59 protein-coding genes (2 of these 59 cut by a window edge) are annotated in these 57671 nt (G+C 48.6%); 21 read left to right on the top strand and 38 right to left on the bottom strand.

The window, feature by feature from the left end:
- From GGR41_RS00560 to GGR41_RS00530, 7 genes are all read left to right on the top strand, one after another.
- Positions 1 to 1270, top strand: partial view of a glutamate-5-semialdehyde dehydrogenase gene (locus GGR41_RS00560; protein WP_167660195.1) — the 3' portion only. Its footprint begins 11 nt before the window's first position; 1270 of the gene's 1281 nt are visible here — the last part of the coding sequence; its start codon lies beyond the left edge, outside the window; its stop codon occupies positions 1268 to 1270.
- A complete protein-coding gene (locus tag GGR41_RS00555) occupies positions 1270 to 1692 on the top strand; it encodes a CopD family protein (protein ID WP_167660194.1) in 423 nt (140 codons plus the stop codon). Before GGR41_RS00560 ends, GGR41_RS00555 begins: the two co-directional genes overlap by 1 nt.
- Positions 1693 to 1697: 5 nt before the next feature.
- A complete protein-coding gene (locus GGR41_RS00550) occupies positions 1698 to 3158 on the top strand; it encodes a THUMP domain-containing class I SAM-dependent RNA methyltransferase (protein WP_167660193.1) in 1461 nt (486 codons plus the stop codon).
- Positions 3159 to 3242: 84 nt separating this feature from the next.
- Positions 3243 to 3380: a hypothetical protein gene (locus GGR41_RS00545; RefSeq protein WP_159436829.1), complete on the top strand. Its 138-nt coding sequence runs from the start codon at positions 3243 to 3245 to the stop codon at positions 3378 to 3380.
- Positions 3381 to 3483: 103 nt separating this feature from the next.
- A complete protein-coding gene (locus GGR41_RS00540; protein WP_167660192.1) occupies positions 3484 to 4002 on the top strand; it encodes an RDD family protein in 519 nt (172 codons plus the stop codon).
- Positions 4003 to 4024: 22 nt separating this feature from the next.
- A complete protein-coding gene (gene hslO / locus GGR41_RS00535; protein ID WP_167660191.1) occupies positions 4025 to 4942 on the top strand; it encodes an Hsp33 family molecular chaperone HslO in 918 nt (305 codons plus the stop codon).
- Positions 4943 to 5078: 136 nt separating this feature from the next.
- Positions 5079 to 5819, top strand: coding sequence for a TadE/TadG family type IV pilus assembly protein (locus tag GGR41_RS00530; RefSeq protein WP_167660190.1), 741 nt, complete (start codon positions 5079 to 5081; stop codon positions 5817 to 5819).
- On the opposite strand, the gene ftsB is transcribed toward GGR41_RS00530, so the two are convergent.
- The 7 genes from ftsB to GGR41_RS00495 all read right to left on the bottom strand — a co-directional run bounded on the left by ftsB (position 5795) and on the right by GGR41_RS00495 (position 13384).
- Positions 5795 to 6091, bottom strand: a complete 297-nt coding sequence (ftsB, locus tag GGR41_RS00525; RefSeq protein ID WP_167660189.1) for a cell division protein FtsB — start codon at positions 6089 to 6091, stop codon at positions 5795 to 5797. The two genes, GGR41_RS00530 and ftsB, sit on opposite strands and share 25 nt — an antisense overlap.
- Before the next feature lie 51 nt (positions 6092 to 6142).
- On the bottom strand, positions 6143 to 7429 hold the full coding sequence (gene eno / locus GGR41_RS00520) for a phosphopyruvate hydratase (protein ID WP_077733632.1): 1287 nt from the start codon (positions 7427 to 7429) through the stop codon (positions 6143 to 6145).
- A 112-nt stretch (positions 7430 to 7541) separates the two neighbouring features.
- The gene (kdsA, locus tag GGR41_RS00515; RefSeq protein ID WP_167660744.1) at positions 7542 to 8384 is read right to left on the bottom strand and encodes a 3-deoxy-8-phosphooctulonate synthase; all 843 of its coding nucleotides are present in this window, start codon (positions 8382 to 8384) and stop codon (positions 7542 to 7544) included.
- 51 nt (positions 8385 to 8435) lie between these two features.
- Positions 8436 to 10085 (bottom strand): CTP synthase, encoded by a 1650-nt coding sequence (locus GGR41_RS00510; protein ID WP_077733634.1) that lies wholly within the window; start codon positions 10083 to 10085, stop codon positions 8436 to 8438.
- A 67-nt stretch (positions 10086 to 10152) separates the two neighbouring features.
- Complete coding sequence (locus GGR41_RS00505) at positions 10153 to 11964, bottom strand: aminopeptidase P family protein (protein WP_167660188.1); 1812 nt, start codon at positions 11962 to 11964, stop codon at positions 10153 to 10155.
- A 63-nt stretch (positions 11965 to 12027) separates the two neighbouring features.
- Complete coding sequence (locus tag GGR41_RS00500) at positions 12028 to 12681, bottom strand: 3-oxoacid CoA-transferase subunit B (RefSeq protein WP_167660187.1); 654 nt, start codon at positions 12679 to 12681, stop codon at positions 12028 to 12030.
- A 10-nt stretch (positions 12682 to 12691) separates the two neighbouring features.
- Positions 12692 to 13384 carry a CoA transferase subunit A gene (locus GGR41_RS00495; RefSeq protein WP_167660186.1) on the bottom strand — a complete coding sequence of 231 codons (693 nt, stop codon included), beginning with the start codon at positions 13382 to 13384 and terminating at the stop codon, positions 12692 to 12694.
- Positions 13385 to 13886: 502 nt separating this feature from the next.
- Here GGR41_RS00495 and GGR41_RS00490 point away from each other — a divergent pair.
- Positions 13887 to 14354, top strand: coding sequence for a MaoC family dehydratase (locus GGR41_RS00490; RefSeq protein ID WP_167660185.1), 468 nt, complete (start codon positions 13887 to 13889; stop codon positions 14352 to 14354).
- Between the two features lie 184 nt (positions 14355 to 14538).
- Positions 14539 to 16185 carry an electron transfer flavoprotein-ubiquinone oxidoreductase gene (locus tag GGR41_RS00485; protein WP_167660184.1) on the top strand — a complete coding sequence of 549 codons (1647 nt, stop codon included), beginning with the start codon at positions 14539 to 14541 and terminating at the stop codon, positions 16183 to 16185.
- Positions 16186 to 16230: 45 nt separating this feature from the next.
- Here the strand turns inward: GGR41_RS00485 and GGR41_RS00480 are convergent, their stop codons facing one another.
- The gene (locus tag GGR41_RS00480) at positions 16231 to 17502 is read right to left on the bottom strand and encodes an MFS transporter (protein WP_229711091.1); all 1272 of its coding nucleotides are present in this window, start codon (positions 17500 to 17502) and stop codon (positions 16231 to 16233) included.
- Between the two features lie 242 nt (positions 17503 to 17744).
- On the opposite strand from GGR41_RS00480, the gene GGR41_RS00475 reads away from it, so the two are divergent.
- Positions 17745 to 18380, top strand: coding sequence for a C40 family peptidase (locus GGR41_RS00475; RefSeq protein ID WP_167660183.1), 636 nt, complete (start codon positions 17745 to 17747; stop codon positions 18378 to 18380).
- Positions 18381 to 18439: 59 nt separating this feature from the next.
- Here the strand turns inward: GGR41_RS00475 and GGR41_RS00470 are convergent, their stop codons facing one another.
- The 3 genes from GGR41_RS00470 to lptF all read right to left on the bottom strand — a co-directional run bounded on the left by GGR41_RS00470 (position 18440) and on the right by lptF (position 21047).
- Entirely contained in the window at positions 18440 to 18769 is a 330-nt protein-coding gene (locus tag GGR41_RS00470) for a DUF2325 domain-containing protein (RefSeq protein WP_167660182.1), read from the bottom strand.
- 134 nt (positions 18770 to 18903) lie between these two features.
- Positions 18904 to 19845 carry a CysB family HTH-type transcriptional regulator gene (locus GGR41_RS00465; RefSeq protein ID WP_167660181.1) on the bottom strand — a complete coding sequence of 314 codons (942 nt, stop codon included), beginning with the start codon at positions 19843 to 19845 and terminating at the stop codon, positions 18904 to 18906.
- Positions 19846 to 19937: 92 nt separating this feature from the next.
- Positions 19938 to 21047: an LPS export ABC transporter permease LptF gene (gene lptF, locus GGR41_RS00460; protein ID WP_167660180.1), complete on the bottom strand. Its 1110-nt coding sequence runs from the start codon at positions 21045 to 21047 to the stop codon at positions 19938 to 19940.
- Positions 21048 to 21101: 54 nt separating this feature from the next.
- Here lptF and GGR41_RS00455 point away from each other — a divergent pair, with 54 nt between their 5' ends.
- The 3 genes from GGR41_RS00455 (at position 21102) to GGR41_RS00445 (ending at position 23808) form a co-directional block, all read left to right on the top strand.
- Positions 21102 to 22592 (top strand): leucyl aminopeptidase, encoded by a 1491-nt coding sequence (locus GGR41_RS00455; protein ID WP_167660179.1) that lies wholly within the window; start codon positions 21102 to 21104, stop codon positions 22590 to 22592.
- A gap of 1 nt (position 22593) precedes the next feature.
- On the top strand, positions 22594 to 23028 hold the full coding sequence (locus tag GGR41_RS00450) for a DNA polymerase III subunit chi (RefSeq protein WP_167660178.1): 435 nt from the start codon (positions 22594 to 22596) through the stop codon (positions 23026 to 23028).
- Positions 23029 to 23106: 78 nt separating this feature from the next.
- Positions 23107 to 23808 (top strand): Bax inhibitor-1/YccA family protein, encoded by a 702-nt coding sequence (locus GGR41_RS00445; protein WP_167660177.1) that lies wholly within the window; start codon positions 23107 to 23109, stop codon positions 23806 to 23808.
- Positions 23809 to 23869: 61 nt separating this feature from the next.
- Here GGR41_RS00445 and rarD read toward each other — a convergent pair whose 3' ends face one another.
- From rarD to GGR41_RS00345, 20 genes are all read right to left on the bottom strand, one after another.
- Complete coding sequence (rarD, locus tag GGR41_RS00440; RefSeq protein WP_167660176.1) at positions 23870 to 24778, bottom strand: EamA family transporter RarD; 909 nt, start codon at positions 24776 to 24778, stop codon at positions 23870 to 23872.
- 40 nt (positions 24779 to 24818) lie between these two features.
- Complete coding sequence (locus GGR41_RS00435; RefSeq protein ID WP_167660175.1) at positions 24819 to 25409, bottom strand: PIN domain-containing protein; 591 nt, start codon at positions 25407 to 25409, stop codon at positions 24819 to 24821.
- Positions 25396 to 25989 carry a DNA repair protein RecO gene (recO, locus tag GGR41_RS00430; protein ID WP_167660174.1) on the bottom strand — a complete coding sequence of 198 codons (594 nt, stop codon included), beginning with the start codon at positions 25987 to 25989 and terminating at the stop codon, positions 25396 to 25398. The genes GGR41_RS00435 and recO overlap by 14 nt, the downstream gene beginning before the upstream one ends.
- Positions 25982 to 26872 (bottom strand): GTPase Era, encoded by an 891-nt coding sequence (era, locus tag GGR41_RS00425; protein ID WP_167660173.1) that lies wholly within the window; start codon positions 26870 to 26872, stop codon positions 25982 to 25984. Before era ends, recO begins: the two co-directional genes overlap by 8 nt.
- Before the next feature lie 16 nt (positions 26873 to 26888).
- Positions 26889 to 27611: a ribonuclease III gene (gene rnc, locus GGR41_RS00420; protein ID WP_167660172.1), complete on the bottom strand. Its 723-nt coding sequence runs from the start codon at positions 27609 to 27611 to the stop codon at positions 26889 to 26891.
- Positions 27611 to 28495, bottom strand: coding sequence for a signal peptidase I (lepB, locus tag GGR41_RS00415; RefSeq protein WP_077733653.1), 885 nt, complete (start codon positions 28493 to 28495; stop codon positions 27611 to 27613). The genes rnc and lepB overlap by 1 nt, the downstream gene beginning before the upstream one ends.
- Positions 28496 to 28510: 15 nt before the next feature.
- The gene (gene lepA, locus GGR41_RS00410; protein ID WP_167660171.1) at positions 28511 to 30307 is read right to left on the bottom strand and encodes a translation elongation factor 4; all 1797 of its coding nucleotides are present in this window, start codon (positions 30305 to 30307) and stop codon (positions 28511 to 28513) included.
- A gap of 106 nt (positions 30308 to 30413) precedes the next feature.
- Entirely contained in the window at positions 30414 to 31874 is a 1461-nt protein-coding gene (locus GGR41_RS00405) for a Do family serine endopeptidase (RefSeq protein WP_167660170.1), read from the bottom strand.
- 23 nt (positions 31875 to 31897) lie between these two features.
- Complete coding sequence (locus GGR41_RS00400) at positions 31898 to 32884, bottom strand: MucB/RseB C-terminal domain-containing protein (RefSeq protein ID WP_167660169.1); 987 nt, start codon at positions 32882 to 32884, stop codon at positions 31898 to 31900.
- Positions 32885 to 33358 carry a sigma-E factor negative regulatory protein gene (locus tag GGR41_RS00395; RefSeq protein ID WP_077733656.1) on the bottom strand — a complete coding sequence of 158 codons (474 nt, stop codon included), beginning with the start codon at positions 33356 to 33358 and terminating at the stop codon, positions 32885 to 32887.
- Between the two features lie 11 nt (positions 33359 to 33369).
- Positions 33370 to 33951: an RNA polymerase sigma factor RpoE gene (rpoE, locus tag GGR41_RS00390; RefSeq protein ID WP_077733657.1), complete on the bottom strand. Its 582-nt coding sequence runs from the start codon at positions 33949 to 33951 to the stop codon at positions 33370 to 33372.
- Complete coding sequence (locus tag GGR41_RS00385) at positions 33948 to 34397, bottom strand: hypothetical protein (RefSeq protein ID WP_167660168.1); 450 nt, start codon at positions 34395 to 34397, stop codon at positions 33948 to 33950. Before GGR41_RS00385 ends, rpoE begins: the two co-directional genes overlap by 4 nt.
- A gap of 2 nt (positions 34398 to 34399) precedes the next feature.
- The gene (gene fabF / locus GGR41_RS00380; RefSeq protein WP_077733659.1) at positions 34400 to 35632 is read right to left on the bottom strand and encodes a beta-ketoacyl-ACP synthase II; all 1233 of its coding nucleotides are present in this window, start codon (positions 35630 to 35632) and stop codon (positions 34400 to 34402) included.
- A gap of 165 nt (positions 35633 to 35797) precedes the next feature.
- Complete coding sequence (gene acpP, locus GGR41_RS00375; protein ID WP_077733660.1) at positions 35798 to 36037, bottom strand: acyl carrier protein; 240 nt, start codon at positions 36035 to 36037, stop codon at positions 35798 to 35800.
- 183 nt (positions 36038 to 36220) lie between these two features.
- Positions 36221 to 36961: a 3-oxoacyl-ACP reductase FabG gene (gene fabG, locus GGR41_RS00370; RefSeq protein WP_077733661.1), complete on the bottom strand. Its 741-nt coding sequence runs from the start codon at positions 36959 to 36961 to the stop codon at positions 36221 to 36223.
- Between the two features lie 6 nt (positions 36962 to 36967).
- On the bottom strand, positions 36968 to 37903 hold the full coding sequence (gene fabD / locus GGR41_RS00365; RefSeq protein ID WP_167660167.1) for an ACP S-malonyltransferase: 936 nt from the start codon (positions 37901 to 37903) through the stop codon (positions 36968 to 36970).
- 46 nt (positions 37904 to 37949) lie between these two features.
- Positions 37950 to 38924 carry a beta-ketoacyl-ACP synthase III gene (locus GGR41_RS00360; protein ID WP_167660166.1) on the bottom strand — a complete coding sequence of 325 codons (975 nt, stop codon included), beginning with the start codon at positions 38922 to 38924 and terminating at the stop codon, positions 37950 to 37952.
- Positions 38925 to 38948: 24 nt separating this feature from the next.
- Positions 38949 to 40028, bottom strand: coding sequence for a phosphate acyltransferase PlsX (gene plsX / locus GGR41_RS00355; RefSeq protein ID WP_167660165.1), 1080 nt, complete (start codon positions 40026 to 40028; stop codon positions 38949 to 38951).
- 38 nt (positions 40029 to 40066) lie between these two features.
- Positions 40067 to 40249 carry a 50S ribosomal protein L32 gene (rpmF, locus tag GGR41_RS00350; RefSeq protein ID WP_077733664.1) on the bottom strand — a complete coding sequence of 61 codons (183 nt, stop codon included), beginning with the start codon at positions 40247 to 40249 and terminating at the stop codon, positions 40067 to 40069.
- Positions 40250 to 40311: 62 nt separating this feature from the next.
- Positions 40312 to 40827 (bottom strand): YceD family protein, encoded by a 516-nt coding sequence (locus GGR41_RS00345; RefSeq protein ID WP_167660164.1) that lies wholly within the window; start codon positions 40825 to 40827, stop codon positions 40312 to 40314.
- 95 nt (positions 40828 to 40922) lie between these two features.
- Between GGR41_RS00345 and GGR41_RS00340 the strand changes: the two genes are divergently transcribed.
- Genes GGR41_RS00340 through GGR41_RS00330 form a run of 3 tightly spaced genes read left to right on the top strand, consistent with a single transcriptional unit; the run spans position 40923 to position 43039 of the window.
- On the top strand, positions 40923 to 41522 hold the full coding sequence (locus tag GGR41_RS00340; RefSeq protein ID WP_167660163.1) for a Maf family nucleotide pyrophosphatase: 600 nt from the start codon (positions 40923 to 40925) through the stop codon (positions 41520 to 41522).
- Positions 41515 to 42231, top strand: coding sequence for an SAM-dependent methyltransferase (locus GGR41_RS00335; protein WP_167660162.1), 717 nt, complete (start codon positions 41515 to 41517; stop codon positions 42229 to 42231). Before GGR41_RS00340 ends, GGR41_RS00335 begins: the two co-directional genes overlap by 8 nt.
- Entirely contained in the window at positions 42224 to 43039 is an 816-nt protein-coding gene (locus GGR41_RS00330) for an N-acetylmuramoyl-L-alanine amidase (RefSeq protein ID WP_167660161.1), read from the top strand. The genes GGR41_RS00335 and GGR41_RS00330 overlap by 8 nt, the downstream gene beginning before the upstream one ends.
- 41 nt (positions 43040 to 43080) lie before the next feature.
- Here the strand turns inward: GGR41_RS00330 and GGR41_RS00325 are convergent, their stop codons facing one another.
- Positions 43081 to 43740, bottom strand: coding sequence for an HAD-IA family hydrolase (locus GGR41_RS00325; protein WP_229711089.1), 660 nt, complete (start codon positions 43738 to 43740; stop codon positions 43081 to 43083).
- Positions 43737 to 44705 (bottom strand): RluA family pseudouridine synthase, encoded by a 969-nt coding sequence (locus GGR41_RS00320; RefSeq protein ID WP_167660159.1) that lies wholly within the window; start codon positions 44703 to 44705, stop codon positions 43737 to 43739. The genes GGR41_RS00325 and GGR41_RS00320 overlap by 4 nt, the downstream gene beginning before the upstream one ends.
- A gap of 482 nt (positions 44706 to 45187) precedes the next feature.
- Here GGR41_RS00320 and GGR41_RS00315 point away from each other — a divergent pair, with 482 nt between their 5' ends.
- Positions 45188 to 48361: an Rne/Rng family ribonuclease gene (locus GGR41_RS00315; protein ID WP_167660158.1), complete on the top strand. Its 3174-nt coding sequence runs from the start codon at positions 45188 to 45190 to the stop codon at positions 48359 to 48361.
- Positions 48362 to 48420: 59 nt separating this feature from the next.
- On the opposite strand, the gene accD is transcribed toward GGR41_RS00315, so the two are convergent.
- From accD to GGR41_RS00295, 4 genes are all read right to left on the bottom strand, one after another.
- Positions 48421 to 49296: an acetyl-CoA carboxylase, carboxyltransferase subunit beta gene (accD, locus tag GGR41_RS00310; RefSeq protein WP_167660157.1), complete on the bottom strand. Its 876-nt coding sequence runs from the start codon at positions 49294 to 49296 to the stop codon at positions 48421 to 48423.
- A gap of 98 nt (positions 49297 to 49394) precedes the next feature.
- Positions 49395 to 50216: a tryptophan synthase subunit alpha gene (gene trpA / locus GGR41_RS00305; RefSeq protein WP_167660156.1), complete on the bottom strand. Its 822-nt coding sequence runs from the start codon at positions 50214 to 50216 to the stop codon at positions 49395 to 49397.
- Positions 50217 to 50236: 20 nt separating this feature from the next.
- Positions 50237 to 51436 (bottom strand): tryptophan synthase subunit beta, encoded by a 1200-nt coding sequence (trpB, locus tag GGR41_RS00300; protein ID WP_167660155.1) that lies wholly within the window; start codon positions 51434 to 51436, stop codon positions 50237 to 50239.
- A 116-nt stretch (positions 51437 to 51552) separates the two neighbouring features.
- On the bottom strand, positions 51553 to 53766 hold the full coding sequence (locus tag GGR41_RS00295; protein ID WP_167660154.1) for a RelA/SpoT family protein: 2214 nt from the start codon (positions 53764 to 53766) through the stop codon (positions 51553 to 51555).
- A gap of 93 nt (positions 53767 to 53859) precedes the next feature.
- On the opposite strand from GGR41_RS00295, the gene GGR41_RS00290 reads away from it, so the two are divergent.
- Complete coding sequence (locus GGR41_RS00290) at positions 53860 to 54369, top strand: flavodoxin family protein (RefSeq protein ID WP_371020687.1); 510 nt, start codon at positions 53860 to 53862, stop codon at positions 54367 to 54369.
- On the opposite strand, the gene pncB is transcribed toward GGR41_RS00290, so the two are convergent.
- Positions 54366 to 55550 (bottom strand): nicotinate phosphoribosyltransferase, encoded by a 1185-nt coding sequence (pncB, locus tag GGR41_RS00285; protein ID WP_167660152.1) that lies wholly within the window; start codon positions 55548 to 55550, stop codon positions 54366 to 54368. The two genes, GGR41_RS00290 and pncB, sit on opposite strands and share 4 nt — an antisense overlap.
- Positions 55551 to 55787: 237 nt before the next feature.
- Between pncB and fdxA the strand changes: the two genes are divergently transcribed.
- The 3 genes in view from fdxA to GGR41_RS00270 are tightly spaced (at most 46 nt apart) and all read left to right on the top strand, a layout consistent with a single transcriptional unit that may run on beyond the window.
- Positions 55788 to 56111: a ferredoxin FdxA gene (gene fdxA, locus GGR41_RS00280; protein WP_077733673.1), complete on the top strand. Its 324-nt coding sequence runs from the start codon at positions 55788 to 55790 to the stop codon at positions 56109 to 56111.
- 36 nt (positions 56112 to 56147) lie between these two features.
- Positions 56148 to 57371 carry a polyhydroxyalkanoate depolymerase gene (locus tag GGR41_RS00275; protein ID WP_167660151.1) on the top strand — a complete coding sequence of 408 codons (1224 nt, stop codon included), beginning with the start codon at positions 56148 to 56150 and terminating at the stop codon, positions 57369 to 57371.
- A 46-nt stretch (positions 57372 to 57417) separates the two neighbouring features.
- Positions 57418 to 57671, top strand: partial view of an RnfABCDGE type electron transport complex subunit B gene (locus tag GGR41_RS00270; protein WP_077733675.1) — the start only. The gene runs 373 nt beyond the window's last position; 254 of the gene's 627 nt are visible here — the first part of the coding sequence; it begins with the start codon at positions 57418 to 57420; its stop codon lies off the right edge, out of view.

The following is a 57671-nucleotide window of genomic DNA, read 5'->3' as shown; positions in this document are numbered from 1 at the left end:
GAATCAAGATCAATTAACGCAAGAGATGCTAGAGATGGGGCGCCAAGCTCGCGCAGCGTCTCGTATTGTACGCAATGCGTCTGACACGAAAAAATCCAAAGCCCTCTTAGCCATGGCTCAGTTACTTGAAGCCAATAAAAGCCAGCTTCAGGCTGAAAATGCCAAAGACATTGCCGCGGCCGAGCAAAATGGTCTAGAGCCAGCCTTGGTCGACCGGCTTAAACTGTCTGATCAGGCACTTAGCACCATGGCCACCGGACTGCGTCAAATCGCAGCCATGCCCGACCCTGTTGGCTCCATTGGCCCAACCACTAAACGCCCAAATGGCCTGGATGTGGCTCAAATGCGCGTTCCACTCGGGGTCATTGGCATTATTTATGAGTCGAGGCCAAATGTTACTATAGATGCGGCCGCACTTTGTCTTAAATCAGGCAATGCCACTATTCTGCGTGGCGGCAGCGAGGCCTTTTACTCTAATCAGGCCTTAGGAAAAATCATTCAACAAGGTTTGGCCGAAGCCGGGTTACCTGAACACGCCGTACAGGTTGTAGCCACCACCGATCGCAATGCAGTGGGTCATTTAATCACCATGACCGAGCACGTTGATGTGATCGTGCCCCGAGGCGGCAAGGGCCTCATTGCTCGACTTACCGCCGATGCCAAAGTGCCGCTAATTAAGCACTTAGACGGTAACTGTCACGTTTACATCGACAAAGATGCCGATGTCTCTAAAGCGCACCGTATTGCTGTGAATGCCAAAACCTACCGCTATGGCATTTGCGGCACCATGGAAACCTTATTAGTGCACCACGAAATTGCTCCAGCGGTGCTTCCCGAGCTCGCGCAAACCTTCCAGGAAATGCAGGTCGAGTTGCGTGGCTGTGAGCGCACCCGCGCTTTACTCAGTGGCGTGAACCCAGCCGACGAGTCTGACTGGGAAACTGAATACTTGGCCCCTGTGCTCGCTATACGTATTGTGAATACCCTCAACGAGGCCATGGACCATATCGAGCACTATAGCTCTGGGCACACCGAATCCATTGTGACTGAAAACTTGACTACCGCACGACGCTTTCAGCGTGAAGTCGACTCCAGTTCTGTGTATATCAATTTACCAACGTGCTTTGCCGATGGCTTTGAGTATGGTTTAGGTGCAGAGATTGGCATTTCCACCAACCGTTTGCATGCACGCGGCCCAGTCGGCCTAGAGGGGTTAACCACACAAAAGTGGGTACTCACCGGTGACGCTCAATTACGTGGACAAAAATAATGGCCTATCTTTGGGTTAAAGTGTTTCACATTTTGATGGTAACGTCGTGGTTCGCGGGGCTTTTTTATTTACCACGTATCTATGTCAATTTAGCGCAACAAAGCGAGCCTGCGGCGCAAACCCTATTAATTGGCATGGCCCAGCGCCTTTTTCGGTTTATGAAACCGCTGGCTATCCTCACCGTTATCACAGGCCTCATCCTTTTTTTAGGCTTTGGTGTAGGCAAGGGCATGGGTTGGATTCATGCCAAACTGCTCCTGGTATTGGCTCTTTTAATTTACCACTGGCATTGTGGACGCATACTTCGTCTTTTTAAGGCAGGCACAAACACCAAAAGTCATGTGTATTATCGTTGGTATAACGAAATCCCTGTCTTAATCCTGCTCCTCGTCTTGATTCTTGTTGTCATTAAACCTTTTTAATTTGTATGACCTCTACCCCTAAAAAAACGCTGACGCTAAAGAAAAAGCCCCGCAGCGCTGACGACACCACCACACCCCGTCAGCGTTCGGGGGCACGCGCTCGACAAGCTCAGCAAATGCAACGTTTGCGTGACAACACCTCCGGTAGCGACACACCAGAAAGCACGCCAACACCGCCTGCGCCCCGTCGCCCTCAGCTCACCGCCAAACCCCAACGTGCCCCAAGTGGCTATGCGCCAGCAAGCAAACGGCCAGCCAAGATGGATACTCCCAAGCGTCACCGCATCGAAGGCCCTAAAATCCAGGCACGTTTCACCGCACAACGCGACGATGAATTCACTTTATTTGCACCGTGTCCGGTGGGTCTCGAAGAAGCCCTGGCTACTGAACTCCAAGCCTTAGGTTTTGCAGAGGTTTCTCAGGGTCGAGCAGGCTGTCATTTTTTAGGCAATTGGCACGATGTATTACGCGCTAATCTCTACTCGCGCTTAGCAACACGTATTCTGGTACAAATGGCTTTTGCCCCTATTCAAAACGAAGACGAGCTCTACGAGCTTGCGTACCAGACCCCTTGGGAAAATTGGTTTGGGGCCGAACAAACATTGCGCGTTGACACCTCCGCCATCCGCAGCCCCTTTCAAAGCCTTCAATACGCCAATCTACGCGTTAAAGATGCCATTTGTGATCGCTTACGCGACCGCGAAGGGGCGCGCCCCGATATTGATACCGTACGCCCTGACGCCAAAGTCCACGCTTTCTTGAACGAAGACTCTGCCACCCTTTATATTGATAGCTCAGGAGAATCCCTATTTAAACGCGGCTGGCGTCACGATAAGGGGGACGCTCCATTACGGGAAAACTTAGCCTCGGGTTTACTGGCTTTAGCCGACTGGGACCCTAACCAGCCTTTGATTGATCCATTTTGCGGTAGCGGCACTATTCTTATCGAGGCCGCTTGGATTGCTCTGGGTGCGCCTCCGGGTATAGCACGGCCTTTCCATTTTGAACGTTTACGGCATCATGATGCCCGCGCCTGGCAAGACCTTAAAGCTGAAGCTCGCGCTCATATCGCAGCTGAAATCGAAGTGCCATTACTCGGTAGCGACCTAAGTCCCGGTGCAATTGCCGCTGCACGCGCCAACTTAACTCGTGCTCACCTACCCGCAGACACCATTCAGTTCGAGGTGAAAAATGCACTGGATATTCAACCTGTCGCACCTAAAGGTTGGATTATCACTAACCCGCCTTATGGCGAGCGTCTGGACGATACCGACACCGAGTTCTGGTCTGATTGGGCAAGCCACCTCAAGCGTAATTTCAGCGGTTGGAGTGTGAACGTGATTACTAGCGATTTAGAGCTCCCATCTAAACTCCGCTTAAAGCCCAATCGCCGCTTCCCTCTATTTAATGGTCCTCTTGACTGCCGACTCTTTAATTTTCAAATGGTGGCAGCAAGCAACAGATAGGCCAATTTTTAGCCACTTATGTTGAACAAACAAGGGTTAACCCCTATAATAGGGTTAATCCTTATTTCAACATGCGTGGTTATTATGTATCACCAACATTCTAATGATATGCTCTTAACTGATGACCTTGAGCGTCGTCTTATTCAAAGTGCAGTAGAGCACCAAGACCGTTTACGTCCGCTACTAATGCTAAAAGCTTGGTTTAAACAGTTGTTTGCGTAACGCTTTTTTTTGTGAAGTAAATCTCCTTTAGGCTTCAGTGGTCGCTTGGGTTAGTTTCTCCTCCTAGCCCCTAAATCACAGCGAGTTGGATTATAATTTCGCTATGTCTGCTGAAGCTTTTTTCCCCCTCCCCACCCCCTCCCGCTGGCGCCGCTTTTTATGCATGGTGTACGAAGGCATTTTGCTCTTCGGTATCGTCTTTGGTGTGTTGCTGCTCTTTGACTTCCTTACCCAAAGTCGTCATGCGTTGTTCTTGCGCGATGCGCGTCAGGTTATTTTATTTTTAAGTATCGGCTTATATTTTTTATTGTGTTGGCGGCGCACGGGTCAAACCCTGCCTATGAAAACCTGGCATATGCGTTTGCAGATGGCAGATGGATCTAAGCCCAGCTGGTTACGAGCTCTATACCGCTATCTGCTAATGTGGGTTATTCCATTAGTGTTTGCACTAGCGCTGCATTTTGCGGCGGCAGCTGTTCACCAACCTGCCTTGCTTCTTTTTATTGTTTTTACTCCACTCAGCCTGTTTATCTGGACATGGGTCGATCCTGACACGCTTTTTTTACATGATCGCTTAGCAGGGACTCGAATTGTGGATCTTCGTCCCCATATAAAGCAATAAGACTCTTTTTTCCGCTATCACCATGACAGATCAACTGAATAAATACCTTTTCGCTGACCAGCTGACCCGCGCTCAAACCGTAGAACTCCAACAGACATGGCAAACCGGCCTCGAACACCAACACTACCCAGAAAGTGTACGTAATTTATTGGGCGAGCTCGCTGCAGCTGCCGTGCTTTTAGCCGGGAATTTAAAGCTAGATGGCTCCCTAGTACTACAAGCTCAGGGCGATGGCCCCATTGCGTTGATGGTGGTCGAATGCACATCCCAATTTGAGATTCGTGCCACTGCTACTCTGCGCGAGGATGCAGTTATCCCCGAGGACGCCACGTTGCAAACCTTGCTGAACACCTACGATAACGGCCGCTTTATTGTTGTACTTGAGCCCAAACCGGGTACGGATATGCAGCCTTACCAAGGTATTGTGCCTCTGCAAGGCGACAACTTAGCTGAGGTGCTAGAAAACTACATGAAGCACTCAGAGCAGCTAGATACAAAAATCTTCCTAGCGGCGGATGCTCATAAAGCCAATGGTTTATTATTGCAGCGCTTGCCCGGTACAGGCGGCTCTATCGAAGGCACCGAAGCCCCCGAGGAGCCCAGTTGGGAGCGTGCGCAGCAGTTAGCGCAAACCATTAAAAATGAAGAGCTACTTGAGCTTCCTGCAGCCGAGCTGATTCATCGCTTGTTTTGGCAAGAGGACCTTTTACAGCTCGAACCCACCGCGTTACAGTGGCATTGCCCCTGCACGCGCGAGCGCGTCGCTGACATGCTGCAAATGCTAGGTCGTGAGGAAATCGAATCGATCTTGACCGAGCAAGAGTACATCGAGGTGGCCTGTAACTTCTGTGGCAAGCCTTATCATTTTGACGCTGTAGATAGCGCACAACTCTTTATTGCTAAATCCGATCAGCCCGAATCGAAAAAAACCCTGCACTAAATAGTTATCTCTCTTTAAAAGCCCTGTTTTACCCACAGGGTTTTTTTTATCCCCGCGCCATGCAGCCTAAGGGCATTTTCATCCAGGTATAAGTCGCAGCTACGCACCCTACGGCCTAGCTTGCATACTTAGGCGTATGACATGCACAACTTATACTCGTTCGCAATTGGGGGCCACGCTGACTGAAAGCAGTCTCAGCTTACTGATTTTCTGCTTAATATTTTTAGGCCTGATCGAAAGCGCCCACTGGTTATTGCTTAGACAAGCCCTCAATCAGGCCTTATTCAATACCGCTCGCATTGCCGTCACACAACAGGCCCATCCGCAAATTATTCAGCAGGCCTTTGAAGAGCAACTCCAAGCTCTACGCTCATTTGTACGTCCTTCACCACAAACTTATTGGCAAATACACCACTCTACGTTGGCTCAAGCCACTACACCCGTACGCAATAACTATCAGGCTTTACAGTTTTCTGCAGGCAATAGCGCTATTTTTGATCAAAATACCTTAGTGTTAAAACTGCTGTATGCTCACAAACCCCTCACGCCTTTAGTGCGTACGGTGGTCGCTTGGGCGCACCATTGGCAGCAAGCGTCGCACGACGCCTTGGCTGAGCGCGGTTTTATTCCTATCGTAACCACTGTTCAACTACCGATGCAGTCAGATCAACCCACCTCCTATACAGGGCAACGTCAGGCTTTGGCATTTAATCAGGCAATGGCTGAGCTTTCATCCGCCACAACGCCGTTACGCTCGCTAGGGTGGCAAAGCACAGTGCCTGCTTTAGATGCATGGAGACCCACACCCACTACACCGCCCAATTTATTAACCGATGCGCAGTGCGATAAGGATCATTGTTGTGGGCCACTTTTTTGATTTGTGCCTAAAATTTGCACAAAGACTTCGCCTTGTTTGATCATGCCTTGCTCTAAGCGGGCCAGTTCCTCGATGGCCGAAGAACCATCTCGCAAGTCTTGAACTTCGGCGGACATGGCGTTATTACGCGCCAGCGAAGCGTCATTGAGTTCTTGCTGTTCATTAATTTTAGTTTGTAATTCAGCAATACGGCTTACGCCATTATCCCCAAGCCATAGCTCATAATTAAAGTAGAACAATAAGCCCAAGAGAAAAATAAAAATCAAACGCATAATGAAGCGACAACAAAGGGCTGAAGCAACAGCCCTTTGCTTTAACCCTTATTAACGTAGGTTATAAAAAGCATCGCGACCTGGGTAGGAGGCCACGCCAGAAAGCTCTTCTTCGATACGTAATAACTGGTTGTATTTAGCCATACGGTCGGAACGGGATAATGAACCGGTTTTAATTTGCATGGCATTGGTGGCTACTGCGATATCTGCAATCGTAGAGTCTTCGGTTTCACCAGAACGATGCGAAATAACAGCCGTATAGCCATAGCGTTTAGCTAGTTCGATGGCAGCAAAGGTTTCTGTTAAGGTACCAATTTGGTTAATTTTAATCAAAATGGAATTACCAACACCACGGTCGATCCCTTCACGCAAAATTTTGGTATTGGTTACGAATAAATCGTCGCCGACTAGCTGTACTTTTTTACCTAAGCGGTCAGTCAGGATTTTCCAACCTTCCCAATCGTCTTCTGCCATGCCGTCTTCGATAGAAACAATCGGGTATTTATCGCACCAGCTTTCTAATAAATCAACCAACTGCGTGGCATTGAGACTGATACCGCCCTCGCCCTCGAGATGATAAGCACCATCACGGTAGAACTCGGAGCTTGCACAATCTAGAGCCAATGCAATTTCCGTGCCGGCTTCGTAGCCCGCCTTATCAATGGCTTGAAGAATTAATTGGATGGCAGCCTCGTGGTTAGCCACGTTAGGAGCAAAGCCTCCTTCGTCGCCTACAGCGGTAGACATGCCCTGAGCGTGAATTAAATCTTTCAAAGCGTGAAAGACTTCGGCGCCCATACGTAAGGCTTCACGGAAGCTTTTTGCACCGATAGGCATGATCATGAATTCTTGCATATCGAGTGTATTGTTAGCGTGCGCACCACCGTTGATTACGTTCATCATAGGGACGGGCATTTGCATAGCGCCACTGCCCCCAAAATAACGGTATAACGACAGGCCGCAATCATCGGCAGCAGCACGTGCTACCGCCATACTTACTGCCAACATGGCGTTAGCGCCCAGACGACTTTTGTCTTCGGTACCGTCTAGATCCAACAAGGTTTGGTCAATGAAGTTTTGCTCTTGCGCATCTAAGCCAATTAATGCTTCGGCAATATCGCTGTTAATGTTTTCGACAGCACGCAACACCCCTTTACCCAAGTAACGGGCCGCATCGCCATCGCGTAACTCTAGCGCTTCGCGCGTTCCTGTGGAAGCCCCGGAAGGCACAGACGCACGCCCCATCGCACCGGACTCTAGTAATACGTCACACTCTACCGTCGGGTTGCCACGCGAGTCTAAAATTTCGCGACCAATAATATCTACAATAGCACTCATGAAATGTAGTCCTTGCTGTACAGCAATAACGCTAATAAATGAAAAACGTAAAAATTACGCTTAGGAAATAATGTTGCCCCTATTGTACAACCAGCCTTAAGAAATAGCAGTGTTAATCCAACATATCAGAGGCTTTTACCGTCGTATCTATCTGTTTTAGGTGGCGCAGTAAGGTAGCCATTTGCTCTAGGGGTATGGCATTGGGGCCATCGGAAAGCGCTTGATCAGGATTGGGGTGGGTCTCCATAAACAACCCGGCCACGCCGGCGGCCACCGCTGCACGTGCTAAGACAGAAACAAACTCACGCTGGCCGCCAGAGGTAGCGCCCTGCCCATCTGGCAACTGCACCGAATGGGTAGCGTCAAACACAACTGGACTGTGCGTTTCACGCATAATTGCTAACGAACGCATATCGGACACTAAATTGTTATAACCAAACGAGGTACCGCGCTCGCACACCATGATGGTGTCGCCGTCTCCGCCTGCGTCTAATGCGGCGGCTCGGGCCTTGTCGACCACGTGTTTCATATCATGAGGCGCTAAAAACTGCCCTTTTTTAATATTGACGGGCTTTAGGGTGGCAGCACAGGCTTGAATAAAGTCAGTTTGTCTACATAAAAAAGCCGGGGTCTGAAGCACATCGACCACAGCGGCTACATCATCGACCTGATCTTTCTCGTGCACATCGGTTAGTACAGGCACACCCAACTGCTCACGTACATCAATTAGGATTTGCAGCCCTTCTATAAGGCCAGGACCACGGTAAGATGCCCCCGAGCTACGGTTCGCTTTATCGAACGAGCTTTTATAAATAAAAGGGATACCTAATTCGTCGGTGAGCTCTTTAAGGTAACCGGCCGTATCGATCGCCATTTGCCGGGACTCAATTACACACGGGCCAGCGATTAAAAAAAAGGGTTGGTCTATACCAACGGTAAAACCACATAATTCCATTATCATTCTCACAAAAACATACACCGCATAAAGCGGTGCATGATGAAACGATTACGAATGGGCTTTATGGGCAAGCGCAGCTTTTATATAGCTGATAAACAGCGGGTGACCATCGCGCGGTGTTGAGGTGAACTCGGGATGGAATTGCACGCCCATAAACCAAGGGTGCACAGTTGTCGGTAGCTCCATGATTTCGGGCAGACTTTCATTGGGGGTGCGGGCACTAATAACTAGGCCGGCCTCTTCGAGACGAGGTACATACACGTTATTAACCTCGAACCGATGACGATGGCGTTCATTAACAATAGGCCCATAAATATCATAAGCCCGTGTGCCTGCTTTGACCGGGCATTCTTGGGCGCCTTTACGCATGGTCCCACCTAAGTCTTCATCGCCAGAGCGGTGCTCTACTCGACCTTCGCGGTCTTTCCACTCGGTAATTAATGCGACGACAGGGTGTGCAGCGGAAGGATCGAACTCGGTACTGTTAGCGCCACCTAAACCTGCTACGTGACGTGCGTATTCGATCACTGCTAATTGCATGCCTAAACAAATACCTAAGTAAGGAACTTGATTTTCGCGCGCAAAACGTACGGCTTGAATCTTGCCTTCTGTACCGCGCTTACCAAAGCCGCCCGGCACCAGAATGGCGTCAAAGCCCTCGAGACAACCTGTGCCGTTTTCTTCGATGTCTTCAGAGTCAATGTACTCGATCTGCACTTGGGTTTCTGTATGAATCCCGGCGTGCGTCAATGCCTCGGACAACGATTTATACGATTCAGTTAAGTCCACGTATTTACCTACCATGGCAATACGTACTACGTGTTTGGGATTTTTCAAGGTATGCACTAAGCGATCCCACATGCTGAGATCAGCCGGTGGCGGTGATAGCGCCAACGCATCGCATACCAAATTATCTAGTCCTTGGCTGTGCAACATAGAGGGGATTTCATAGATGGTTTCCGCATCTTTCACTGAAATCACGGCATCTAAAGGCACGCTAGAGAACATAGAGATTTTGGCCCGTTCATCGTCAGGAATCTCGCGGTCGGCACGACATAAAATCGCATCAGGATACAAACCAATTTCACGCAATTTTTGTACAGAGTGCTGCGTGGGCTTGGTTTTAAGCTCGCCTGCGGAAGGAATAAACGGCACTAAGGTTAAATGAACCAGTGCAGTGTTATTGCGCCCCAAGCGTAAACGCATTTGTCGAATAGACTCGAGGAACGGCAATGACTCGATATCACCAACCGTACCACCAATTTCAACGATCGCTACATCTGCCTCGCCATTAAACGCGGCCTTTGCGCCTCGGGCAATAGAGTCTTGAATTTCGTTTGTGATATGAGGGATCACCTGAACCGTTTTCCCTTGGTAGTCCCCACGACGCTCTTTACGCAGTACGGTTTCATAAATTTGACCCGTAGTGAAGTTATTGAGCTTGTGCATACGCGTTGTGATGAAACGCTCGTAGTGGCCTAAATCGAGGTCAGTTTCAGCGCCGTCTTCGGTAACAAATACCTCTCCGTGCTGAAAAGGGCTCATGGTACCGGGATCTACGTTAATGTAGGGGTCGAGCTTCAGCATGGTCACGCGTAAACCACGTGACTCAAGAATGGCGGCGAGGGAGGCAGCCGCAATACCTTTACCTAAGGAGGAAACAACCCCTCCGGTAACAAATACGTATTTGGTGGTCATTATGAATAGCAATCCTGACGTTTATCAGGCAAGAACTGGAAATTTGAATTATAACGGTTAGACCGGCCTAGTTGGAACAATTTGTTGTAGCCAAAGGTTGAGTTGCCTGCTCTAACCACAGTAAAGCCGAGCCCGTCAAACGTGGCGCTAAACGCTCGCGCACGTGCTGGTGGTACTGATTTAGCCAGTGTAGCTCGGGTGGAGTTAACAACGCTGTATCAATACAGCGCGTATCAATAGGGCATAAGGTCAAGGTTTCAAAGGCGTAAAGCTCAGCAAATTCGTTGTGTAAATGCTCCACACACACAATGAGGTTTTCAATGCGAATGCCCCATTGCCCTGCTCTATATAACCCTGGTTCATTCGAGGTGATCATGCCGGGTTGCATCGCCACGGGTTGGCTACCGGGGCGGGTGCGCCAAGAAATCGACTGTGGGCCTTCGTGCACATTTAAAAAATACCCCACGCCATGACCGGTACCATGCCCAAAGTCGACCCCAGCTTGCCACAGCGGCATACGGGCTAGGATGTCAAGCTGCTGCCCTGTCACCCCGCTTGCAAATACGGCTTGTGATAGAGCAATCATGCCTTTTAATACTAAGGTGTAATCGTGCTTTTGTTCGTTAGTGGGCGTACCAACTGGAATAACACGGGTAATGTCCGTGGTGCCGCCTAAATATTGTCCACCTGAATCAATCAGCAGCAAACCATCGCCGTCGATAGTGGCATAGGATTCGGCGGTGGCTTGGTAGTGCGGCATAGCGCCGTTGGGGCCAAACGCAGCAATCGTACCAAAACTGGGCGAAATAAAGTGGGGTTGACGTGCGCGCGCGGCAGTAATTTGTTCATCCACCTCTAGCTCGGTGATGGGTCGCTGTTGAATGGTGTGCTCAAACCAAGCAAAAAACTCGCACAAGGCAGCCCCATCGGCTTCCATGGTTTGACGTACCTGCTGGATTTCTGCAGGGCACTTTAGTGCTTTAGCTAAGGTCGATGGGTTAGGCGCCTCAAGGAGGTGCACCTGAGGCGCTGCTGCCAATGTGCCCACGGTGACGGCATGGGGCGCTACCAGTAACCCAGTAGAATGAGGCAAAGCCGCTAAGGCTAGGGCTAACTGTTCATACGGCAGCACGCTAACAGCGTGCTGAGTTAAGTGGTCTTGAACCTCGTTCGACAGTTTGTCTGGGTCCACAAACAACACCACCTGGTCTACAGTGAGCAACACATGTGCCATAAACACCGGGTTATACATCACATCGCTGCCACGCAAATTCAAAAGCCAAGCAATATCATCTAAGCTCGACAATAAATGCGCGCTAGCCCCTAGATCTTGCATAGCAGTCCGTACACTTTGGACGTTTTCCTCTAGAGTACGCTGACAAAATGGAGCGGCATGCACTTGAATTGTTGATTGGGGCAAAGGGGGGCGATCAGGCCAAATTAACGCCAATAAGTCCTTGGATTCATCAAGCTTAAGCTGATGCGTTTGCGCCAGATCGTGCCACGCTCTGGACTGCGCTAAGGCCATAACTTGACCATCGTAAGCAATGACTTGGTCTGGATGTAAATGCTGCGCTACCCATTCCATCATATCGGGTACGTCTGGAGCACCCCAACGCATTAGCTCAAAGCCAGAGCCAATTAAATCGTCTGCCGCTTGGACCCAATAGCGACTGTCAGTCCACACCCCCGCGAACTCGGCCGTCACCACTATCGAGCCTGCTGACCCCTTAAAGCCGCTTAACCAGGCTCGGCCCTGATAATGTGGGGGAAGATACTCAGATAAATGGGGATCGGCGCTTAGAACGACGTAAGCGTCCACTCCAGCGCGCTGCATGACTTGACGCAACGCCTGTAGACGAGAGAAATGAACAGACATATATGACTCATAAAAACAAACAGGCACGTCAACATGCGTGCCTGTTTGGAAACACACAATGAATTAAGCGACCACTGAGACGTCTAAGGTCACACCTGATTTCGCTTGAATTTCTTCGGCTGTGACCCCATCGGCTAGCTCTAAAACTTTTAGCCCCGTTTCAGTCACTTCGAGCACACCCAAATCTGTAATGATCAGATCGACCACACCGACGCCTGTTAAAGGCAAGGTGCACTCGGGTAGAATTTTCATGGATTCCGTGCCGTCTTTAGCGCGTGCGACATGATCCATCAGAATCACTACCCGCCCTACACCTGCAACCAAATCCATGGCCCCACCCATGCCTTTTACCATTTTGCCAGGAATCATCCAGTTGGCTAGATCGCCTTTTTCTGATACTTGCATAGCGCCGAGGATGGCTAAGTTAATCTTACCACCACGAATCATGCCAAATGAGTCGGCCGAGGAAAAGAAGGAAGAACCGGGTAGGGTCGTAACGGTTTGCTTGCCTGCGTTAATAAGATCAGGGTCGACTTCATCTTCTGTAGGGAAAGGGCCGATACCTAACAAGCCATTTTCAGACTGCAACCATACTTGCATCCCTTCCGGTACATGGTTAGCCACCAAGGTAGGCATGCCAATGCCTAAGTTAACGTAAAAGCCGTTTTCTAACTCTAGGGCAGCTCGTGCTGCCATTTGTTCTCTGGTCCAAGCCATTTTTAGCCTCCTAGCGAGTGGTGCGCTGTTCAATACGTTTTTCTGGATTTTCGTTCAACACAATACGGTGTACAAAAATGCCAGGCAAATGAATGTGATCCGGGTCTAGCTCACCCACTTCGACAATCTTCTCGACTTCAACCACCGTAACTTGACCCGCCTGAGCCACATTAGGGTTAAAGTTGCGAGCGGTCTTGTGGAAGATGAGGTTACCGCTGCGATCGGCAATGTGCGCTTTCACCAGGGAAACGTCGGGCATTATGGCGCGTTCCATAACGTATTGCTTGCCCTCAAACTCGCGGACTTCTTTGCCTTCGGCCACAATGGTTCCTACCCCCGTCGCCGTAAAGAAAGCCGGAATGCCCGCCCCTCCTGCACGCAAACGCTCGGCCAATGTGCCTTGGGGAGTAAACTCTAGCTCAAGCTCTCCGGCTAAATACTGACGCTCAAACTCTTTGTTCTCGCCCACATAGGAAGAGATCATTTTTTTTATTTGTCTGGTTTCCAGTAAAAGACCCAAGCCGAAGCCATCGACCCCTGCATTATTACTGACACAGGTTAAATTCTTGACACCTGTATCGCGTAAGGCCGCAATCAGCGCTTCAGGAATTCCACACAAGCCAAACCCACCCACACCGATGGTTTGCCCATCTGCTACTAAGCCTTCAAGGGCTTTGGCAGCACTGGCATAGACCTTATCCATAATGACAGCTCCTCTATAAATATGTGCTCAAAAAACAGCAATGATGTGTCTTAGTTTATTTGTTTAGTTGCTGCTTTGCAGCAAACTCTTTCTACGTATGAGTATATACAGTTGAAATTAACACCCAACTGGACTTAAAGGACGAGGATTCCCCACGATGTTCAGGTGATGGTCACCTGACTTGCTTTGGTGGGCTCTTGGCCCAGCGCCCCTAGCCGCAGGCGCAGTCTTTGCACAAGCTAATTGGGCGTATCCCACCCCTACCACATTGATCGCGCCGATCCAAACTGGCGAAGCAGCGCCTGTTGCGCTGCTGTTCACCGGTGGGCATCAGTTGAATTTGAAGGCTTGAAGGCGTTTCATAAGCCAATCATACTCGGGGCGCTAAGTCGTGACAACGGCGGTAAAGGTAAAACCTGTGCTTACGCCGTGTCAGTCTTTCCTTTTCACGCCGCAACACGTACATTATGTTACATGCCTTTATATTGATAAAGAGTGAACAATGAACTGTCCTGATCCCTTACATGGTTATTACCTAGAAGACCTCAAAATAGGCATGAGTGCCTCTTTTACTAAAACTATCACTGAAACAGATATTGTGCTGTTTGCGGGGCTTTCCGGTGATACCAACCCGCTTCATCTTGATGCTGACTACGCCGCCCAGTCTTTTTTTGGCCAACGTGTTGCCCATGGCATGCTCAGTGCCAGTTTAATTTCGGGTGTCTTAGGTACACGTTTACCTGGGCCTGGCGCTATCTACATTGATCAACACCTATCATTTATAGCGCCCGTTCACATTGGAGATACCGTAACAGCCACCGTTACTGTGCTTGAAATTAATCTGCAACGACGCCGCGTAAAGTTAGAAACGGTGTGCAGCGTTAAAGGCAATGTGGTCATGACAGGCAGCGCCACAACACGGGTTACACGTCGCCCTAGCCATAATCTGCCGCCAAACCCATCAAAATGACTTGATTATAGCTGCGCTCAATTAATTGACGGCCAAAACAAAGCCGAACAGTATGCTAACCTGATTCAAAAATTAGAGTTTGGGGTGCTAGAGCTAGGAATAAAGTTAGCTTACGATCCTAAATCATTTGCTCATTTCGTTCTATTATCATAAAAACATTAACTCTTTGTCTTGGAGAACACCCATGTCTGAACGTGAATCGATGGAATACGACGTAGTCATCGTAGGGGCTGGCCCAGGGGGATTATCCACCGCTATTCGTCTTAAACAGCTTGCCGCTGAAAAAAACCAAGAACTCAGCGTCTGTGTATTAGAAAAAGGCGCAGAGGTTGGTGCTCATATTCTTTCAGGGGCCGTCATGGACCCAATTGCACTCAACGAGCTTATTCCCGACTGGCAAGCTCGCGGTGCCCCGTTAAACGTAGAAGTTACCCAAGATCAGTTTTTATTTTTAACTGAAACTAAAGCAAAGAGTACCCCACCATGGCTTTTACCTGACTGCCTTAAAAACGAGGGTAATTATGTGGTGCGTTTGGGCGCGGTCACTCAATGGTTGGCCGAGCAAGCCGAGGCGCTCGAGATTGATATATTCCCTGGCTTTGCAGCTGCCCATGTTCTGTATAACGAAGCCGGTGCGGTACGTGGTGTGTTGACCGGTGACATGGGCGTGGCACGAGATGGTACCCACAAACCGGATTATCAGCCCGGCATGGAGCTACTCGCCAAGTACACCATTTTTGCCGAAGGTTCCCGAGGCCACCTAGGGCGTGAGTTAATTGAAAAATTTAAATTAGACGCAGGTAAAAATAGCCAAAGTTATGGCATTGGCATTAAAGAAATGTGGGAGGTCGATCCTTCCCAGTCACAGCCAGGCTTGGTTATGCACACAGCAGGCTGGCCTTTAGATGCCGATACCTATGGCGGCTCTTTTCTCTATCATTTAGACAATAACTTGGTCGTGGTCGGCTTAGTCGTAGGGCTTGATTATGCTAACCCATGGCTTTCGCCCTTTGAGGAATTCCAACGCTACAAAACGCATCCAGCTATTAAGCCTACTTTTAATGGTGCCAAACGTATTGCGTATGGTGCGCGTTCGCTGACCGCTGGCGGCTTGTTGGCGTTGCCCAAGTTTGTGTTCCCCGGCGGTGCTATGGTGGGCTGCGAGGCTGGGTTTTTAAATGCATCCCGTATTAAAGGCAGTCACGCTGCCATTAAATCTGGCATGCTGGCCGCCGAAGCCGCCTTTGCCGCCATTAGTGCGGGTCGTCAACACGATGAGCTTAGTGCGTACACGCACGAGTTTGAACGCTCGTGGCTATACGAAGAACTCAATAAGGCACGCAATTTTAAACAGTGGTTTAAAAAAGGACGCACCGTCGGAACGTTGATGACGGGGATTGAACAATGGGTATTGAAAGGCAAAATGCCTTGGTCTATTGCCAATCACAAACCCGATCACGCCGCGCTACAGCCAGCTGCCTTATGTACCCCTATCGAATACCCCAAGCCAGATGGAGTATTAACCTTCGATAAATTAAGCTCTGTGTACTTATCCAATACGAATCACGAGGAAGACGAACCCGTTCACCTCACACTAAAAGATCCGAATGTACCGGTGCGCGTTAACCTAGCGGAATACGCTGGGCCCGAGAGCCGGTATTGCCCTGCAGGGGTATACGAATTTATTACAGATGCATCCGGCGCGGACCACCTGCAAATCAATGCGCAAAACTGTGTGCATTGTAAAACCTGTGATATTAAAGACCCCAAACAAAATATTGTATGGGTTGTGCCACAAGGGGGCGAAGGGCCTGTTTACAGCGGTATGTAAAGACACAAAGGCCGAGCCTATTGCTTTAGGCTCGGCCTTTATCTATTAATAATTTACGGGGTCGAACTGCACAGTACGTAAGCGCCACAGCCCTATTAGAAAAAATACCGCTGTGCATGCCAACGCTAAGCGATGATTCCCCGCACTCATCCACGTAATCAGCCCATAGGCAAGCGGGCCTACAATGGCAGCAAGCTGCAAGGCAAAGGCCCACAAACTATACATCTCGGCTAAACGCTCATTCGGTGCCAGAGCCCCTACCATGGCGCGACCAGCACTTTGGCTGCTACCAATACATAAGCCTGCGCAGGTTGCTGCGAGCCAAAAACCGCCAAGGGAATGCGTTGTAGCAGCAATTGCCACCATCACCAACCAACCACATAAGGTCAAGGCTAATGCATTTTTATGGCCAATTTTATCTTGGACGTGCCCAAACGCTAAGGCGCTGACGGCTGCAGCAATATTTACCGTAAAAATTAACATCATGGTTTGCTGCATGCTAAAACCCATGACTTGGGTGGCATACACCGATGAGAGTGTAATCACCACGGCTATGCCTGCGTGATACCAGGCACCACATACCAATAACCGAAAAAGATTGGGTTGCTCAAATCGACATTGCTGCAAACTTAGCCAAACGCGGCGCAGAATAAATGACGAGGCAAGCGACTGAGCACCATGGCGTTGACGTTGACGCAAAAACACCAGAGCTGGCAATGCCATCACCAAAAACACCACCGCTGTCACAATCATTACCCACGGCACCGAGTACTCTGGCCCCAGGCCTTGTTGGTCAAAAAAAGTCACAATTAAAATAGCGCAACTTAGGGTCAATATCCCACCCAAGTAGCCAAACCCCCACCCCCACCCTGAAACGCGGCCTAAGGCTTCACGCTTAGCGATTTCAGGTAAAAATGAGGCAATGAATGCCTCGCCTAGCCCATACCCATAATTAGAAAGTAGCAAGAACACCACAGCCCACACCACATAGCCTGGCCCTGAAAAGGCTAAACACGCCGTGGCAACCACACACAATAAGGTACTAAAAAACAACACTAGCTTTTTGCTGCCGTAACGATCGGCGCTAGCCCCAATGGCGGGTAAAGTGAGCATTAACAACAAATAAGAGACCGATAAGGTTAAGGTCAAAAGCAAGGTAGCCCACTCATACTCTTGTGCTACCACTCTTACAAAATAAGCACTAAATACTGTAGTAATAACGACGGTGGTGTAGCCAGAATTGGCAAAATCATACATCGCCCAAGCATATAATTCTTTCGGCTTGACCTCGGGATTTAAGACACGTTTTATTTCCATTTTTTCTCTTTACTTTTTTCTACGGTTGCTGCAAATAACCCGAAGTTAACAGCTTAAATGCATTTATTTACAGAAAATCTGTCTAGTTAGGGCTTTTACGGTTTACCTATCTCTTTAGCTTAGGTAAACTGCTACGTTGGTATTGTTCAATTTGCCAGAAGTTGTCTTTGTTTTCATTTTGTAACCACACAACGTTCTGATTTGTCCCACCAACAAAGCAAGCCATAACAGTCAATAATCTTATGTCATCACTACTCCGTCTCCTAAGCCCAGTCCGCTTTGGTTTAGTTATCGCTGTCTTGGTTTTAACCGGTTGCGCTACCACCCAAGGACCTGACTCCGCCGAAGCCGAAGCACTACTCGCTCAGCTCAGTAAAGAATACCACTACGACACACAGGCCGACCCACTGGGTGCTTATTTAGCCAACCGCGGCCGCTCTGATGTCATTACCACCTACAGTAAACCCCACGACACCCCAAAAAACTCACAACATCACTTTGCCAATGCGGCACTGGATTTTTTAGGTGTGAAATACCGTTTCGGGGGCACTGCGCCATCCAACGGCTTTGATTGTAGTGGTTTAGTTAACTACGTTGCAGAAAAATCGCTCGGTTTAAAATTACCGCGCACCTCAGCCGAAATGGCCCGTCTAGGTAAAAACATCAACAAGCAAAATCTTCAAAAAGGCGACTTAGTCTTTTTTAATACCAGTGGTAAACGGTATTCGCATGTCGGTATTTACTTGGGTGATAACAAATTCGTGCACGCGCCCCGTACAGGTTCTGTGGTACGCGTCGAAGACATGACCATTGCTTATTGGAAAAAACGCTACAACGGGGCTCGCCGTTTATCTAGCGCCAACTCCACTAATAGCTAAGCCTTACCCATTAAAAAAGCAGCCTAACCATGGCTGCTTTTTTTGTATCTATACCCTTATCAATGCAATGACTTATAAGGGCAGTCTTCACAAAAACCTTCTTGTTGCAGTGCCGCCTTAACGCTGCACACTGAACGTCTACAAGCCACTACCTTGATTCCTGAACGCTGGGCTGCAGCGCGGAAGGTCTTCATGACATTATGGCCCAAGAAATCCGTTAATAAAATCAATAGTTGGGTGCCAGAGGGCAAGGCTAAGGTCTTTTTTTGATGCGCCGGATCGCGACCACTAATGTGTTGCTTGACCTTGATATTATGAGTTTGAAGTAGGGCTGGAATATTTCCCAAGCGATCAGCCCCGACAATAACAGCACTTACACGTTGCGACATAACCAGTCTCCACTCGATGATTTGAAATCAAATGATAATCATTCTCATTTGCGTTGTCAAATAGGCAGTGAATAAAAAATAAGCTAACTGGATTCAGTTAGCTTAGGGTACAGAGTAAATAGGCGAAAAGAAGCCTACTCGGTGCGATCGAGAGCGGCCTCGACCACATCACGTTCTAAGTCAGGGTTCAGCATTTCAAGCAGCACATATAAATAATCACGCATAAACGTGCCCTCTTTGACAGCGACACGGGTTTGGTGGGTGCCAAACAAATGCCCCGCGGGAAGTCCTACCAACCCTTTATCACGACGGGGATCGAACGCCATGCCAGCAATAATACCTATACCTAAACCCACATCTACGTATGTTTTAATTACATCAGCGTCTAAAGCTGCCAACACAATATCAGGGACAACCCCGGCATTCTCAAAGGCCTCGTCTATAGCACTTCGACCTGAAAAAGCATGGTCATAGGTCACAATAGGATATTTAGCTAACTCTTGGAGATTCAGTGCTTCGGCATGGTTAGAGGGTAAATCCGCCAAAGGATGGTCTGGGCGCACCACTACAGTATGTTGCCATGAGTACACAGGCAACGTAATTAACCCTGGTGTATTGGATAGAGTTTCCGTTGCTATGGCTAAGTCGGCTTGCTCGTGCAAGATCATTTGTGCTAAGGCAGGTGGACTGCCTTCGGCTAACGACATATGAACTTTTGGAAAGCGTGCCCTGAAGTTAGGGATGACTTTAGGCAACAAATACCGAGCTTGGGCATGTGTGCAACCAATAACTAAAGCGCCTTCGTCATGGCGAGCAAAATCATCACTGACTCGACGTAAATTATCGACTTCACGCATAATGCGGTCTATTACTTCTGCTACAGCCTCACCAGGACGAGTTAAGCCTTTTAGGCGTTTACCGTGACGTTCGAAAATTTTAATTCCTAGCTCATCTTCTAATTCGATGATCGCTTTGGACACCCCAGGTTGTGAGGTGTAAAGCGCGCGAGCTGCGTCGGTGAGGTTATAATTTTGGCGTATGGTTTCACGCACAAATCGAAATTGCTGTAAGTTCATTTAAGAAGCCCCCGTAGTTATAATCTTATTATATTGAATATAGACCGAAGTTATAATTACTATTAGCTATAAACTTAACAGCAAAATACGCATTAAGCCGCTTGTTTTCTCGGTACTTTTAATCGTAAACGTTGCCAAAACAAATATGTCATTAACAAGGCAAACACAGCGTGTACCGCCCATACCCCTATACCAAAAGGCAAGGTACCACTTGCTATCCACCCCCGTGATAAGTTGATTAAATTCATATACAACAAGCCTATTAACCCTGCCAACATAATGTCGCCAGATTTACCTAAACGGGGATTAACGGCGCCTAAAGGGATAGCAAGCAGACAAAGATTAATGACCGCTAAAGGTAAAGCCAAACGCCACATGATCTGTGCCCATGACTTTTCCGTTTGATCTGCTATTAATTGTTGCGTGGGCCGGCCTTTAATTTGTTGCTCTGCTTTAGCCCGTATTGACTCTGGACTGCTTTGGTCGTCTTTGCTTTCTAAACGCACCCCATAGCGCTCAAAGTTAACTAAACGCAGCTGAGTTTGGCCCGGCATAATGTCGTAGCGCTGCCCTTCGTTTAAAACTAAAAACCGGTCGCCATTTTCTGCTGTTTCTACATGGGCGCTGTCCGCACTGATGACATTAATCCACCCTTCCTCATCGATAACCCGTGCCACAACCTGACCTAGCTCATCTTCGGGGCGCTCTGGAGATTCCGTAAAAAATACTCGGCTTCCGTTCTCTGTTTCAATAAATTGGCCTACGGTGACTTTACTTAAGTCAGAACGTAACTCGTAACGTTGTCGGTACTCAGACATTTGCCGGTATGCCCACGGAGCCGCATAGAAAGTCACTAAGCCAATTAATACGGCCATGGGAATAGCGCAGCGCAAAATAGGATTAATCCAGTCTTTTAATGACAACCCACTGGTGAACCACACCACCATTTCAGATTCTCTAAAACTACGTGTCACCGTACTAAGGACCGCAATAAATAACGATACCGTTAAAATAACGGGTAGAGCCGTAATGCTAGAGAACACCGCTAAACTGATGACCACCTCTGCACCAATATTGCCGCCTGCGGCCTCGCCTAACAAGCGCACTAAGAGCACACTGATCCATACAATCAGCAAAGTCGACAGCACAACCCCTACATGACTGAGAATTTCTGCGATAACGGCTCGTTTAAATAAAGACATATGAGACAATAGAGTAATAACAGAGGCAAAAAGCCAGTTTTTAAAGGAACGATTATGGAATTTAGCACACAAACTTCAACGAATTTAGCTCAAATTAACACAGAAGCCTTAGCTGTCGGGGTATTTAAGAACCAAGTCCTCAGCCCTGCGGCCGAGCAAATCGACCAAGCCAGCGGTGGTGCTATTCGTTCAGTGCTAGAGTCAGAGTTTAAAGCCGATGCCAAAAGCTCTTTGGTATTGCGCCATCTTAACGGAGTGGCTGCTAAACGCGTAGTCATTATCGGCCTAGGTGATAAAGACAAATACAATGCCAAAGCGCACGCTGCCGCCGAGGCCACTTTCGCCCAGTATGCCAAAGCCGCCTCTATTACTGAAGTTGTTACCACGCTAGCTAGCATTGACACCGCAGATAGCAACCTAGCTGATCGCAGTCGAGCTGCTGCTCAAGCATTGGGCTATGCCAATTACAAATACGATGTCACCCTAAGCAAAAAAGACGAGGCGCCTGTTTGCATTGAACGGGCTGCCATTTGGTCTGCCTCAACTCTAGAGGCCGAAGTGGAAACCGGTTTCAAGCAAGGTAAAGCCATTGCAGAAGGGGTTAATTTTACCCGTTTATTGGCCGACTTACCGCCTAACATATGTACTCCTACCTATCTCGCCCAAGAAGCCAAAAACCTGGGTAATCAGTACGACTCACTTAAAGTCGAAGTCCTCGAGCGCAAACAAATTGAAGCCCTAAAAATGGGTTCTTTTCTTTCCGTAGCAAAAGGCTCAGACGAACCGCCCGTCTTTATCGTTATTAAACATACGCCTAGTACGCCCTCTGATGAAGCTCCGCTTGTGCTCGTAGGTAAAGGCTTAACCTTTGATGCCGGTGGTATTTCTCTCAAACCCGCTGCCAATATGGATGAGATGAAATATGACATGGGTGGTGCCGCCAGCGTTTTTGGCGCCATGCGTGCAGTCGCCGAGCTAGGTCTAAACCGTGAGATTATCGGGATCATTGCAGCATGTGAAAACTTGCCGAGTGGCCGCGCGAATAAACCCGGTGATGTCGTCACCTCTATGGCTGGTAAAACCATTGAGATTCTGAACACCGATGCCGAAGGCCGCCTCGTATTGTGCGACGCGCTTACCTATGCAGAACGCTTCAACCCGGCTGCAGTGATCAACATTGCCACTCTCACAGGCGCATGTATTGTGGCCTTAGGCGATATTAACAGTGGTTTATTTAGTAATAACGATGACTTAGCTGAACAAATCAAAGAGGCCAGCCAACAAACCAATGATGGCGTCTGGCAACTGCCTATTACCGACGAGTACCAAGCCAAGCTAAAATCAAACTTTGCTGATATTGCGAATATTGGTACACCGGGTGCTGGCTCTATCACCGCAGCTTGTTTTTTAGCACGCTTTACTGAAAGCTACCCATGGGCTCATTTAGACGTAGCGGGTACCGCCTGGTCTAGCGGTGCTAACAAAGGGGCCACTGGGCGCCCCGTGCCTTTATTAGTTCAATACTTAATTAACCAAACGGCTTAATATGACAACTCGCGTCGACTTTGCTTTCGGCGCGCCCCATCGTTTGCGCACCGCTTGTCAGGTGGTTCGCAAACACTACATAGCTGGGCGCAAATTAATTATTTACCATTCTGATAAACGCGCTCTGGCTCGCTTTGATCGGTTGCTGTGGGGGTTTGAACCGACGGCATTTATTCCTCATGTCGGCATTCAGCATCCATTAGCTGCGCAAACCCCTATTCTGTTGACCTATACCGCACCTGAACCGCACAGCACTACCGAACCCTCGTGGCTGCTCAACCTTGATACTCAGTGCCCTCCTACTGCTGCACAGTTTCAACGCATACTCGAGATTGTGTCCGAGCAAGAGCAAGACAAACACGCCGCTCGCCAACGTTGGCGCCAATATCAGCAGTGGCAATTTGATGTGCGAGCTCATCAATTGTCACCGTCTTAATACGCACGGTTGTGCTTGATCATTCAGCTAATTGTCAGCTATGCTTATTTTATTCAATTATGCTGCTAAGGAAATATTATGAATCCCTATCGTCCTGATATGCCCTCCCAGTACGGAGGCACTACCAGCGTGGCCATGCGTAACCGCGTGCTACGCAACACCTATTTACTATTAGCCGTATCCATGATCCCTACGGTGTTAGGGGCTTGGCTAGGTTTAGCCACCGGCATCACGTATGCTCTAGGCTCTAGCCCAGGGCTCAGTGCTATCGTGTTTCTTGTGGGTGCATTTGGCATGATGTTCCTGATTGAACGCAATAAAAATAGCTCTGTCGGTGTGGCGCTACTCTTAGCGTTTACTTTCTTTATGGGCATTATGCTGTCACGGCTGGTGGGCTTTGTGATGGGCATGAGCAACGGTACTCAGCTCATCATGTTCGCCTTTGGCGGGACAGCGGCTGTATTTGGGGTAATGGCTAGCATTGCCAGCACCAGCAAACGCGATTTTAGCGGCATGCAAAAGTTTCTTTTTATTGGTGCTGTTATTCTTATTTTAGCGGCCCTAGCTAATATCTTTTTGCAAATGCCAGCCCTAATGCTGACTATTTCGGTCATGGCCATTGCTATTTTTTCTGCCTTTCTGCTAGTCGATCTACAGCGCATTATTAATGGCGGTGAAACCAACTACATCAGCGCAACCTTATCGGTTTACCTAAGTCTCTATAATATCTTTAGCAACCTTTTGGCACTATTTGGTATTTTAGGTGGCGACCGCGAATAACACTATCTAGTCTAAAACAGCTAACGCCTCGCTTCTGCGAGGCGTTCTGTTTTTATATGACTTAAGTTTTTATTTTTAAACGACCGCTACGCCAATCTTTATATAAGCGCCACGTAATTTCACTTACTATAATGCCTACCGCTATCCATATTGGGATGTATGTCCACCACTCCCCTGGCTCAATAGGCTCTCCAATTAATAAGAACGCCACCCAAAATAACAAAATAGGTTCTACATAACCCAATAAGCCAAATAAACCCAAGGGCAATAAACGGCTTGAGCTGAGATAAAACGTTAACGCAATAGAGCTTAAAAACCCAAATAAAGGAACTTGCCAAAAAAAGCGCGGCGCATTTAAAAATGTGTGCATAACACTTTGTTCTTGGCTAACTAATACATAGAGTGTGGGGGCAAGCAAAAAACTAAAATCAAACCACAGACCAGCCAAGGCACCCAACCGCAAATAGCGGCGCAACATAAAATAAGGCGGATAACCGAACGCTACTAACGCCGTTGCCCAAGAAAACGAATAAGTGCGCCCAAACTCGTGCAATACACCCACCACAGCAAAAGCCACTGCTATTTTTTGAGGCCAACTAAGCTTTTCTTTATAAACCAGGCTTCCTATAACCACCATCGTCAATGGTAAAAGAAAATACCCTAATGCCACATCTAACGCTTTATTATGTACTGGCGCCCAAACAAATAACCACATTTGAATGCCAAATAAGGCAGCGCAAATCACCATAAACAGAAAAAACCGTACGTCGCTAATTAAGCGCATACCTACTTGTTTAATTTCTTCCCATGCACGAAGCTGTGTAATTAATACGGCCAAAGCTGGAACACCTAATACAATCCGCCAGACAAATAGCTCTGTTCCCGTCATAGGCTCTAAAAGCGTAGCGTAATAATAAACCACAGCAAATAAAAAAGAGGCACCGACCGATAAGGCAATACCTTGCTTCATAAGCACTCCAACAGGGAAATCAAATTGAGAGGTGAGGCAATTAAACGGCTTGAGCGTAAAGACGAGCTAAATCAAATAAGCGCTCACGCTTTAATAAAGCCTGGGTTGGCAAGACGGCTTTGTCAGGCGCGCACACAGCTTGGGGCAACTGTTGCAACAAGAGGCATAGGTCAGCCTCGGCCTGAGGCCAAAGAGCACAAAAAAATGCGTCTGGCGCCCAACGTGTTATACCAAAACGCTTGAGCTCACTACGATTAAAGTCTTTGCTGTTTTTAGTTAGGATACTAACAGAACGGTCTGCAAAGTGTGTTTGAGCCGCACGAGCCGCCGCAATCACATGCCAGTCTTTAGGATCGCTGTATTTAAGCCCTTCTTGAAAACCATGCACGATACCTTGGTTAGCAAGAGGAAATACACTTTCCCAACGCTGCCAGTCTACTTCAAGTCGAGAGCGTTCCACCTGCCATAAGCGCGACGCATTGCGCAACCACTCCTCACGGATATGTGGGCTCCATGCTGGCTGAAAGTGCCCAGCTTGTGCTAGACCTAAACTTAAAAAACGCAATACGTTAGAGATAAGAATGCACGTATCTAATACGACTACCTCCGTATTAGACTTAGGATCGCCCATAATGCTGGAGCTCCATTAATACGGCTCGTGTACGCAAGGGTCGGCCAAGTAAATAGTCGATACGCTCGCGTAAACGTTGTCGCAACGCGCTTTCGTTATCCAGATCTAAAAAGTCAGGCAATGGTTCATCCATGCCATAACCTGTCTCTTGTAATAACACCCACTCGAACTGCCGTAAGACATGCGCCGTCGTCGCGCTGCCCGCTGCCAAGCGCTGCAATGCATTTTTATACTGGTCAAACAACATAGGGTGAGGGTCTTCACGTGGTAATAAACGCATGATCAATTCGTTCATATACCAAGCCGGCATTAAATTACGCCCTGCTAACGGGTGCAAACCTGTGATTTCTGCCTTGGTGAGCGTTTTAACCTCGTTGGCCCCACTCCATGATAACAAGAGGGGCTGAAAATTCAACAACACAGGCTTTAATGCAGAATAAGGACGCTTTGCACCTTTGGCTACTAAGGCCACGATGCCATGATCGCGGCTGAACATTTGTGTAATGAGGGAGGTTTCCTTCCAAGCCACCGCATGTAATAAATAGGCTGGTGCTTCTGTTACACGTTGGCGTTTACTCATGCCCTAGTTCACGTAGGGTCGATTCGCGTTCGGTCCAACCTTTGCGCACTTTTACGTACACATCTAAATACACCGGCTTTTCCAGTAGATTTTGGATGTCTTGACGTGCCTCGGTGGCAATGCGTTTCATATGCGTGCCATTAGCGCCTAATAAAATGGGGCGATGGCCTTCGCGCTCGACCAGAATACAGGCAGCGATGCGGGCTCCGGACTCGTTTTCATCCCATTGCTCAATCATGACAGCACAACCGTAAGGGAGTTCGTCTCCGACTAAGCGAAACACTTTTTCGCGAAGGATTTCTGAAGCGATAAAACGCATGGAGCGATCTGTGAGGGTGTCCTCGTCAAACATCGGCTCGTTAACAGGCAAAAAGCGTGCGATTTCATCTAAGAGAGTATCAAGCTGCACACCCCGTTCAGCACTGATAGGGATGACAGCCGCATAATCAAACTGAGCACTAACCTGAGCGATATAGGGCAGTAAATCGGCTTTGTTTTTAATTAAATCGACTTTGTTGATCACGAGGATAACGTGAGCGTCTTTGGGTAACAGAGGTATTAACTGTTCATCACCTGCATTCCACTTGCCTGCCTCGACTACATGTAGCACCACATCGACATCGGTTAAAGATTGTGTGACCACACGATTCATCATGCGGTTCATGAGCCCGCCATGGCGCGTTTGGAAACCAGGCGTATCAACAAACACAAACTGCTCGTTTTCACGTGTTAAAACACTATGAATGCGGTGACGCGTGGTTTGTGCTTTACGCGACACAATAGATATTTTAGCGCCGACCAAGGCATTAGTTAGTGTGGACTTCCCCACATTTGGACGTCCTACTACGGTAACAAAACCGCATTTAAATTCAGGTGTACTCATAATTTTATCGACTTCATTAAGCAGGACGATGACGGCGCGAAGCACGCGATGGTTTGGCTGGCTCGATGGCTTGGACTTGATCAATGGCCTGAAGCGCAGCAGCTTGCTCTGCAGCGCGTCGGCTGCTACCACTAGCTTGTACCACAATGTCCAAACGGTCTATACGACACTCTACATCGAAAATTTGACTATGCGCTGCGCCATGAGTAGCGATGACCAAATACACAGGTAACTCCATGCGTCGCCCCTGCAGCATTTCTTGAAGCAAGGTTTTAGGATCCTTACCCAACGTTTTGGGGTCTACCGTCAAAAGGATTGGCTGGTATTGACGCCCAACCACATAGGCCGCAGCATCAAAGCCGCCATCCAGATATACCGCACCGAAAATAGCTTCAAGCGCGTCTGATAAAATCGAAGGACGTCTAAATCCACCACTTTTTAGCTCGCCCTCGCCTAAGCGCAAGTAGTCTGCTAGAGCGAGTTGCTGTGCAATATCTGCCAGAGTGGATTGCTTTACCAAATTCGCTCGTAAACGCGATAAGTCTCCCTCATCAATACGATCAAACTGGTTATAGAGCAAAGAAGCCACCACAAAGTTCAAGACGGAATCGCCCAAAAACTCAAGGCGCTCATTGTGCTTGGCATTATGGCTGCGATGGGTCACAGCTTGTTCTAACAACTCGGGCTGTTTGAACTGATAATCAATCGCATCCTGTAAGCGAGAAAGCCGTGCTACCATTAGTGGAATCGTCCTATTCGACTGGGTTCGCTGAAATTCATCCAGATAAAAAATGCGCGACCCACTACATTTTCATCCGGTACAAAACCCCAATAACGACTATCTAAGCTGTTATCACGGTTGTCACCCATCACAAAATACTGCCCCTTGGGCACAACACACTCCATAGCTTGACGCCCATAGGTGCAATTGTCGTAATACGGAAAACGGACAATAGGCATGTAGTCTTGGTTGGGCTGTTTATTAAGCAAAATATGATGAGACGTTTCACCTAATAATTCTGCATATTCTGTCGTATAGCCTGAGCGATCGGGCTCAAAGTATTGCCCCACTGAGCTATTTTCTATGGGCTGGTTGTTAATATAGAGCTGTTTATTTTCATAGCGTACGGTATCGCCCGGGACACCTACCACGCGTTTAATGTAATCTATGCTAGGGTCAACGGGATACCTAAATACCAAGACATCCCCGGCCTTTGGCGTGCCAAGCGGGATCACCTTTTTGTTTATTACAGGCAGGCGCACCCCATATTGGAATTTATTAACTAGAATAAAGTCTCCATTTTGTAATGTAGGCAGCATAGAACCCGAGGGGATACGAAACGGTTCAAAAATAAACGAGCGCAAGACAAAGACAAAAAGAATAACGGGGAAAAAACTAACCCCGTATTCTACCCACCATGCCATGCGGGCCGCTTTGGCTCGGGCTTCTTCGCGTAACTCTTGTTGTTGCTCTGCACTGAGGCCAGGCACAAAAGGAACGTTGGCAGCTGCCTCTTCGACACGCTGTTTACGCTTAGCTGCTAACGAGTACTTGTCCCAAAACCAAACGATCCCAGTGATCACTAACAAAATAAATAATATGAGCGAGAAATCCCAACGCATAGATAACACCGTTTCTTATTTGTCTTCGACTTGTAAAATGGCAAGGAACGCCTCTTGAGGGATTTCTACGTTCCCTACTTGCTTCATGCGTTTTTTACCTTCTTTTTGTTTCTCAATGAGTTTTTTCTTGCGAGAAATATCACCGCCGTAACATTTTGCCAATACGTTTTTGCGTAATGCTTTCACGTTTTCTCGGGCTATTACCTCTGCACCAATGGCCGCTTGAATAGCAATATCAAACATTTGGCGAGGGATAATACCGCGCATTTTAGAAACCACCTCGCGTCCACGATAACGTGCATTTAAGCGGTGTACGATCATGGATAACGCATCGACGCGGTCACCGTTAATTAAAAGATCGACTTTTACCACTTCGGCTGAGCGGTATTCTTTGAACTCGTAATCCATTGACGCATAACCGCGAGAGACGGATTTTAATCGGTCAAAAAAGTCTAATACGATTTCAGCTAATGGGATCTCGTACACAAGACTGACCTGGCGCCCTAGATACGTCATGTTCATTTGCACCCCACGCTTTTGATTACATAGTGTCATCACTGGACCTACGTAGTCTTGGGGCATTAACAACGTGACCTCAACAATCGGCTCGCGGATTTCAGCGATTTGACCTACCTCTGGCATACGTGACGGGCTATCAATCATAAGCACTTCACCGTCATTACGATGCACCTCGTACACCACTGAAGGAGCTGTGGTAATGATATCCATGTCGAACTCGCGTTCTAGGCGCTCTTGAACAATTTCCAAGTGCAGTAAGCCTAAAAAGCCACATCTAAACCCAAAGCCTAATGCCTGTGATACCTCGGGCTCGAACATAAGCGATGCGTCGTTCAGTTTTAGCTTTTCTAGGGAATCGCGTAATTGATCGTATTCGCTGCTTTCCACCGGATACACCCCAGCAAATACCTGCGGTTTGACCTCTTTAAAGCCAGGTAAAGGTGAAGGGGCCGCTTTATTACCACTATGGGTGATAGTGTCACCCACTTTGGCTTGCTCAAGCTCTTTAATGCCTGTGACCACAAAACCAACTTCCCCGGCAGACAGTTGTTCGACAGGGGTAGCTTTAGGTGTAAAGATACCTATTTGCTCGCAAATATGATTGGAGCCATTGGCCATAAGTTGGATCTTGTCACGGTGTTTCATCACCCCATTAACGATGCGTACCAACATGACCACCCCCACATAGTTGTCAAACCAGGAGTCAATGATCAGTGCTTGTAAAGGCGCATCGGGGTTGCCCTCGGGTGCTGGAATATGAGCCACAATGGCTTCGAGAATATCGTCAATGCCTTGGCCTGTTTTAGCACTGGCTTCGATTGCCTCTGAGGCATCAATGCCAATGACATCTTCGATTTCTTGACGAGCCGCATCGGGGTCTGCTGAAGGCAAATCTATCTTGTTTAAAACCGGAATGACCTCTAGGTCTTGTTCTAGAGCAGTGTAGCAGGTAGCGACGGTCTGTGCCTCGACCCCTTGAGACGCATCCACGACTAAGAGAGCGCCCTCGCAGGCTTGTAAGGAACGACTTACCTCGTAGGAAAAGTCAACGTGCCCAGGGGTATCGATTAAATTCAAGCGATAGGTATTGCCATCTTTGGCTTGATAGCTTAAAGCCGCTGTTTGAGCTTTAATGGTGATTCCACGTTCGCGTTCGATGTCCATCGAATCCAGAACCTGTGTCGACATTTCACGGTCTTCGAGCCCTCCACAGCGTTGAATTAGACGATCGGCCAAGGTAGATTTACCATGGTCAATATGAGCAATAATAGAAAAGTTGCGGATAAGATCCATAGACCTAAATAAAAAAACACCTGTTAATCGGACTCTGTACATACGACAGAAAAGGGGCGCTCAGGGCGCCCCTGTTGACTGCTATTTTAGCCTGTAATAACGTGAATTATTTAGCGGTTGGTTTTACTACAACCCACTGGGCATTATTTCCACGTACAACTAATAGCGCTACATTTTCATTAGCAGATAATGATTTTACTATGCGCTCGTAATTACCGACATCTAAATCGTCATGATTGTTGATTTGTACGATAATATCGCCCTCTGCAATGCCTGCTGCACTAGCAGGAGCTGCAGCTTGTTTAACCTTTACCCCACCGCTAATACCTAAACGCTGTTGTTCATTAGCAGCCAAAGCTTCGATTTGTAGACCTAAGCGATCTACTGAGGCGGTAGCTTGAGGCTCTGCTGCCACAGCAGTACCTGTAGTGAGCTCGCCCACCTCTGCTTTAACCGTATGGGTTTTGCCTTTACGCCATACCTCTACGTCGACCTGAGTACCTGGCTTTACAGAGCCTACGATACGAGGCAGATCGCTCATTTGTTTGATGTCTTTATCGCCAAATCGTAGAATTACGTCGCCATTACGTATCCCTGCCTTGGCAGCGGGGCCGTTTTCCTCGACGTTACTGACTAAAGCCCCTTTGCTGTCTTTTAGACCCAGTGCTTTAGCGACTTCCTCGCTGACATCGGTAATTTGCACCCCTATTCTACCGCGAGTCACGCGACCGTGTGCTTTTAGCTGTTCAACCACATTCATGGCTTCGTCAATAGGAATGGCGAGTGAGATCCCCATAAAACCACCACTACGGGAAATAATTTGGGAATTCACCCCAACCACTTCACCCGATAGGTTTAATAACGGACCGCCTGAATTGCCTGGGTTGACAGCCACATCCGTTTGAATAAATGGTAGGTAATCGCCTGTATCGCGATTAATCGCACTAACGATTCCCACCGTAACGGTAGAGTCCAAGCCAAACGGTGAACCAATAGCCATTACCCACTGGCCTTTTTTCAAAGCGCCTGGGTTACCAATTTTCAAGGGCGGTAAATCGTTGGCCTCGACTTTGATTAACGCTACGTCCGTGCGCTCGTCAGCCCCAATAACTTTAGCTTTATACTCTTTACCATCAACCAACGTCACAAAAATATCTTTGGCATCGGCAATAACATGGTTGTTGGTTAAAATATAACCATCGTTAGAGATGATAAAACCTGAACCTACTCCTCGGGGTACCACTCGCTCTTCCTGAGGGGCTGTGTCACCACCGCGCGGAGTAGCGCCCGGGCCGTGAGGCATCACATCGGGTCCAAAAAACCACCTAAACAAATCATATGGGTCGTTACCACCCCCGCGCATAGGCCGCACCGGTATGGATTCTGTAGTGCGAATATTCACTACTGATTTTTCTGTTTGCTCAACAATTTGTGAAAAATCTGGCAGCACCACGGCAGGCGCAGCTGTTTGCGCCTGCACTGGGCTTGTGCTGATACCAAGACTTAGTGCAGCAGCCACGCAGGCACTACCTAAAGCATGATAAAAACGAGTGGTGCGAATTTGCATTGTATGCACTCCGAAGGATGTATTTACTTAACTACAGGAACGAACTCGGCCCCATTACCCACATAATGCAAGGTAGCTAGAGGCACTTCACCTGTTGCCGTTAACCAGTAATCACCTATACGTTTACGAAATAAGTGAATACTACCTTTTTTAGAACCGGGATCGGCCTTAAGACGTTGGCTATAGCTATCAACCGGCTCAATAAATACTGAAATAGAAGCCAAGCCATCAGATAAAACGAGCTGGGCGACTTGGCGCTCGCTACGCATAAAGCGCGATATCTCTGAAACGGCCACAAAACCTGCAGGAGAAGGAATACGCCAACCTGTAGCGGCTAAATCCACGTTTTCTCTGTTGGCTGCAATCACGCGCCATTCCTTGTGTTTCCAATCGGAATCAAGCGCTTGGGATTGAATTGCGGCCCCACCTACCGTTAGGCTTGCAAAAGCGGTTTGGTTTACTATGGTAGGTTCTGCTCGCATGGCGATCGTTTGTGTTTGTAATAACAAATTGTGTTCAGTATCAACACATATATGGTAACCATAGCGCCATTCGTCAAGGGGGGTTAATGTATATTCTTGACATTCTCGACCGCCAACGCGCTTTTTATCGCGTATTTGCATTTGATAGTACTGATTAATTTTTTCAGTATTGCCCGTAAGCAAAGCAGGAAAACGGTCGTTTCTGGATTGCTCCAAGATAATGACTTGGCGCTCGGGAATTAAGCATTGAGTCACATCATTAATGCGCAGATATTCACGCTCGGGGCCATCTAAGCTTTCTAAGCGTTCTCGCTCGCCTTTACCATCGATGACATGCACCAAACGCATGGTCTGCACCCCAGCACTATTGCTATAACTAAACACCCCTGCATAGTCGAGTTCTCGAGCAGCTTGTTGAATCTGCTGCAATAGGGTGTTTAGATCTGTAGGTGCTGCATGCAATACTGATGTCCAGGCTAATATAGCCCCTAATGCCAACCGTAAGAAATGAGCTGAATAGCGCTTCATTTAGTTACCCATATAAGAAACATAACTAGCTGGCCCTACCCCTGTCATCGCACGATGCGCATCAATATAGTCTGCCCACAAATCATCTGCACTGGCTAACACAGGTGCCTCCTCTGTGACGGACTCGGGCTGGACCATTAGAAAGGTTAATAATACCGCCGCCCCTACCACAGCTAACGACATGGACCAACGACGCCAAACAGGCGGCTTGGTTGCATTGGGCGCAAACACGGTGGGCTCTTCGTCTATGGCTTTAGAGACCCGGGCATAAAATAGTTCAGAAGGTTCAATGGCAAGCTCTTCGCTACGCAATACGTCCCCAATAAGATGGTAGCTATCCCAAAGTTGACGGCCATACGGGCTATCGAGCTGTTCAGCATCTATGGGGTGTTCGCTATCTATCCAGAGTGAAATGGATTCCTCTAGACTTAGGTCGAGCTTTTGATCGAGATATTCCTGTTTTTTGGCTTGCATAGTGTAATTCCTTAGCTGCTCTCTCGCACTTTGCGTAATTGTTCGGCAATCGTTTCTCGAGCTCGAAAAATACGGGATCGTACCGTACCGATCGGACAGTCCATGGTTTGAGCAATTTCCTCGTAACTTAGACCTTCAATTTCACGCAAAACGATAGCTGTGCGCAGCTCTGGAGCCAGTTGATTAATAGCCGCATTGACGGTATCGGCTACCTGCCGACTGACCAACATGGACTCTGGTGTATTGATGTCAGTTAGAGTGTCAAGAGAGCTAAAAGTTTCACCCTCTTCATTTTCAAACTCGTGGGCTAAGAGTGGCCGTCTGCCACTAGCAGCTTGCCAATTACGCGCCGAGTTGATGGCAATACGATACAACCAAGTATAAAAATTACTATCACCACGGAACTGTGGTAGGGCTCTGTAGGCTTTAATAAATGTTTCTTGGGCGACGTCTTCGACCTCGGCAGGATCCGAGATCATCCGCGTCAACAAGCGCATAATACGACGTTGGTATTTAATGACGAGCAGGTCAAAAGCGCGTTTATCGCCTTGTTGAACCTGATGCACTAGCTCTTTATCTACATCATGACTCATACCGTGCTCTCTATCGAGGGGTCATTATGCTGAAGTTGATAACGCAATACGTGAATATGTAAATATCTCCATGCGGTGACTGACTGAGCGCTACGCCAAAATACCATAACCTGCGTTCGTTGCGGTTGGTCGTGTTGACGAAGACGTAGACATACAGCCCAAGAACTCTGCCACACATGGGTAATGTGCACAGGCCGAGAATAGGGGTGAGTAAAATAAAACTGACTGTGTTGGTTACAGCTTAAAGAATAAACAAGCTGCGTTTGGCTTTGGTAGAGATAAGCCACCACCACAAAGAAGCTGAAGCCCAAGTATAAGGCAAGAGAGACGTGCCATTGTTGACTAAGCAGGCCTAGCACGCCCAACACTAACACCAAAAACAACAAACCCAACACCCGAACACGTAAAGGAGTACGTGTAGTGAAGTGTTGGGTTCGGGGAACCATGGTTAGTCCAGACGACGCACCACCATGGTGCCATTTGTGCCACCAAAACCAAAAGAGTTAGATACTGCGACATCAATTTTGGTTTCTCGCGCTTGATTAGCACAGTAATCCAGATCGCATTCAGGATCTTGATTAAAGATATTAATCGTAGGGGGCGAGATTTGATTGTAGAGCGCAAGCGTAGTGAAAACGGCCTCTATACCACCCGCTGCACCCAATAAATGCCCGGTCATGGATTTAGTTGAGTTCACGATTACCTTGTTTGCGTGATCTCCGAGGGCCAGCTTGATGGCTACGGTTTCATTAATATCACCCAACGGGGTGGATGTACCGTGTGCATTAATGTAGTCAATATCCTCTACATTAATTTTTCCATTGCGTAGGGCATTTAACATGCCACGACGCGGGCCATCGCTATCTGGCGTAGTAATATGATGAGCATCTGAGCTCATGCCATAGCCAACGAACTCGCCGTAAATCCGAGCACCACGTTTTTTTGCATGCTCGTATTCCTCGAGCACCAATACCCCAGCGCCCTCGCCCAAGACAAAACCGTCTCGATCAATGTCCCAAGGACGGGAAGCCGTCTGTGGATCGTCATTGCGAGTGGATAATGCACGCATTGCGGCAAAGCCGCCCACACCTAGTGGGGAAACTGTAGCTTCGGCACCACCCGCTACCATCACATCAGCATCGCCATACTCGATAAGACGAGCCGCGTCACCAATGGAATGTAAGCCAGTTGTACACGCTGATACCACAGCATAGCTTGGCCCTTTAAGCCCTAGCAGAATAGATAATTGGCCTGAAACCAAATTAACGAGGGACCCAGGCACAAAGAACGGGGAAATACGGCGCGGGCCGCGTTCGAGGTAGTCGGATTGTGTGGCCTCGATGCGAGGTAAACCGCCAATCCCCGAACCAACAATAACACCGATACGATCAGCATTGTCTTCGGTGACTTCTAGGCCAGCGTCTTGCCACGCTTGCACACCCGCCGCCACGCCGTAATGGATAAAAGTATCCATTGTTTTGGCTTCTTTGGCTGTGATGTATTGCGTAACATCAAAATCTTTAACCTCACCCGCAATCTGGGCTGTGAGAGCTGAGGGATCAAAGCGCGTAATACGCCCGATGCCTGAACGCCCATTAACGATGTTATCCCAAGCGGTTGGTATGTCATTACCGACTGGAGACACAATACCTAAACCGGTAATCACGACACGTCGTTTCACGGATGACTCCTAAATACAAAAAAAGCGGTTCGTAGCGAATGACCCAATACCATTTACCAAAGCGCGCTAAGGTAGAGCCACTGTATCATTCTCTGTAAACCGCCTTGAGCTTTGGGGCAAGCCACCACATCAATGTGTCTAGCCTGCCCACACCCAGGTTTGAAATTACTGCTCGCTGTTAGCGTTAATGTAGTTAACAGCTTGCTGAACCGTCGTGATTTTCTCAGCTTCTTCGTCTGGGATTTCGGTTTCGAATTCGTCTTCGAGCGCCATCACGAGCTCGACCATGTCGAGCGAGTCGGCACCGAGGTCGTCAAGAAAAGAAGATTCGTTCTTGATCTCGGCTTCGTTTACGCCAAGTTGTTCAGCGACGATCTTCTTGACGCGCTGTTCGATGCTTTCCATGCAGATTCTCCAAATTGGGGATTAATTCCCGCAAATTATAGCCAAACAATTAAAAGGGTGTAGGCTATGACCAAAAATGGCAATATCGATTTGTTTCAATAAAGTACTGATATAAAACGATACGCCCCTTAAAAATAGTTAAAGTAAGTAATTTAACCTTAGATCAGCGTTTCGCCAAGTCTTTTACATGTACATGCCGCCATTGACGTGCAAGGTAGTACCCGTAATGTAATCGGCCTGAGGACCCGCTAAAAAGGTTACAGCATTCGCAATATCTTCGCTTTGACCTAATCGACCTAATGGTATTTGAGTAAGCAAAGCTGTTTTTTGTTCGTCGGATAGCGAACGAGTCATATCGGTATCAATAAAACCCGGTGCCACACAATTAACAGTAATATTACGACTGCCTAGTTCACGTGCCAAGGCTCGTGACATACCCGCTACACCGGCTTTCGCCGCAGCGTAGTTGGCTTGCCCAGGGTTGCCACTATAGCCAACCACCGAACTAATGTTTATTATACGACCCCAGCGCGCTTTCATCATAGGGCGAATAACGGCGCGGCTTAAGCGAAAAACAGCACGCAAGTTGGTGTCCATGACAGCGTCAAAATCATCATCTTTTAAACGCATGGCCAGGTTATCGCGAGTAATACCAGCATTATTAACTAATATATGCGGCCCGCCCTCTTTGGACAATTGGGCGATTAGATCATCGCAGGCCTGATCGTCCGTGACGTCTAATTGTACGCCCCGACTATGCGGGTTATTTAAATAGGCCGTAATAGTTTCAGCACCTGCCGCTGTGGTGGCAGTACCTATTACTTGCGCCCCTTGGGCTTGCAACTGTAGGGCAATAGCTTGACCTAAGCCACGCGTAGCGCCTGTCACAAGAGCAATTTTTCCAGCTAAAGGCAATGTTGTCATATGCAATTAATTTTGTAAGCTTGTTAAGACGTGCTCAAGTGAGGCGGGATCATTGATCGACAAGACTATCATATCTTTATCGATACGCTTAACTAAGCCAGAGAGGACTTTACCTGGCCCACATTCTACAATGTGAGTCACCCCTAAAGCACGCATTTTCTCGATGGTTTCCACCCAACGAACTGGGTGCCATGCTTGACGCGCTAAGGCCGACTTAATGGCATCGACCTCGTCGGGATACGCCACATCCACATTATTAATCACAGGAATACGTGGCGCATCAAGTTCGATATGGTTTAACGCGACGGCTAATGTATCGGCAGCAGGCGCGAGCAAACTAGAATGAAACGGGGCGGATACAGGTAACAATACTGCGCGTCGAGCCCCGGCGACTTTAGCTAGCTCGCACGCCCGCTCAACAGCCTCTTTATGGCCAGCAATCACAATTTGGCCAGGAGCGTTAAAATTAACAGGCTCTACGACTTGGTCTTGGGCGGCCTGAGCACAGACTTGACGAATCTGTTCGTCATTTAGGTTAAGCACAGCTGCCATGGCACCGACGCCGACGGGTACCGCCTGTTGCATTGCGTCTGCACGGATGCGTACAAGTTTCACGGCATCTGACAAACGCAACACACCCGATGCAGTTAAGGCAGAGTACTCACCTAGACTATGGCCCGCGACCACATCCGGTAAGGCACCACCCGCCTCTACCCATGCATTAAACATGGCAACGGCAGCCAACAACATAGCAGGCTGCGTATTGGTAGTTAAGTTCAGGTCTGTATCAGGACCCGTAGCAATGAGACGACCTAAATCTTGGTCTAGGGCTTCGTTAGCTACTTGGATAGCGGCTTGGACAGCCCGATTATCTGACCATGCATCAAGCATGCCCACCGATTGAGAGCCTTGACCTGGAAATACAAATGCAATTTTTTTCATGAGTTTGACTGTAAAAATAACTGCTGTTTAGCCTAGCATAAATTAGTTAAATACGCGCTAGGACAGAACCCCAAGTAAAGCCACCGCCTACGCCTTGCATTAAGACAGTATGCCCAGCCTTGACGCGCCCATCTTTACGTGCAGCATCCAAAGCTAGGGGAACACTAGCCGCTGAGGTATTAGCGTGTTGATCTAGAGTAATAACTACTTTCTCGGTGGGAACATGCAATTTACGGCCAATAAAATTAATAATACGCACATTGGCTTGGTGAGGAATCAGCCAATCCACCTGTTCCATTGACAACCCTGCCTGAGCCACGACCTCTTGACCCGACTTGGTTAAGGCATTGACGGCAAATTTAAATACGGCCTGTCCATCCATGCGCAAGAAAGGGTCACCCACGACCTCGCCATAGGCTACGTTGCCTGCGGCACATAAAATATGATTTTGGCTGCCGTCTGCTTTCAGTTGAGTGGCCATAATCCCAGGCTCGGGGGAAGCAGCAAGCACCACTGCACCTGCCCCATCACCAAACAGCACACAGGTACTACGATCTTTCCAATCTAAAATAGAAGAGAATACCTCTGCGCCAATAACTAAAGCCTTGGTTGCATTACCTGCCTTGATCAGCGCATCCGCTGTTGTCAAAGCATAAACAAAACCGCTGCAGACTGCTTGAACATCAAACGCAGCACCACCAGAAATGCCAAGCTGGTTTTGCACCAAACACGCCGTGCTAGGAAAAACAAAATCCGGGGTAGATGTGGCCACCACGATTAGATCAATGTCCGAAGCCGCTAGCCCTGCATCAAGCAGAGCAGCTTGCGCAGCTTGCGTAGCAATTTGACTTGTGGTCACACCGCGATCAGCAATATGACGTTGCCGTATTCCCGTTCGTTCCATGATCCATTGATCGGAAGTTTCAATCCCATCTTGAGCTAACTGAGCGGCAAGATCGTCATTACTAACAATACGAGGGGGCAAGTAGGAACCAGTACCTATTATTTTGGTATATGGCATTGTGAAATCCTTGATATGCTGCGCTTAGAGCGCAGGCTCAGACTGCGTGTCCAGAGGAAGCTCTTTACCATTTTGCGTTTCCAGCTGATGACGCAAGCGGTCTATGGCTTCGGTCGTTCCGGTAAGTAAGCCATTATTCACAGCATCTCGAGCGCGTTGCAGCGCGTAGCCATACGCATAGGCATCGGCAGAGCCATGACTTTTAATTACGATACCACGTAAGCCAAGTAATGCCGCGCCATTGTAGCGTCGGTTGTCGACACGATGACCTAAACGGCTCAGGACTGGTTTGGCGACAAGGCCTGCCGCCATAGATAAGCTGTTGCGAGTGAATTCCTCGCGCAACATAGAAGCGACCATTTTGGCTAGCCCCTCTAAGGACTTCAAGACCACATTACCTACAAAGCCATCGCAAACCACGACGTCGACGGTACCTTTGCAAATGTCATCGCCTTCTACGTTGCCGTAAAAATTTAAACCACTGTGACGCAGCAGCTCGGCGGCTTGACGCACGACCTCGTTGCCTTTAATGACCTCTTCACCGATATTAAGTAAGCCAACGGAAGGGCTTTGTTGTTTATCTACGATGGAGGCCAAAGCGGTACCCATAATAGCAAACTGCAGTAAGTGCTGAGCACTACAGTCTACGTTGGCACCCAGATCAAGCATAGTTGTGGCGCCCCCTTTCTGATTAGGAATGGAGGTCGCAATAGCCGGACGGCTAATGCCATCTAATGTTTTAAGCACATAGCGGGAAATAGCCATCCATGCGCCTGTATTGCCGGCTGAAACACACGCGTCCGCTAGTTGGTCTTTAACTAACTGAGCGGCAACGCGCATGGAAGAATCTTTTTTGCGCCGTAATGCGACCTCGACCGAGTCATCCATAGTGACGACCTCTGAGGCATGTATGATTTCGTACCAGGCACGATCGGGACCACGATGACGTTGCAAATGACTTGCAACAGCCTCTTTGTCACCTACCAACAAACACAAAACATCCTCGTGTTGCTGGGCAAATTGAGCGGCAGCAGGAATGGTTACAGCCAGACCTACATCGCCCCCCATGCAATCAATGGCGATACGTATATACGGATTAGACATGTGAAACGCAACGGCGCAGTAAACGACGACGCAAGAAATTAATCGTCGTTTTTAGTTTGTAGCACTTTACGACCACGGTAAACGCCGTTAGGGCTGATGTGGTGACGTAAATGTAGCTCGCCTGTTGTGGGCTCGATTGCCGTTGCAGGACCGGTTAAGGCATCGTGCGAACGACGCATGCCACGACGAGACGGGCTCTTTTTGTTTTGCTGAACAGCCATGATGACTCCTGTAAACAGAGCAGATCCATTGACCAGCCCCGTAAATGAAAAATAAAATAAATTTACGATTTTTTAAGTTGGCTGAGGACGGCAAAAGGATTGGGCTTTTCGTCTTCGGCCTCTTCGTCTTGGACAGCGAGAGCCTCGGGTAGATGAGGACATTCGGTGTGGCGCGGAACATAGGGCAGGCTTAGGATTAGTTCATCCTCGACCAGATCCAATGCATTGAGCTGCACTGCTCCCAATATACGCTCGATGGCATCGGGATCGTCTGCGTCTATATCTAACTCTAGTTCGTTAGCCACGACTAGAACCTGATTTTTAGCATCAATAGGATAATCAAAATCCTGCATACAGCGTTGGCATGTCAGCACGACAAACCCAGTCAGTGTGATAGTTAAAAACTCTTGACCTGCTGTATCGACGCTGCCTTGTATGGACCAGCTTAACGACTGATCTTTTTGGGCAGGCAAGCCCTCTAGGGCACGCTTAAAAACAGAAATCGGGCTTTGGGCCGCAAAAACTTCACCGTTGCGAGTGAACGCCGCAGTATCTAATAGATATTGTGTTGGCTGCAAGGCAAGTATTTCCAATAACGAAGAAAAAGGGAGATAATAACGCGTTGACCTTTAGCTAGTCAAACACTTCACTCATTTTACACCACAAAGCGATTATGCGTCTTATTCTGGCCTCAAGCTCTGTTTATCGCCGTCAACTTCTAGAGCGACTTTGTCTTCCCTTTGAGGTGCTTGCTCCGGATGTCGATGAAAGCCCCTTTCCTAACGAGCACCCTAAACAATTGGCCTTACGCTTAGCCACAGCCAAAGCACAGGCCATTGCCGCCATGCACCCTGACGCCATCGTGATTGGCTCAGATCAAGTAGCAACGTTGGGCTCGCAGAGCCTAGGTAAACCGGGTAATCATCCTCAGGCTGTGGCTCAGCTAAAGCAACTTCAAGGGCAAACCGTTGTGTTTCATACTGCTTTATGCGTGGCACAAAACACACAGTTTCAAACCGTCAACGTGGAAACCATCTGCCGTTTCCGCGCGTTAAGCGATGAAGAGATAGAAAATTATTTGGCCTTTGAGCAGCCTTACGATACTGCTGGCAGCGCCAAAGCTGAGAGCTTAGGAATTAGCCTGATGCAATCCATGCAGTCAAATGACCCCACTGCTATTATCGGCCTACCGCTTATTGAGCTAGCTCGTTTGTTACGTGAACGCGGCGTAAATCCTCTTTTGACTCCAATCGCTCTTAGGACTTATGACTAAAACATTACATTTACTTCCCGTTCCCTTAGGTGACAGTGCTAATGCTCTGTGGCTTCCTACTGCGGTACAACAGCAAGCAGCCCAACTACGCTGTTTTATTGTAGAAAATGCCAAAACAGCGCGTGCTTTCTTAAAACAAATGGGCACCGAGCACGCCTTACAGGACATCACGTTATTTCAGCTTGATAAGCACAATAGCTCTAAACAACAAATTCAACAGTGGCTCCAAAGCCCAGAGGCTGCCGCAGGCATCGGCTTAATGTCCGAAGCCGGTTGTCCTGCCGTCGCCGACCCTGGCGCTGTGGTGGTCGCAATGGCGCATGGCCTAGGCTTTACGGTAAAGCCCTATGTTGGTCCTTCATCCATTTTATTAGGCTTAATGGCCAGCGGCTTAGACGGACAAAACTTTTGTTTTCATGGTTATGTTCCCCGCCAAGCGGACGACCAAGCTCGTACACTCAAACTCTGGGAACAACAGTCCAAAAAACTTAACCAATCTCAAATTTTTATTGAAACGCCCTATCGCAACCCCGCTTTATTTGACAACTTGCTGAAACAGTTGGCTCCTACCACTCGCTTATGTGTTGCCCGAGCCTTGACTACCCCCGATGAATGGGTGCGTACACACAGCGTCAGCCAATGGCGCAACCAGCCTGCACCCGAGCTTAATAAACTTCCCACTTTATTCTTATTTCAAGCCCATGCGTAACCCTCTCAGTCTTAGTGTTGTTATGGGGTCATGCGCCTTACTTAGCGCCTGCAGCAGCTTGGGCCCACAGCTTAACTACACATTGAATACGGATTTTGAGGCTCAAGGACATAACAGTCGAGTGCGACATGTTGTCATTCACTATACGTCTAGCCCTTTTCCTGTAGCCTTAAAAACCCTCACCCAGCAAAACGTCAGTAGCCATTATTTAATTACCGACACCGCTCAACCGGTGGTGTATCAATTAGTGGATGAAAACCGACGCGCTTGGCATGCAGGGGTTAGCGCCTGGTATGACTACCCAGACCTTAACACCAGCTCGATTGGTATCGAGCTCGTGAACGAAGGGCGTCGTCCTGACTTAAGTTGGGCCCCCTATGCCCCACAGCAAATCGAAACATTAATTGCTTTGCTGCATGACATCGTAGCAAAGCACAATATCCCTGCCGAGCACATTGTGGGACATAGCGATATAGCCCCACAACGCAAAATTGACCCGGGCCCGTTGTTTCCCTGGGAACAGTTAGCCCAAGCGGGCTTGGGGCGCTGGTTTGATGCGGGTACGGCGCAGCACTTTAGTGATTTCTATGCCGCTGAAGGCCTGCCCACTCCGATAGAAACACAACAACTATTACAACAAATCGGTTATCCCATCGACATAACAGGACAATGGGATGCTGCATCAATCAATGTATTGCGTGCTTTCCAAATGCGCTATCGCCCCGCTCAGCATGATGGTATGTTGGACACCGAAACCGCGGGCATCTTACGTGCTTTACAACACGGTGCCGCCTCCGATGCACCGTAGACGCAGCCCTAAAAAAACTGGCATAAAGCCAGTTTTTTCGGTTAGTCTTTTAGACGATGCATAATCCATTCATGCATCTCTGGCACTGAGCTCACAATTGCAGTCGGCTCAGATTTTTCTAAAGTAGGAATATCGTGCGCCCCATAGGTAACGGCCAAGCAATCCATGCCGGCATTGTGTGCCATGTAGGTATCGTGTGTCGTGTCACCTACCATCAGCACGTTTTCTGGTTGCAGATCTAGTTCCCAGAGGATTTCTTGTAGCATTAACGGATCAGGCTTGCCGCGTGTCTCGTCAGCACAGCGTGTCGTCGTAAAGTAATGCGCTAAATCCACAACTTTTAACACACGATCTAACCCGATACGGCTTTTCCCCGTCGCCACGCTAATAGGCACTACGCGTTCACGCAGTTGATCTAGCAGAGGCACAGCCCCATCAAACATTTTAATCGTGGCATCGCGTTGAAAGAAGTGATGACGATAACGCTCTAGGAATTGCGGCATTTGCTCTGCGGTGAGCTCGGGAACGGCTTTGTATAAGCCGCTCTCTAGAGACAAACCGATAATCCAACTGGCTTGCATAGCGGGCGGTACAGGCAAGCCTAGATCGGCACTGGCCAACTGAATGGACTCAATAATGGAATGGGTAGAATCCATTAAGGTACCATCCCAATCAAAAATGACCGCATCGTAGTGTTTCAACGGTGTTTCTCCAACGTAATAAGAATTTCTGTACATGCTTGGGGCAGCGGTGCCTCGAAGTCGAGCCATTGGTCGGTTACAGGGTGACGCATACGAAGCCGGGCTGCATGCAAAAACATGCGTTTAAAGCCCCACTGAGCAAATTGGGCCCGAACAGCATCCGAGCCGTATTTATCGTCTCCTATGATAGGAAACCCCGCGTGGGCCAAATGCACCCGAATCTGATGGGTACGACCTGTTTTTAGCTCGGCCTCGAGCAAACTGTATTGCCCATAGCGTTGCAATAAGCTGACGATAGTATGAGAAGGCCTGCCTTCGGCATCGACTCGAACTCGACGTTCGCCTGATGCTGTCATCCAGCGCAGTAAAGGGGCTTTTATGTGCTGACGATCGTTGACCCAATCACCCTCGACCAAAGCCTGATAAAATTTTTCTATTTGGCCGTCTCTAAACATATCATGAATCGCAACCAAAGCACGTCTGCGTTTGGCAATGATCAATAACCCCGAGGTGTCGCGATCTAGACGATGGCCCAGTTCGAGTAACTTTTGCTCGGGGCGCGCTGCACGCAGTTGCTCGATCACGCCAAACGACACTCCACTGCCCCCATGTACTGCAACCCCTTCGGGCTTATTAATGACCAATAAATAATCGTCTTCGAACACTACGGGAAACTGAGCAGGAGGTACCCGTGGCGCGGCCTCTGGGTCGGGCATACGCATAGGCGGTATCCGCACAACATCGCCCTCTTGTAAACGGTACTCATTTTTAACGCGTCCTTTATTGACCCGGACTTGACCACTACGAATGGCTTTATAGATGTGGCTTTTCGGCACACCTTTACACTCCCTAACTAAGAAATTATCGAGTCTCTGCCCCGCCCATTCTGGGCTAATTTCTAGTATCCGTACCTGCGGCATGGTCTTTTTCACTGCTAATGGTTTTCTCATACTCAAAAGAGGCATATAATCGCTTCAGCCTATGGGAACTGTGACACCGCTAGACGTAGAGATGCAAGGGTGCGTCTCCGCTAGCCGTAAAAGTATTTATTGTAATACGTATTGTGCACAGTTTTCGGGTCATAAGGTCGTCGGAGCAACACCTCTGTATAAACGCGGTTAACTTGTCCCGCGCACACTTATAGTGTTGATTACCGCGTGCGGCACTCCTCATTCTGCAAAGTTGTCGCTGTAAAAAGAATTTAGCACCCGTTGTATGTACCCCATACAACGGTGGTTCCAGCAATTTATTGATATTGTCTAACACTATTGTGAATATGACCCCCCTGCTGATAGAACTGCGCCCTGTGAAACGCGCTGTGCCCATTCGACTAAGTGTGGGCAACATGTAATTGCCCCCGCTTTCGCAGTGATGTAGTGCCCCACACCGAGTGACCCGCGGTCGCGCGCCGATTGTCTGCGCGCCATGACTACGGAGAATAACACTCATGAAACGCATGTTATTTAATGCAACACACCAAGAAGAACTACGTGTTGCTATTGTTGACGGTCAAAAACTGATTGACCTCGACATCGAATCGGCTGGTCGGGAACAACGCAAAGGAAACATTTATAAAGGTGTTATCACTCGCGTTGAACCCGGACTTGAAGCATGTTTTGTAAGCTATGGCGAAGACCGTCATGGCTTTTTGCCCTTTAAAGAAGTCGCACGCACCTACTTCAAAGAAGGTGTTGATGTACGCAATGCACGCATTCAAGATGCATTGGTTGAGGGTCAAGAGCTCATCATCCAAGTCGAAAAAGAAGAGCGTGGCAATAAAGGCGCTGCCTTAACCACCTTTATCTCGCTAGCGGGTCGTTATTTGGTGCTCATGCCTAACAATCCTCGCGGCGGCGGTGTATCGCGTCGCGTCGAAGGCGAAGAGCGTCAAGAGCTACGCGAGGCCATGGACCAACTCGAAGTGCCCCACGGTATGAGCATCATCGCTCGCACTGCTGGTATTGGCCGTAGTGTCGAAGAGCTACAATGGGATCTAAACTACCTGCTGCAGCTTTGGTCAGCCATTGATGGCGCCGCCAAAGAAAACCCAGCACCTGTTCTCATTTATCTCGAATCCAGCCTCGTCATTCGTGCTATTCGTGATTACTTTTCACTCGATATCGGCGAAATCCTTATTGATACGGACGACATCCACGAGCAAGCCACCGCTTTTATGAGCTTGGTCATGCCGGACAACGTCAGCCGCGTCAAGATGTACCGCGATGACATCCCTTTGTTTTCGCGTTTTCAAATTGAAAACCAAATTGAAACGGCGTACTCACGTACGGTACAGCTACCGTCAGGCGGCGCAGTGGTCATTGACCATACCGAAGCCTTGGTCGCCATTGATGTGAACTCTGCTCGCTCCACACGTGGCTCTGATATCGAAGAAACTGCGCTGCGCACTAACCTCGAAGCCGCGGATGAGGTCGCCCGTCAATTACGCCTACGAGACTTAGGCGGTCTTATCGTGATCGATTTTATCGACATGGAAGACAATAAAAATCAACGTGCCGTGGAACAACGTTTGCGTGATGCGCTTCACCTTGACCGCGCTCGTGTACAAATGGGCAAAATTTCACGGTTTGGCCTTATGGAGCTCTCACGTCAACGTCTACGTCCAGCGTTGAATGAAGGTTCACATATTACTTGCCCGCGTTGTACTGGTACTGGGGTTATCCGTGATGCCGAATCTAGCGCACTGCATGTATTACGTTTGCTCCAAGAAGAAGCCATGAAAGAAGGCACAGCGGCGATTCATGCCCAATTGCCGGTGGATGTGGCAACGTATTTGCTCAACGAAAAACGCAGCGATGTGGCTAAGATCGAGTCCCGCTTAAACGTCAGTCTCACCCTTATTCCTAATAAATCCCTAGAGACACCGCATCATATTATTGAGCGTTTACGCCATGACGACCCACGCTTAGAGGAGCTACGGTCGAGTTACCAGCAGGTCAAAGTCGAGGAAGAAAGCACTTTGACTCCGCACCGCACCCATGAAATCAAACCACGCCCTGTCGCGTTGGTCAAAGGGGTGACGCCTGCGCAGCCTGCGCCTATGGCGGCGGTTGAAAAAAGCAATGACCCCAATCTGTTTACGCGCTTAAGCGCCTGGATTAAAACCTTATTTGCTAGCCCCACCCCCACTGAAGAAACCGCAGTAAAACCAAAGTCAGATCAGCCAAAACGTCAACGCCAAACTAAAAACGAGCGTCGTCCTAACGAGCGCCAGCGTCAAAACCGCAACAAAAGCGAACGTCGCCCTGACCCAACCGACCCTAAAGCCGTTGTCGAGTCAGGACGCCCTGCACGCAATCGACGCGCTGCCAAGCCCGCACCCGATAGTGCAATAACGCCGGACAGCAGCCCCGAGGTTGAGCCGTCAACACAACCCACACAAGGCGACAGTAACAATCGTCGCCGTCGCCGTAGCCCACGCAATCGTCGCCGCGAACAGGTCGCTACTGACGAGCAAAATGTACAACAGGTTGCTGTGGTGGACGAAAGCAACGAGCAAGCTAAGGCCCCTGCTCCAGCATCTAAACCTCCTGTGATGCACGACGAGCCTCAAGATGAAGCCGCCCAAGCAGAAGACACCGCAACAGAGCAGACCGCTTCTGAACACGATGACGATCAGCCTACAGAGCGTCGCCGTAATCGTCGTCGTCGCAGCCGTCGCAGTCGCCGTCCAAGCGAAGAAACCAACGTAGAAGTCGAGTCTACTGAAAGCACAGAGGAAAATGCGTCTCAATTTGTGGCTCATGAAACCCCACGTTTTGATGCATCTGTGCTAGAAGAAGAGCAATCATCTAGTCCCGAGGTGCCCACTGCCCCAGTAGTGCAACAAGCAGCCGCTCTGGTCGAGGATACAGCCTCTGCTATGGACGCCACTCCGACTGCGCCTACCAAGCCCATCGCTGATGCTAGCTCAGATAGCACGGCTGCCACTGATGATACTGAACCGAGCCCAGCAGCAAGTGCGATTGACAGTATCACTGCACCTGCTCAAAAAATCGATGCATTGAGTGACGAGCTCGCCGATGCAGGATTAGAGTTAGTTCAAACGCAAAGTCGCACTACGCCCGAGCCAGAAACACCCGTTCAACCGCTTGGGCGCAACCCGCGTTCCCGTTGGGCCGAGCCGGTAGCTGACGAACCGTTAGTGATGGTAGAAACAGGAAGCAGTCCTGTTCAAGTTACCGCTGAACCCACCGAAGCACCCCACGTAACGGAAACCGTTTCTAGCTCTTCTGTAGCGGATGTCACCTCAATCGACACCGCAACGCCTGCTGAGGACGTAGTAACTACTGAGGACGTAACAACTACTGAGGACACAACAGCCGCTCAGGAGCCTGTTGAAGTCGCTCCTATCGCCTCTCCACAGGAAACAGAAGCGCCTGTTGTCGCGTCAGCCAGCCAATCGTCACCTGACACGCCCCGTTTTGACCCAGCGGAATTACAAGCTGAGCTTGATGCGGTCGGCCTTGAGCTTGTTCAAACTCGAGCCGATGCGGTGGTTGACGTTACAGAACCAGCCGTACGTCTAGGTCGTCCTCGACGTCCTGCTGCCCCTGTAGCCAACGTAGCGCTTGAGCAAGTCGAAACCGACAAAAAAGACTAAATGCGTTAGGCACAAAAAAGCCGGGATGAGATCCCGGCTTTTTTTATGGCCTGATTGAGTTAGCGCGGCTGAACGGCCTCGGCAGGTTGACGCATCATGAGTGCCATCAAAGCAGCGAGCTCTTGACGCATTTCACGGCGATCTATCACCATATCAATGGCGCCTTTTTCGAGCAGAAACTCGGCTCGTTGAAAGCCTTCGGGTAGTTTTTCGCGTACGGTTTGCTCGATAACACGAGGGCCAGCAAAACCAATTAATGCATTGGGCTCCGCAATGACCACATCGCCCATAAACGCAAAACTGGCAGAAACGCCCCCCATGGTTGGATCAGTAAGCACACTAATAAAGGGCAAGCCAGCCTCGGAAAGCTGCACTAACATAGCGTTTGTCTTTGCCATTTGCATTAAAGAAAACAGACTTTCCTGCATGCGGGCGCCACCGGATGCCGCAACACAAACAAAAGCAGAACGCGTACGGATGGCTTCTTGGACCCCACGCACAAAGCGTTCGCCCACAACTGACCCCATGGAACCGCCCATGAACTCGAACTCAAAGCATGCCACCACAGCAGGCATCGATAATATGGTTCCAGCCATCACCACCATGGCATCCGATTCGCCTGTCGCACGAGTGGCTTGAGTGACGCGATCAGGATACTTTTTTGTATCGCGGAATTTCAGTGGATCCATTGGTCGAATGCTCTGACCAATTTCCACACGGTTATCGGCATCGAGTAATGCCTCAATGCGGCCTCGTGCATTTAAACGTAAATGGTGATTGCATTTAGGGCATACATTTAGGGTAGCTTGCAAATCTTCCTTGTAGAGCACCGATTCACACGAAGGGCACTTTACCCAAAGTCCTTCAGGAACACGCTTGCTACTGCCATGATCTCGATTAATTCGAGGGGGTAATAATTTCTGGATCCAGCTCATTGGGTAATCCTGTTGAAGGGGTTTTAGGGCACGCCCTAAAACCACTACTAGCTGAGTACATGAACGACCCAGCTAAAAAAGGTTATCAAAACAAAAATCTAAGCAGACAGGGCTTGGCTTACGGTTTGGAGCCACTGTGCAGCAGCATCAATAGCACGCTGGTCATCCCCATGTTCAGCATAAGACTGCTCTAGGGTTTCAATTAACTTGCTGCCGATTACTACTGCATCAGCCACCTCTGCCACTTTTTGGGCGCTGTGAGCATCACGAATACCAAAGCCCACACCGACAGGAATGGTGACATATTCGCGGATGCGTTTAATTTGCTGAGCAACGTTTTCTACATCTAGGGCAGCAGAACCCGTTACTCCTTTTAAGGACACATAATAAACATAACCGCGTGCAATGTCAGCAATACATTGCATACGCGCTTCGGTAGAAGTGGGAGCTAAGAGAAAAATAGGATCAATGTGATGTTCGGTTAGATAGCGAACGTAATCCTCGCTCTCCTCGGGGGGATAGTCGACGGTTAACACACCGTCTACCCCTGCTGCCCCTGCTGCTGCCGCAAAAGCATGTTGTCCCATCGCCTCGATCGGATTAGCGTAGCCCATTAACACCACGGGTGTTTGCTGATCGGTTTCCCTGAAAGTGGCAACGAACTCGAGCACCTTGCTTAGTGATACGCCTCGGGCCACAGCTCGTTCTGCCGCACGCTGAATAACAGGGCCATCGGCCATTGGATCAGAAAAAGGCACCCCTAACTCAATCACATCGGCGCCAGCCTTAACTAGCGCATGCATAAGGGGTACAGTGACCGTTACGGAGGGATCACCCGTTGTAATATAAGGGATAAGCGCGGCGCGTCCGTTAAGACGTTCAAACGTTGCCTTTAATCGTGGATTGGATGTAGTAGACATAAAATAAAAGTCATAAAAAATTAAAGGCTAATACCACTGTGTTCAGCCACCGTATGCATATCTTTATCACCGCGTCCGGACAAGCTAACTAGAATAATTTTGTCTTTATCTAAGCCTGGCGCCATTTTTGCTGCCTGGGCTATAGCATGAGAGGACTCTAAGGCTGGCATAATGCCTTCGATGCGACAGCAATTATGGAAGGCTTGCAAGGCCTCGTCATCTGTGATGACCTCGTAATGCGCACGATTTGAGTCTTTTAACCAGGCATGTTCAGGACCAACCCCTGGGTAATCTAAACCTGCAGAAATAGAATGTGTGGCCTGAACTTGACCAAACTCATCCTGTAACACGTAGGTTCGGTTGCCATGCAACACACCTATGCGCCCTGCATTCAGGGAAGCTGAATGCTTTAAGGACGTCAAGCCCTCGCCACCGGCCTCTACACCTACTAATTTAACGTTTGGATGATCCAGATAGGGATAAAAAATACCCATGGCATTCGACCCGCCCCCTACCGCAGCCAAAATATAGTCGGGCTGTCGACCTGTTTCCTCGGGCATTTGCTCTAGACATTCGGTACCAATGACAGACTGAAAGTCGCGTACCATGGCAGGATACGGATGCGGCCCAGCCACCGTTCCAATAATATAAAAGGTGTTTTCTACGTTAGTCACCCAATCGCGCATGGCTTCGTTTAACGCGTCTTTTAAAGTACGGGAGCCTGAATCCACGGCAACAACGGTGGCCCCTAATAATTTCATACGATAGACATTCGATGCCTGACGTTTGACATCCTCGCTGCCCATGTAAACAATGCACTCGAGACCATAGCGCGCTGCTACGGTTGCTGTGGCCACCCCATGTTGGCCAGCACCTGTTTCCGCAATAATGCGAGTTTTCCCCATGCGCTTAGCCAAAAGAATTTGGCCAATACAGTTATTTACTTTATGCGCGCCCGTGTGATTTAAGTCTTCGCGCTTAAACCAAATTTGTGCACCACCCAGTTGCTCCGACCATCGTTTAGCATGATAGATAGGCGATGGGCGCCCTACAAAATGCTTTAGTTCGTAATGAAACTCTCGAAGAAACTCGGGATCATTACGATACGTATCGTAGGCCTCGCGCAGCTCAGTTAGAGCATGTACTAACGTCTCTGCGACAAAAGACCCACCGAAAGGACCAAAGTGTCCTTTCTGATCGGGATAACTATAAGTAGTCAAAGTAATACTCTCTGTGTTTTAAAAATTCAAGATGATCATGCACAACGTCATAATTTTATCAGTTTAACGCCAAGATAGATCAAGAACCACCACTGCCATTAATGTCTAACCAAGTATTATTGGCGTAAAGCCCGCACACCAGGAATATCTTGTAATGCACTGATGGTGCGCTGTATTTGCTCGCCGTCTTTGACTTCAATAGTAAACAGAAGCTGAGTCAAAGACTGTCGGCTTTGGCTATTCACCCCTACGACATTAACACGCAATCGGGCAAAAACTTCGGAGATATCGCGTAATAAATTGGGCCGCTCGGAGGCGCTAACCAATAAATCAATAGGATATAACGCATCGCCCGTATTGCCCCAGTCCACCTCAATAGCGCGCTCGGGCTGAGTGGACACAAGGCCTAGAAAGGATTTGCAATCACTGCGGTGAATGGACACCCCTCGACCCTTGGTAATATACCCGCTAATGCTATCAGGTGGAGCAGGCCGACAGCAACGCGCTAGTTGTGTCATCAGGGAATCGACCCCGACCACTAACACCCCGCTTCGACCAGTACGCGTTACGCTGGCTGCATTGGCATCAAAAATTTTAGTCGTAACCGGTGCGTCAGCGCTCTCGCTAGGAGCTTTAAACGCATTTTCTATATGACGTAAGCTAAATTCATCTTTAGCGACCGCAATATATAAATCGTCGGCCCGCGCAAAATTTAATTTCTGTGCAAGCTGCTCTAAGTTAACGGCTGTTTTACCTAAGCGCTGTAATTCTTTTTCAACTAAAGCTTGGCCTTGACTGATGCGTTGCTGAAGTTCCACCGCATTAAACCAAGCGCGCACTTTAGCGCGGGAACGTGGGCTGGCTAAAAAGCCAAGTTGCGGGTTTAGCCAGTCTCTAGATGGCCCGCCCGACTTGGTACTGATAATTTCTACCGTTTGCCCGGTTTTTAATTTAGTGAGCAATGGCACCATGTGCCCATCGACTTTAGCACCCCGACACCGATGGCCTAAATCCGTGTGTAAGTAATACGCAAAATCCACTGGGGTAGCCCCATAGGGCAGCTCAATGACGCGGGCTTGAGGAGTAAGAACATAAATATGCTCGGGGGTAGACTCTACCGCGGCTGAACCCGCGTTATCGGTGGTGTGATCCCAAGCTAAAAGTTGGCGCATCCAGGCAATTTTTTGTTCTTCAGCAGAGGCTGATACCTGTCCTCCTTTAGCACCGGCTTCTTTATAGTGCCAGTGTGCCGCCATACCAAACTCGGCAAAATGATGCATTTCCGCCGTACGAATTTGTATTTCAAATGTACGGCCTGCCTCGTCTGCCACCACAGTATGCAGCGAACGGTAGCCATTAGGTTTGGGACGAGAAATATAGTCATCGAACTCGTTGGCTATGGGTGTCCACATCGCATGGATTAGCGCTAGCGTGCTATAGCAGCTGCGCTCGTCATCCACAATAACGCGTAATGCACGAATGTCGTAGAGCTGATCAAAGCGTAAATTTTTATTACGCATTTTGTTATAGATGCTATAGATGTGCTTGGGCCGTCCATTGACCTCAGCTCGCACCCCCATCTCGAGCAGGGACTGAGTCAGAGTCTGCACAATATGTTCAATGAACTGCTCACGTTCTGCGCGTTTTTCTTCGAGTTGTTTAGCAATGGCTTTGTAGGTATCGGGCTGCATGAACCGAAAAGCTAGATCTTCCATTTCCCATTTAAGCTGCCAAATTCCAAGGCGATTTGCTAATGGCGTGTACAGCTCCATCGTTTCTTTGGCGTAATCATAGGGGCACGGCGTTTTGCTAAATACAAACCAACGCAACGTTTGCAATCGAGACGCTAGCCGTACCAACACAATACGCAAATCCACAGCCATCGCCAAAAGCATCTTGCGTTTCATTTCTTTTTGGTCGGTGCCTGTGGCGGCTTGATCATGTGCCTTGGCAGCCAGTACGCCTAAATCGTACAAGGCTCGTGCACCCCCCACCATCGTAGCGACTTGAGAGCCAAACTCGTTTTTCAGGACTTCATATTTCAGTTGGTCCTTGGCCTCGATTGCTGACAATAAAGCACAAATGCGCGTATGAGCATCTGCGTTCAAGTCGTGCAGTATCCCAAGCACCGCTGCCGTGTGAGAGTCCAATGGCTCGCCAGCAGGTGTATATAAACCATGAATTAACGGCTCGGCACGTTGTACAGCCAAAGCAAGGGTGCTTTGTTGAGGCGTAGGCAAATCGGCTGAGACGTGACGGAGCCACTCGGTGGTGAATGGGCTACTGGCCGTTATGGCTGACTGCGGCTGATCAGGAATAAAGCTAGACATAACGATGGAGATGAAATAAGTTGGTGTAGACACAAGTTATCGTACTGTATGTACCTTATTCAACACGCTATAACGATATAAACAGGAATGACTGTGCGTTTACTTATTGTATGGCATTCCCGCACCCGCGCCAGCGAACAACTGGCTTTTTTTGCTGCTCAAGGCGCTCAAGAGGTGTTGGAAGAGCTACAGCTTCTTTCCCGCTGCCACGTCATCTGTAAGCCGGCAACCCAAACCCATGCCGACGACTTGCTTCAGGCCGCCGGTTATTTATTTTGTGCCCCTGAAAACTTAGGTAGCCTTAGTGGGGAAATGAAAGCGTTTTTTGATCGAAATTATTATGCGGTATTAGACCAACTGAATGGCCGCCCTTACAGCGCTATGATTAGTGCCGGCAGCGCTGGCACTGGCGCAGCGCAGCAACTAGAAAGCATTTGTACGGGTTGGCGCTTACAGCGTATTTATCCCACCGCTATTGTGCTGTTTGACGCTCAGCTACCAGCAGATATTCTCGCCCCTAAAACACTTTCACCTCAGGCGATTGCGCAAGCTAAAGAATTGGGCGGGCTCTTGGCCGCCCAATTAAGTCTCCAGCTAGACTAAGCTTCAGTCACATCGGGTAAGTTGAAGACTTGGCGCAAATAGGCCAAATAGGCGGGATCATCGCACATGGTTTTGCCCGGCGTGTCTGATACCTTGGCCACAGGCTGTCCATTGCAACGCACCATTTTCATTACCACCTGCAAGGGCTCATACCCCAAATCATTGGTTAAATTTGTGCCAATACCAAATGACAACCTGCAGCGTCCAGCAAAATGCTTGGCGAGCTCAATGGCTTTAGGGAAATTCAAGCCATCGGAAAAAATTAATGTTTTTGTACGTGGGTCGACGCGGTTTTGCTGGTAATGTGCCAGTAACCGTTCCCCCCACACAAAAGGATCCCCAGAGTCGTGACGCGCGCCATCAAAGAGCTTACAAAAATACATATCAAAATCATTCAGAAACGCCTCTAAACCATACACATCGGATAAGGCAATTCCTAAGTCACCTCGGTATTCTTTTGCCCAGACTTCAAACGCATAAATTTGTGAGTCTCGTAAACGAGGACCAAGGGCTTGGCAGGCTTGAAGGTATTCGTGCGCCATAGTACCTAAAGGAAGCACGCTGTGGTTTTTGGCCATTAGTACATTACTTGTGCCAGCAAAGTGGGCACCCATTGTTGATTTGAGCGTAGCCACGACCTCGTTATGCCAGGCTTTAGAGAAACGCCGACGCGTACCGTATTCGGCAATTTTAAAATCAATTAGGTCAGCGTCCGTTAACACGAGCTCCATCTTGCTTTGAAGACGTCGTCGGCCTTCCTCCCAATCTGGCTGCGGTTGGGTATTTCTAAAATACACCTCATTCACAATAGCTAAAACAGGAATTTCGAAGAGGATGGTATGTAACCAAGGCCCTTCTACCTCTATGCTTAGCTCGCCTGGCTTTTCGCCATATTCCACGCGTATGCAACGCTCAGGCAATTGAAATAAACCCAGAAAATCAGCAAAATCACTTTTAATAAAACGAAGCTGTCTTAAGTAATTGAGCTCGTCTTCATTAAAGCGAAGCTGGCACAATGCGTGAATCTCTTGGCGAATTTCATCAATATACGGGTGCAAGTTGATATTCGGTGTGCGGCACTTGTAGCGATACTGCACCTGTGCAGCAGGGAAATGATGAAGCACCACCTGCATCATTGAAAATTTATATAAATCCGTGTCTAGCAAAGAGGTAATTATCATCGCCACATCAACCTAATAAAGGAAAAAAGCAACGCCACACCCGCGTGGAGTTATGTATGTTTTATGCCAAGGCACAGCGTTAAAGCGCTACACTTTAGTTTAAATTCAATCCTATGCCTATATATTCGTTAAAATAGCTAACTTGGTCTACTCGGAATGCGCTTTTTTTATTTTTTTCCCTGTTAACCATTCTTTTTATCTATTTTTTGTTGCCTTGATTTAAGCTGGAGCCTCAAAATGACACACGTCGTCACCGAAAACTGTATTAAATGTAAATTTACCGATTGCGTAGATGTTTGTCCGGTGGACTGTTTCCGCGAGGGTCCAAACTTTCTCGTCATTGATCCCGAAGAATGCATTGACTGTGCGGTCTGTATTCCCGAGTGTCCAGCCAATGCGATTTATGCTGAAGAGGATGTTCCCGCGGATCAAGTTCATTTTATTGAACTTAATGCAGAGCTGACTCCCGTATTTGGTATGATTAACCGATCTAAAGATCCACTTCCTGATGCTGACAATTGGAACGGGGTGCCCGATAAACTACAGCACCTAGAGCGTTAAGAGTCAGTCTAAAACCTCACAAGGGATTACGGCCTCATGTTGTATGATCTACACGAGCTACAACGCTCTTTTCTTTCGCCATTGGCGACTTTTTCTAGCCACAGCGCCCAGCTTTTGACCAATCCATATAGTCCGTGGGCGTATACCCCCATGGCAAAGCAGCTTGCCGCTGGCTACGAGCTAATGCATCGCTTAGGCAAGGAATACGAAAAACCGACGTGGGACGTTCATGCGTTGCGTGAACCTAACCAACATATTGCCGTTCATCAGCAAACGGTTCACACTACGCCTTTTTGTCACCTGGTACGTTTTAGCTTAGCACAGCCTTCTACTTCCTCTCGGCCTACCGTCTTGTTGGTGGCCCCCTTGTCAGGTCACCATGCCACCCTGTTACGGGACACAGTACGCACGCTGCTCCAAGACCACGACGTGTATGTCACCGATTGGGTGGATGCGCGTATGGTGCCACTTGCAGCAGGTTCATTTCATTTAAATGACTATGTGCAGTACATCGAAGACTGTTTACATTTTCTAAACACCGATGTTCACGTGATTGCCGTGTGTCAGCCTACGGTACCTGTCTTGGCTGCGGTATCGCTGATGGCTGCCAAGCAGCACCCTAACCAGCCCAAAAGCTTAACCCTAATGGGCGGCCCGATTGATGCACGCCAATCTCCGACTCAAGTCAATCGTCTGGCTACAACCAAGCCATATAGCTGGTTTGAAGATAATTTAATTCATCGTGTGCCGGCACGGTATGTGGGCGCTGGGCGCCGTGTGTACCCAGGCTTTTTACAACACATTGGCTTTGTGGCTATGAATCCAGATCGCCACGTGTCATCGCACTACGACTTTTATCAACATTTGGTTAAAGGCCAAGATAACGATGCCGAAGCACATCGTCGTTTTTATGATGAGTATAATGCTGTCTTGGACATGCCTGCCGAGTTCTACTTAGATACCATCAAAGTGGTTTTCCAAGACTATGCCTTGCCTAAAGGTACTTGGTTTATCGAGGGCCAAAAAGTTGACCCAGCGGCCATTACGCGCACGGCGCTCCTAACTATCGAGGGTGAATTAGATGATATTTCCGGTTTAGGCCAAACCGAAGCAGCACAGCATCTTTGCCAACGCATTCCTCAAGCCAAAAAACGCCATTACGTTGCCGAAGGCAGTGGGCATTATGGTATTTTTTCCGGCCGTCGTTGGCGTCAACATATTTACCCGCAAATCAAAGCCTTTATTCACCAACACGCCTAGACTCCTAGTCTTGGGCCACAGAGGGCTATGCCCTCTTTTTTTTCACATGAATACTCACGCCTTAATCCAAAAAATAGACGCCGTTTTACCGCAAACTCAATGTACTCGGTGTGGGTACGATGCCTGTTTGCCTTATGCTCAGGCTATTGCTGTAGATAACGAGGCGATTAACCGTTGTCCTCCAGGGGGTGATGCCGGTATTCAAGCCCTAGCCGCACTTACTCAACAGCCTATCCAAGCGCTTGATCCCGAGTGTGGCGTGCATACTGCCCCCACCGTAGCGCTTATTGATGAAGAGCA

The organism is Paenalcaligenes hominis (assembly GCF_011927625.1).
GTDB classification, from domain to species: domain Bacteria; phylum Pseudomonadota; class Gammaproteobacteria; order Burkholderiales; family Burkholderiaceae_B; genus Paenalcaligenes; species Paenalcaligenes hominis.
Note: the sequence above shows the minus strand (reverse complement) of the source record. Positions and strands in the feature narration are given on the sequence as shown.

Bases quoted from the DNA above. Each gene is read 5' to 3' on its own strand.
- GGR41_RS00555 (WP_167660194.1), top strand. From the start codon at position 1,270: ATGGCCTATCTTTGGGTTAAAGTGTTTCACATTTTGATGGTAACGTCG.
- GGR41_RS00550 (WP_167660193.1), top strand. From the start codon at position 1,698: ATGACCTCTACCCCTAAAAAAACGCTGACGCTAAAGAAAAAGCCCCGC.
- GGR41_RS00545 (WP_159436829.1), top strand. From the start codon at position 3,243: ATGTATCACCAACATTCTAATGATATGCTCTTAACTGATGACCTTGAG.
- GGR41_RS00540 (WP_167660192.1), top strand. From the start codon at position 3,484: ATGTCTGCTGAAGCTTTTTTCCCCCTCCCCACCCCCTCCCGCTGGCGC.
- hslO (WP_167660191.1), top strand. From the start codon at position 4,025: ATGACAGATCAACTGAATAAATACCTTTTCGCTGACCAGCTGACCCGC.
- GGR41_RS00530 (WP_167660190.1), top strand. From the start codon at position 5,079: ATGACATGCACAACTTATACTCGTTCGCAATTGGGGGCCACGCTGACT.
- ftsB (WP_167660189.1), bottom strand. From the start codon at position 6,091: ATGCGTTTGATTTTTATTTTTCTCTTGGGCTTATTGTTCTACTTTAAT.
- eno (WP_077733632.1), bottom strand. From the start codon at position 7,429: ATGAGTGCTATTGTAGATATTATTGGTCGCGAAATTTTAGACTCGCGT.
- kdsA (WP_167660744.1), bottom strand. From the start codon at position 8,384: ATGGAATTATGTGGTTTTACCGTTGGTATAGACCAACCCTTTTTTTTA.
- GGR41_RS00510 (WP_077733634.1), bottom strand. From the start codon at position 10,085: ATGACCACCAAATACGTATTTGTTACCGGAGGGGTTGTTTCCTCCTTA.
- GGR41_RS00505 (WP_167660188.1), bottom strand. From the start codon at position 11,964: ATGTCTGTTCATTTCTCTCGTCTACAGGCGTTGCGTCAAGTCATGCAG.
- GGR41_RS00500 (WP_167660187.1), bottom strand. From the start codon at position 12,681: ATGGCTTGGACCAGAGAACAAATGGCAGCACGAGCTGCCCTAGAGTTA.
- GGR41_RS00495 (WP_167660186.1), bottom strand. From the start codon at position 13,384: ATGGATAAGGTCTATGCCAGTGCTGCCAAAGCCCTTGAAGGCTTAGTA.
- GGR41_RS00490 (WP_167660185.1), top strand. From the start codon at position 13,887: ATGAACTGTCCTGATCCCTTACATGGTTATTACCTAGAAGACCTCAAA.
- GGR41_RS00485 (WP_167660184.1), top strand. From the start codon at position 14,539: ATGTCTGAACGTGAATCGATGGAATACGACGTAGTCATCGTAGGGGCT.
- GGR41_RS00480 (WP_229711091.1), bottom strand. From the start codon at position 17,502: ATGGAAATAAAACGTGTCTTAAATCCCGAGGTCAAGCCGAAAGAATTA.
- GGR41_RS00475 (WP_167660183.1), top strand. From the start codon at position 17,745: ATGTCATCACTACTCCGTCTCCTAAGCCCAGTCCGCTTTGGTTTAGTT.
- GGR41_RS00470 (WP_167660182.1), bottom strand. From the start codon at position 18,769: ATGTCGCAACGTGTAAGTGCTGTTATTGTCGGGGCTGATCGCTTGGGA.
- GGR41_RS00465 (WP_167660181.1), bottom strand. From the start codon at position 19,845: ATGAACTTACAGCAATTTCGATTTGTGCGTGAAACCATACGCCAAAAT.
- lptF (WP_167660180.1), bottom strand. From the start codon at position 21,047: ATGTCTTTATTTAAACGAGCCGTTATCGCAGAAATTCTCAGTCATGTA.
- GGR41_RS00455 (WP_167660179.1), top strand. From the start codon at position 21,102: ATGGAATTTAGCACACAAACTTCAACGAATTTAGCTCAAATTAACACA.
- GGR41_RS00450 (WP_167660178.1), top strand. From the start codon at position 22,594: ATGACAACTCGCGTCGACTTTGCTTTCGGCGCGCCCCATCGTTTGCGC.
- GGR41_RS00445 (WP_167660177.1), top strand. From the start codon at position 23,107: ATGAATCCCTATCGTCCTGATATGCCCTCCCAGTACGGAGGCACTACC.
- rarD (WP_167660176.1), bottom strand. From the start codon at position 24,778: ATGAAGCAAGGTATTGCCTTATCGGTCGGTGCCTCTTTTTTATTTGCT.
- GGR41_RS00435 (WP_167660175.1), bottom strand. From the start codon at position 25,409: ATGGGCGATCCTAAGTCTAATACGGAGGTAGTCGTATTAGATACGTGC.
- recO (WP_167660174.1), bottom strand. From the start codon at position 25,989: ATGAGTAAACGCCAACGTGTAACAGAAGCACCAGCCTATTTATTACAT.
- era (WP_167660173.1), bottom strand. From the start codon at position 26,872: ATGAGTACACCTGAATTTAAATGCGGTTTTGTTACCGTAGTAGGACGT.
- rnc (WP_167660172.1), bottom strand. From the start codon at position 27,611: ATGGTAGCACGGCTTTCTCGCTTACAGGATGCGATTGATTATCAGTTC.
- lepB (WP_077733653.1), bottom strand. From the start codon at position 28,495: ATGCGTTGGGATTTCTCGCTCATATTATTTATTTTGTTAGTGATCACT.
- lepA (WP_167660171.1), bottom strand. From the start codon at position 30,307: ATGGATCTTATCCGCAACTTTTCTATTATTGCTCATATTGACCATGGT.
- GGR41_RS00405 (WP_167660170.1), bottom strand. From the start codon at position 31,874: ATGCAAATTCGCACCACTCGTTTTTATCATGCTTTAGGTAGTGCCTGC.
- GGR41_RS00400 (WP_167660169.1), bottom strand. From the start codon at position 32,884: ATGAAGCGCTATTCAGCTCATTTCTTACGGTTGGCATTAGGGGCTATA.
- GGR41_RS00395 (WP_077733656.1), bottom strand. From the start codon at position 33,358: ATGCAAGCCAAAAAACAGGAATATCTCGATCAAAAGCTCGACCTAAGT.
- rpoE (WP_077733657.1), bottom strand. From the start codon at position 33,951: ATGAGTCATGATGTAGATAAAGAGCTAGTGCATCAGGTTCAACAAGGC.
- GGR41_RS00385 (WP_167660168.1), bottom strand. From the start codon at position 34,397: ATGGTTCCCCGAACCCAACACTTCACTACACGTACTCCTTTACGTGTT.
- acpP (WP_077733660.1), bottom strand. From the start codon at position 36,037: ATGGAAAGCATCGAACAGCGCGTCAAGAAGATCGTCGCTGAACAACTT.
- fabG (WP_077733661.1), bottom strand. From the start codon at position 36,961: ATGACAACATTGCCTTTAGCTGGAAAAATTGCTCTTGTGACAGGCGCT.
- fabD (WP_167660167.1), bottom strand. From the start codon at position 37,903: ATGAAAAAAATTGCATTTGTATTTCCAGGTCAAGGCTCTCAATCGGTG.
- GGR41_RS00360 (WP_167660166.1), bottom strand. From the start codon at position 38,924: ATGCCATATACCAAAATAATAGGTACTGGTTCCTACTTGCCCCCTCGT.
- plsX (WP_167660165.1), bottom strand. From the start codon at position 40,028: ATGTCTAATCCGTATATACGTATCGCCATTGATTGCATGGGGGGCGAT.
- rpmF (WP_077733664.1), bottom strand. From the start codon at position 40,249: ATGGCTGTTCAGCAAAACAAAAAGAGCCCGTCTCGTCGTGGCATGCGT.
- GGR41_RS00340 (WP_167660163.1), top strand. From the start codon at position 40,923: ATGCGTCTTATTCTGGCCTCAAGCTCTGTTTATCGCCGTCAACTTCTA.
- GGR41_RS00335 (WP_167660162.1), top strand. From the start codon at position 41,515: ATGACTAAAACATTACATTTACTTCCCGTTCCCTTAGGTGACAGTGCT.
- GGR41_RS00330 (WP_167660161.1), top strand. From the start codon at position 42,224: ATGCGTAACCCTCTCAGTCTTAGTGTTGTTATGGGGTCATGCGCCTTA.
- GGR41_RS00320 (WP_167660159.1), bottom strand. From the start codon at position 44,705: ATGCCTCTTTTGAGTATGAGAAAACCATTAGCAGTGAAAAAGACCATG.
- GGR41_RS00315 (WP_167660158.1), top strand. From the start codon at position 45,188: ATGAAACGCATGTTATTTAATGCAACACACCAAGAAGAACTACGTGTT.
- accD (WP_167660157.1), bottom strand. From the start codon at position 49,296: ATGAGCTGGATCCAGAAATTATTACCCCCTCGAATTAATCGAGATCAT.
- trpA (WP_167660156.1), bottom strand. From the start codon at position 50,216: ATGTCTACTACATCCAATCCACGATTAAAGGCAACGTTTGAACGTCTT.
- GGR41_RS00295 (WP_167660154.1), bottom strand. From the start codon at position 53,766: ATGTCTAGCTTTATTCCTGATCAGCCGCAGTCAGCCATAACGGCCAGT.
- pncB (WP_167660152.1), bottom strand. From the start codon at position 55,550: ATGATAATTACCTCTTTGCTAGACACGGATTTATATAAATTTTCAATG.
- fdxA (WP_077733673.1), top strand. From the start codon at position 55,788: ATGACACACGTCGTCACCGAAAACTGTATTAAATGTAAATTTACCGAT.
- GGR41_RS00275 (WP_167660151.1), top strand. From the start codon at position 56,148: ATGTTGTATGATCTACACGAGCTACAACGCTCTTTTCTTTCGCCATTG.